This window comes from Sulfitobacter sp. D7, assembly GCF_003611275.1.
GTDB lineage: Bacteria > Pseudomonadota > Alphaproteobacteria > Rhodobacterales > Rhodobacteraceae > Sulfitobacter > Sulfitobacter profundi.
In genome coordinates this window covers 906,253-963,313 of the sequence record NZ_CP020694.1, presented here as the reverse complement: position 1 = coordinate 963,313, position 57,061 = coordinate 906,253, and the positions used below count along the sequence as shown (strand labels likewise).

Annotated in this window: 51 protein-coding genes (2 of these 51 running past the window's edge); 15 read left to right on the top strand and 36 right to left on the bottom strand. The window is 62.2% G+C overall.

Translation table 11 applies throughout. From position 1 onward, the window contains the following. On the bottom strand, positions 1-25 hold the beginning of the coding sequence (locus B5M07_RS04535) for a hypothetical protein (protein ID WP_120350410.1). Its footprint begins 1,076 nt before the window's first position; 25 of the gene's 1,101 nt are visible here — the first part of the coding sequence; the start codon lies at positions 23-25; its stop codon lies beyond the left edge, outside the window. A gap of 93 nt (positions 26-118) precedes the next feature. On the opposite strand from B5M07_RS04535, the gene motA reads away from it, so the two are divergent. The 4 genes from motA (at position 119) to B5M07_RS04515 (ending at position 2,176) form a co-directional block, all read left to right on the top strand. Then, a complete protein-coding gene (gene motA, locus B5M07_RS04530) occupies positions 119-985 on the top strand; it encodes a flagellar motor stator protein MotA (RefSeq protein WP_120350409.1) in 867 nt (288 codons plus the stop codon). Beyond that, complete coding sequence (locus B5M07_RS04525) at positions 982-1,239, top strand: hypothetical protein (RefSeq protein WP_120350408.1); 258 nt, start codon at positions 982-984, stop codon at positions 1,237-1,239. The genes motA and B5M07_RS04525 overlap by 4 nt, the downstream gene beginning before the upstream one ends. Beyond that, positions 1,236-1,661 carry a hypothetical protein gene (locus B5M07_RS04520; RefSeq protein ID WP_067629259.1) on the top strand — a complete coding sequence of 142 codons (426 nt, stop codon included), beginning with the start codon at positions 1,236-1,238 and terminating at the stop codon, positions 1,659-1,661. Before B5M07_RS04525 ends, B5M07_RS04520 begins: the two co-directional genes overlap by 4 nt. 176 nt (positions 1,662-1,837) lie before the next feature. Further along, positions 1,838-2,176: a hypothetical protein gene (locus tag B5M07_RS04515; RefSeq protein ID WP_120350407.1), complete on the top strand. Its 339-nt coding sequence runs from the start codon at positions 1,838-1,840 to the stop codon at positions 2,174-2,176. 30 nt (positions 2,177-2,206) lie between these two features. On the opposite strand, the gene B5M07_RS04510 is transcribed toward B5M07_RS04515, so the two are convergent. The 3 genes from B5M07_RS04510 to B5M07_RS04500 form a co-directional block, all read right to left on the bottom strand. After that, positions 2,207-3,124 (bottom strand): MYG1 family protein, encoded by a 918-nt coding sequence (locus B5M07_RS04510; RefSeq protein ID WP_120350406.1) that lies wholly within the window; start codon positions 3,122-3,124, stop codon positions 2,207-2,209. A 93-nt stretch (positions 3,125-3,217) separates the two neighbouring features. Next, a complete protein-coding gene (locus B5M07_RS04505; protein ID WP_162931811.1) occupies positions 3,218-4,300 on the bottom strand; it encodes an alpha/beta hydrolase in 1,083 nt (360 codons plus the stop codon). Between the two features lie 98 nt (positions 4,301-4,398). Continuing rightward, the gene (locus B5M07_RS04500; protein WP_120350404.1) at positions 4,399-5,115 is read right to left on the bottom strand and encodes a GntR family transcriptional regulator; all 717 of its coding nucleotides are present in this window, start codon (positions 5,113-5,115) and stop codon (positions 4,399-4,401) included. A 124-nt stretch (positions 5,116-5,239) separates the two neighbouring features. Between B5M07_RS04500 and B5M07_RS04495 the strand changes: the two genes are divergently transcribed. From B5M07_RS04495 to B5M07_RS04485, 3 genes are all read left to right on the top strand, one after another. After that, on the top strand, positions 5,240-6,589 hold the full coding sequence (locus B5M07_RS04495) for a glutamine synthetase family protein (protein ID WP_120350403.1): 1,350 nt from the start codon (positions 5,240-5,242) through the stop codon (positions 6,587-6,589). Then, the gene (locus tag B5M07_RS04490) at positions 6,589-7,893 is read left to right on the top strand and encodes an NAD(P)/FAD-dependent oxidoreductase (protein ID WP_120350402.1); all 1,305 of its coding nucleotides are present in this window, start codon (positions 6,589-6,591) and stop codon (positions 7,891-7,893) included. Before B5M07_RS04495 ends, B5M07_RS04490 begins: the two co-directional genes overlap by 1 nt. Positions 7,894-7,965: 72 nt before the next feature. Then, on the top strand, positions 7,966-8,661 hold the full coding sequence (locus B5M07_RS04485; protein ID WP_120350401.1) for a haloacid dehalogenase type II: 696 nt from the start codon (positions 7,966-7,968) through the stop codon (positions 8,659-8,661). Positions 8,662-8,664: 3 nt separating this feature from the next. Here B5M07_RS04485 and B5M07_RS04480 read toward each other — a convergent pair whose 3' ends face one another. The 11 genes from B5M07_RS04480 to B5M07_RS04430 all read right to left on the bottom strand — a co-directional run bounded on the left by B5M07_RS04480 (position 8,665) and on the right by B5M07_RS04430 (position 23,091). Then, positions 8,665-9,399, bottom strand: coding sequence for an ABC transporter permease (locus B5M07_RS04480; protein ID WP_120350400.1), 735 nt, complete (start codon positions 9,397-9,399; stop codon positions 8,665-8,667). Then, positions 9,396-10,331: an ABC transporter ATP-binding protein gene (locus tag B5M07_RS04475; protein WP_067935691.1), complete on the bottom strand. Its 936-nt coding sequence runs from the start codon at positions 10,329-10,331 to the stop codon at positions 9,396-9,398. The genes B5M07_RS04480 and B5M07_RS04475 overlap by 4 nt, the downstream gene beginning before the upstream one ends. Continuing rightward, complete coding sequence (locus B5M07_RS04470) at positions 10,328-11,494, bottom strand: ABC transporter permease (protein WP_120350399.1); 1,167 nt, start codon at positions 11,492-11,494, stop codon at positions 10,328-10,330. The genes B5M07_RS04475 and B5M07_RS04470 overlap by 4 nt, the downstream gene beginning before the upstream one ends. Before the next feature lie 17 nt (positions 11,495-11,511). After that, entirely contained in the window at positions 11,512-12,426 is a 915-nt protein-coding gene (gene osmF, locus B5M07_RS04465; protein ID WP_120350398.1) for a glycine betaine ABC transporter substrate-binding protein OsmF, read from the bottom strand. A gap of 190 nt (positions 12,427-12,616) precedes the next feature. Next, complete coding sequence (locus tag B5M07_RS04460) at positions 12,617-15,667, bottom strand: efflux RND transporter permease subunit (RefSeq protein ID WP_120350397.1); 3,051 nt, start codon at positions 15,665-15,667, stop codon at positions 12,617-12,619. A gap of 4 nt (positions 15,668-15,671) precedes the next feature. Next, the gene (locus B5M07_RS04455; protein WP_120350396.1) at positions 15,672-16,751 is read right to left on the bottom strand and encodes an efflux RND transporter periplasmic adaptor subunit; all 1,080 of its coding nucleotides are present in this window, start codon (positions 16,749-16,751) and stop codon (positions 15,672-15,674) included. Positions 16,752-16,753: 2 nt separating this feature from the next. After that, positions 16,754-17,344 carry a TetR/AcrR family transcriptional regulator gene (locus tag B5M07_RS04450; RefSeq protein ID WP_120350395.1) on the bottom strand — a complete coding sequence of 197 codons (591 nt, stop codon included), beginning with the start codon at positions 17,342-17,344 and terminating at the stop codon, positions 16,754-16,756. A gap of 118 nt (positions 17,345-17,462) precedes the next feature. After that, positions 17,463-18,374: an AEC family transporter gene (locus B5M07_RS04445; protein WP_120350394.1), complete on the bottom strand. Its 912-nt coding sequence runs from the start codon at positions 18,372-18,374 to the stop codon at positions 17,463-17,465. A 110-nt stretch (positions 18,375-18,484) separates the two neighbouring features. Beyond that, positions 18,485-20,725, bottom strand: a complete 2,241-nt coding sequence (locus tag B5M07_RS04440; RefSeq protein ID WP_120350393.1) for a TRAP transporter permease — start codon at positions 20,723-20,725, stop codon at positions 18,485-18,487. Positions 20,726-20,836: 111 nt separating this feature from the next. Continuing rightward, the gene (locus B5M07_RS04435; protein WP_120350392.1) at positions 20,837-21,817 is read right to left on the bottom strand and encodes a TAXI family TRAP transporter solute-binding subunit; all 981 of its coding nucleotides are present in this window, start codon (positions 21,815-21,817) and stop codon (positions 20,837-20,839) included. A 287-nt stretch (positions 21,818-22,104) separates the two neighbouring features. Beyond that, on the bottom strand, positions 22,105-23,091 hold the full coding sequence (locus B5M07_RS04430; RefSeq protein WP_120350391.1) for a zinc-dependent alcohol dehydrogenase family protein: 987 nt from the start codon (positions 23,089-23,091) through the stop codon (positions 22,105-22,107). Between the two features lie 157 nt (positions 23,092-23,248). Between B5M07_RS04430 and B5M07_RS04425 the strand changes: the two genes are divergently transcribed. Then, a complete protein-coding gene (locus B5M07_RS04425; protein ID WP_120350390.1) occupies positions 23,249-24,154 on the top strand; it encodes a LysR family transcriptional regulator in 906 nt (301 codons plus the stop codon). A gap of 18 nt (positions 24,155-24,172) precedes the next feature. Here B5M07_RS04425 and B5M07_RS04420 read toward each other — a convergent pair whose 3' ends face one another. From B5M07_RS04420 to B5M07_RS04345, 16 genes are all read right to left on the bottom strand, one after another. After that, on the bottom strand, positions 24,173-24,886 hold the full coding sequence (locus tag B5M07_RS04420; RefSeq protein ID WP_254693958.1) for a hypothetical protein: 714 nt from the start codon (positions 24,884-24,886) through the stop codon (positions 24,173-24,175). A gap of 47 nt (positions 24,887-24,933) precedes the next feature. Beyond that, positions 24,934-25,293: a response regulator gene (locus B5M07_RS04415; protein WP_067630899.1), complete on the bottom strand. Its 360-nt coding sequence runs from the start codon at positions 25,291-25,293 to the stop codon at positions 24,934-24,936. Continuing rightward, entirely contained in the window at positions 25,290-27,293 is a 2,004-nt protein-coding gene (locus B5M07_RS04410; RefSeq protein WP_120350389.1) for an ATP-binding protein, read from the bottom strand. Before B5M07_RS04410 ends, B5M07_RS04415 begins: the two co-directional genes overlap by 4 nt. Then, complete coding sequence (locus B5M07_RS04405; RefSeq protein ID WP_120350388.1) at positions 27,280-28,245, bottom strand: response regulator; 966 nt, start codon at positions 28,243-28,245, stop codon at positions 27,280-27,282. The genes B5M07_RS04410 and B5M07_RS04405 overlap by 14 nt, the downstream gene beginning before the upstream one ends. 4 nt (positions 28,246-28,249) lie before the next feature. Then, the gene (locus B5M07_RS04400; protein ID WP_120350387.1) at positions 28,250-29,665 is read right to left on the bottom strand and encodes a hypothetical protein; all 1,416 of its coding nucleotides are present in this window, start codon (positions 29,663-29,665) and stop codon (positions 28,250-28,252) included. Continuing rightward, positions 29,662-31,554 (bottom strand): glycosyltransferase family 2 protein, encoded by a 1,893-nt coding sequence (locus B5M07_RS04395; protein ID WP_120350386.1) that lies wholly within the window; start codon positions 31,552-31,554, stop codon positions 29,662-29,664. The genes B5M07_RS04400 and B5M07_RS04395 overlap by 4 nt, the downstream gene beginning before the upstream one ends. Positions 31,555-31,560: 6 nt before the next feature. Next, complete coding sequence (locus B5M07_RS04390) at positions 31,561-33,504, bottom strand: cellulose biosynthesis cyclic di-GMP-binding regulatory protein BcsB (protein WP_120350385.1); 1,944 nt, start codon at positions 33,502-33,504, stop codon at positions 31,561-31,563. A gap of 12 nt (positions 33,505-33,516) precedes the next feature. Then, positions 33,517-33,852 (bottom strand): Hpt domain-containing protein, encoded by a 336-nt coding sequence (locus B5M07_RS04385; protein WP_120350384.1) that lies wholly within the window; start codon positions 33,850-33,852, stop codon positions 33,517-33,519. A 244-nt stretch (positions 33,853-34,096) separates the two neighbouring features. Continuing rightward, entirely contained in the window at positions 34,097-36,397 is a 2,301-nt protein-coding gene (locus B5M07_RS04380) for a xanthine dehydrogenase family protein molybdopterin-binding subunit (RefSeq protein WP_120350383.1), read from the bottom strand. Between the two features lie 4 nt (positions 36,398-36,401). Next, the gene (locus B5M07_RS04375; protein ID WP_120350382.1) at positions 36,402-36,872 is read right to left on the bottom strand and encodes a (2Fe-2S)-binding protein; all 471 of its coding nucleotides are present in this window, start codon (positions 36,870-36,872) and stop codon (positions 36,402-36,404) included. A 183-nt stretch (positions 36,873-37,055) separates the two neighbouring features. Further along, entirely contained in the window at positions 37,056-37,802 is a 747-nt protein-coding gene (locus tag B5M07_RS04370) for an SDR family NAD(P)-dependent oxidoreductase (RefSeq protein WP_205570903.1), read from the bottom strand. Between the two features lie 39 nt (positions 37,803-37,841). Continuing rightward, positions 37,842-39,464: an ABC transporter ATP-binding protein gene (locus B5M07_RS04365; protein WP_120350380.1), complete on the bottom strand. Its 1,623-nt coding sequence runs from the start codon at positions 39,462-39,464 to the stop codon at positions 37,842-37,844. Continuing rightward, positions 39,461-40,300, bottom strand: a complete 840-nt coding sequence (locus B5M07_RS04360; protein ID WP_082849458.1) for an ABC transporter permease — start codon at positions 40,298-40,300, stop codon at positions 39,461-39,463. Before B5M07_RS04360 ends, B5M07_RS04365 begins: the two co-directional genes overlap by 4 nt. Beyond that, entirely contained in the window at positions 40,297-41,268 is a 972-nt protein-coding gene (locus tag B5M07_RS04355; protein WP_120350379.1) for an ABC transporter permease, read from the bottom strand. Before B5M07_RS04355 ends, B5M07_RS04360 begins: the two co-directional genes overlap by 4 nt. A gap of 75 nt (positions 41,269-41,343) precedes the next feature. Further along, positions 41,344-42,918, bottom strand: a complete 1,575-nt coding sequence (locus tag B5M07_RS04350; RefSeq protein ID WP_120350378.1) for an ABC transporter substrate-binding protein — start codon at positions 42,916-42,918, stop codon at positions 41,344-41,346. Positions 42,919-43,017: 99 nt separating this feature from the next. Beyond that, complete coding sequence (locus tag B5M07_RS04345; protein ID WP_120350377.1) at positions 43,018-43,677, bottom strand: GntR family transcriptional regulator; 660 nt, start codon at positions 43,675-43,677, stop codon at positions 43,018-43,020. 123 nt (positions 43,678-43,800) lie between these two features. Here B5M07_RS04345 and B5M07_RS04340 point away from each other — a divergent pair, with 123 nt between their 5' ends. From B5M07_RS04340 to B5M07_RS04320, 5 genes are read left to right on the top strand one after another with little or no spacing between them, the layout of a single operon-like run. Beyond that, positions 43,801-44,829 (top strand): histone deacetylase family protein, encoded by a 1,029-nt coding sequence (locus B5M07_RS04340; protein ID WP_120350376.1) that lies wholly within the window; start codon positions 43,801-43,803, stop codon positions 44,827-44,829. Next, positions 44,826-46,388, top strand: coding sequence for an acetolactate synthase large subunit (locus B5M07_RS04335; RefSeq protein WP_120350375.1), 1,563 nt, complete (start codon positions 44,826-44,828; stop codon positions 46,386-46,388). Before B5M07_RS04340 ends, B5M07_RS04335 begins: the two co-directional genes overlap by 4 nt. A 19-nt stretch (positions 46,389-46,407) precedes the next feature. Further along, on the top strand, positions 46,408-47,697 hold the full coding sequence (locus B5M07_RS04330; protein WP_120350374.1) for an ArgE/DapE family deacylase: 1,290 nt from the start codon (positions 46,408-46,410) through the stop codon (positions 47,695-47,697). Further along, on the top strand, positions 47,694-48,806 hold the full coding sequence (locus tag B5M07_RS04325) for a phosphotransferase (protein ID WP_120350373.1): 1,113 nt from the start codon (positions 47,694-47,696) through the stop codon (positions 48,804-48,806). Before B5M07_RS04330 ends, B5M07_RS04325 begins: the two co-directional genes overlap by 4 nt. 3 nt (positions 48,807-48,809) lie before the next feature. Next, positions 48,810-50,141 carry an aspartate aminotransferase family protein gene (locus tag B5M07_RS04320; RefSeq protein WP_120350372.1) on the top strand — a complete coding sequence of 444 codons (1,332 nt, stop codon included), beginning with the start codon at positions 48,810-48,812 and terminating at the stop codon, positions 50,139-50,141. Between the two features lie 12 nt (positions 50,142-50,153). Here the strand turns inward: B5M07_RS04320 and B5M07_RS04315 are convergent, their stop codons facing one another. The 5 genes from B5M07_RS04315 to B5M07_RS19390 form a co-directional block, all read right to left on the bottom strand. Next, the gene (locus B5M07_RS04315) at positions 50,154-51,770 is read right to left on the bottom strand and encodes an ABC transporter ATP-binding protein (protein WP_120350371.1); all 1,617 of its coding nucleotides are present in this window, start codon (positions 51,768-51,770) and stop codon (positions 50,154-50,156) included. Positions 51,771-51,788: 18 nt separating this feature from the next. Then, the gene (locus tag B5M07_RS04310) at positions 51,789-52,607 is read right to left on the bottom strand and encodes an ABC transporter permease (RefSeq protein ID WP_205570902.1); all 819 of its coding nucleotides are present in this window, start codon (positions 52,605-52,607) and stop codon (positions 51,789-51,791) included. 2 nt (positions 52,608-52,609) lie between these two features. Further along, positions 52,610-53,566, bottom strand: a complete 957-nt coding sequence (locus B5M07_RS04305) for an ABC transporter permease (RefSeq protein WP_120350369.1) — start codon at positions 53,564-53,566, stop codon at positions 52,610-52,612. 82 nt (positions 53,567-53,648) lie between these two features. Further along, on the bottom strand, positions 53,649-55,220 hold the full coding sequence (locus B5M07_RS04300; RefSeq protein WP_120350368.1) for an ABC transporter substrate-binding protein: 1,572 nt from the start codon (positions 55,218-55,220) through the stop codon (positions 53,649-53,651). Positions 55,221-55,704: 484 nt separating this feature from the next. Next, positions 55,705-55,851 (bottom strand): hypothetical protein, encoded by a 147-nt coding sequence (locus B5M07_RS19390; protein WP_162931808.1) that lies wholly within the window; start codon positions 55,849-55,851, stop codon positions 55,705-55,707. A 317-nt stretch (positions 55,852-56,168) separates the two neighbouring features. On the opposite strand from B5M07_RS19390, the gene B5M07_RS04295 reads away from it, so the two are divergent. Together B5M07_RS04295 and B5M07_RS04290 are read left to right on the top strand one after the other, a co-directional pair. Further along, positions 56,169-56,924 carry a transporter substrate-binding domain-containing protein gene (locus tag B5M07_RS04295; RefSeq protein ID WP_120350367.1) on the top strand — a complete coding sequence of 252 codons (756 nt, stop codon included), beginning with the start codon at positions 56,169-56,171 and terminating at the stop codon, positions 56,922-56,924. Next, positions 56,921-57,061, top strand: the 5' end (the start) of a protein-coding gene (locus B5M07_RS04290) for a cation transporter (protein ID WP_120350366.1). 876 nt of this gene lie beyond the right edge of the window; only the first 141 of its 1,017 coding nucleotides appear in the window; its start codon is at positions 56,921-56,923; its stop codon lies beyond the right edge, outside the window. Before B5M07_RS04295 ends, B5M07_RS04290 begins: the two co-directional genes overlap by 4 nt.

Below are 57,061 nucleotides of genomic sequence, written 5' to 3'. Positions count from 1 at the left end.
TGACCGAAAAACCACTATTCATCATAGAAACCCAAGTTCTTTCCTAGATAATACTTGTATAGACCCATTCACTCAAGGATAAAGTAAGAATAGTTTCTTTTTGGAGGCGTGTGCAGCAATGACACTCTTGCTTGGTCTTGTAATGGTCTTCGGTCTGGTCTTTGGCGGCTTCATGCTGTCGGGGGGCAATATGGACATCGTCCTGCACGCCCTTCCCTATGAAGGCATGATGATCGGCGGCGCCTCTCTCGGGGCTTTCGTGATCGCCAACTCCTTCTCGGTGGTGAAGTCATCGCTGGTCGGCGTGATGCGCGTGATCAAGGGGCCGCGTTGGAAGGCGGCGGATTACAACGATCTGCTGGCGCTGATGTTCGAGCTGGCGCGTCTTTATAAGACCAAGGGCATTGTCGCGATGGACGAGCATATCGAAAACCCCGAGGCCAGCCCGATCTTTCAACGCTACCCCAAGCTGATGAAAGACCATTTTCTGACCGACCTCATCGCCGACAGCTTCCGCATGATGTCGATGCAATTCGACGACCGTTTTCAAATGGAAGACGTGTTGAACCGCAAGATCAAGAAGCACCACCATGAATCACTCGTCTCTGCCAGCGCGATCCAGAGCATGGCCGACGGGCTGCCCGCCATCGGCATCGTCGCGGCGGTGCTGGGGGTAATCAAAACCATGTCCTCAATCGACAAGCCGCCAGAGATCCTTGGCGCGATGATCGGCGGGGCCTTGGTGGGCACCTTCCTTGGGGTCTTCCTTGCCTACTGCATGGTGCAGCCCATCGCGGGCCGGTTGGAGCAGATCGAAGAGGAAGACGGCGCGATATATACCGTGATCCGCGACGTGATCGTGGCCATCGTGGCGGGCCACCCCCCCGGCATCTGCATCGAATTGGGCCGCGGCAACATCCCCACGACGAAACAGCCGAACTTCTCCGCCGTGGAGGCCTCGCAGCGCGAACTGCCCGCGGTATGATGCGCGCCCTGCCCCTGATCGCGCTCGTCGCGCTTCTTGCCGGGCCGGGGCTGGCTGCCAGCACGGACGACGAAAAGGGCGCAGAAAAGGTCGACAAGGCCGCCGAAGCAGAAGCCCGCCTGCCCAATTCCATGCGTCGGCACGGGGTGATCGGCCATGTTCCCCCGATGGCGGGACTGCCGCTGCTTGATCCTGAGGTGCTGGAACGGATGCGCGAGCGGCTCATTGTTCTGTCGCAGGGCGCCAAGCCGTGAAACCGCGGCGCGGCGACGGGCTGGCCGTATTGTCGCGGCTCAAACGCTTCGAGATGGAAAATGTGGCGCTGGAGATGGCCGAGGTGAACCGCGCCCTGACCCAGATCGAAAACGAACGGCACAGTCTGATGGAGCAGCTCAACGATCGTGGCGACCCCGATGCCGTGGAATCGACGCGCGTGGTCTCGGCCTTCATCCGCAACGTCTCGGAAACGATCCACCGCAAAGAGGCCGAGGCCGAGCGGCTGCGCGCCGATAGCGCGGGCATCCACGACAGGCTGAACGGGCTCTTCGCCGAGGCCAAGCGCATTGACCTGATCCGCAACCGCCGCGCCGAGGCCCGCAAGCAGGCTTTGCAAGAAGCCGAAACGGCTGCCCAAGCCGAAGGATTCCTGTCGATCTGGCTCGACGATCAGCGCTAGCGGGTCTACCCATTTACGGGAACTATTTCCGAAAATTCCCCTAAATAGCGAATATCGGACAAGAAAAAACCGCAATTCGATTCCATCAAAACCGCATTGTATATGCCGCCCCGGGGAGGGGCGCCGAGGCCGATGAGTTTGTATTTCGGCTTCGGTATAGTTTGAGAGGAATTACGATGAAGCGAAGAGGTTTTTTCACCGCCGCCGCTATCGGTGCTGCGTCATTGCGTGTCAGCCCGCTCTACGCGCAATCGGCGGAGGTGACCCTTGCCGAGGTGCAGGCCCTGTTCCAGAGCCGCGATCTGGGCGCGCGCCGCATGGTGCAAGACAGCTTGAAACACGAAGGCTGTTACACCGGGGCCATCGACGGTGCATGGGGGCCGGGGACCGCAGAGGGCTTTCGCGCGCTCATGGCCTCCGACCGCTACCAGCGCCACGCGCCGACATGGACTTTCGCCCATGAGATACAGATCAGCGAAACGATGTTTTTCCTGACCTCCGACGCCTATATGTGACCCCTCCCGGGGCCCTTTGGGGCCTCGGCCTTAGCTGGCTTCCGCGACCGCCAGCTCGGCCATGCGCAGCGCTGCCTCTCGGGTTGCCGCCACGGCGATGAAGCGCGCGTTATGGCAGAATTTTGCCCCCGGCACGCCGCTTGCAGCCTCCAATTCGGCATCCGTTAGCCCGGCCCAAGCTTCGGGCAGATCGGCGCGGGCCTCGAAACTATCGCCGCTTTTGCGGATCGTGGTCAGGGCCCAATCGTCCCCGCGCGGGTGCACGACGAAAAGCAGATGATCCGCTCCGGCCTTTTCCACAGCCGAGCGGAAGGGCATGCCCGTCGGCAGTTCCAACACGCGCCCGCTGCCTGCCGCCTCAATGGCCTGCATCACCATCGACTCGGCCCGGCGTTTGGCGGCCTTGCCTTTGATCGCGGCTTCGACAAAGGCGCGGGCAACTGGTAAAGCGGCCATGAACGCGCGGTCGTCGGCACCCTCGCCCCGTTCATCGAAAACCGGTTTTAGTGTCTCCAACAGCACCGGCAGGGTCATGCCTGCCAGCTGCCCCGCCACCGACGGCTCAAGCGCGCCATTGTCGATCAGGTCAACCGGCAGCACGAAACCTTGGTCGAAGCTGCGGTGAATATCCTCAAGGTCCGCATCGGGCAGGTCAAAGCTGCGCAGATAGTCGCGGCCATAGTGCTGCCAAATCAGCCCGAAAGAGCTGAAAGGCTGGCCATCTTCGCGCAGCGGGCCGGGGCGCTGATGGTGGTCAAAGATCAACGCCTCGGCGTCATAATCGCGGCCTACGTCATAGATGATCCGCCCCGCGCCCGGCGTGATCCACTGGGCGTCACGGCTGCGCAGCAGCGTCGCTTCCGGGTAGAGCCGCGTCAGAATGACGGAGGACAAAAGCTCATCCGCGTGAAAGCCGCCCGAATGGGTGACGAGATGGGTGATGGTCATGGGGCTGGCTCCGCTCGGGCTGGGGAAATCGGTCTTTCGTGGTGGCTCGCGCCCCCATACTGCGCGGCGCGGGCCAAGTGCAAGCCGCCCGTCTTAGCGCGACAGCGCGACCAGCGTGGCCGAGACGGGATCAAGGATGAAGGCACCGACCTGTGCACGGGCCTCCGCCAGCCTATCGCCCCCTTCCGGCATCAACTGCACGAGAGACGCAAAGCGGTTGTGATGGGTGCCATCCACCGCGCCAATGGCCGAGATATCGACCAGCAAAACACCATAGCGTTTGGCCAGCGCCTGCACCGCAGGCGTGCTGGCGTTGGTCCGCCCGATCCGAGGACGCGCCCCGGCAAGACCCGCCGAGATGCGCAGCGCCCGATCATCCGGCGCGACGAGGATGGCCATGGGTGGATCAAGCGGCCCGATCACCTCAATCTGTTTGCGAAAGACATCCACGTCGATGTCGGGGGCCGCAAGCACGACATCGCTCAGCCGTGCGATCACCTCATCTTGCCCCGACAGGCGCAATTGCCGCAGCGCCTCGGCCACCAGCCAGCCGCCCATGCTGTGACCGAAAAGCGTGATCTCACCCACATCGGGATCGGCGGCGAGGGTGCCGAGCATGGCGACCAGTTCATCGCGCGAATAGGCCGCAGCGTCTTTGTCGGCGACATAGCCCACCACGGTTCCGGCAGAGGGCCAAGCAAACAGGATCGGCTGTTCGGGCAGATGCCCGTCTGCCGCCACCTGCGCCAAACGGAACAGCGATTCGGGAAAGGTCTGGTTGTAGCCATGGACAAAGACCATCACATCCTGCCGCGCCCGCCCTGATCGGCGGATATCTAGCCCGCGCAGGGGATCACGCGCCGTCACCGCAAAGCTGCGGCTCGGGTCGGGGTCTTCGTCAGGCCATTCGATCTTGCTGGCCTCATGATTTGGCGGGATGGCGATGGTAAACCGCTCATAATTGAGCCCACGGGCGCGGTCATCGGTATAATGCCCCGACTGCGCGTCGCGGCCCCGGGTAGAGGCCACGGTGATCGCCAAAGACCGCGCGGAGCCGTCTGCCGGCACGACGGTCAAAGTCTCTCCGCCCGGGCGCGGCGCGCAGGCCGACAGCAGGACGACCAAAACCGCGCAGAGCGACTGCACCCCCCTGCCCCCGATGCTATGTCTTTGCATGTCGCGCCCCAGCCCCCATCGTTCCCGCATCGTTCGGCGCAGTTCTAGCCTGATCACCCAAGGAATTCATAGATCAAAGGCCAGACGCCGCTCTGGACCTAGATCTGGCCCGCTTCCCCGCCCGCCTCTGCCGCCAGCAGCTTGCGGCCCGTGTCGAGCACCCCGTCGACGATGTCATTGGCAATCGCCGCGCTCAGCGCTGCGCCATCGCGTGCGGAAAGTGCCGCTAACACCTCTTTATGTCGGTCAATCTGATAGTATTCCGCCACCTCAGTGATGACCTGCCGCTGAAAGGGGCCGAGTTGCAGCCAGATGCTTTCGATCATCGGCAAAGACGCCTGCGCCGGGTTCACCGAATACAGCATCCGATGAAAGGCTTGGTTCTGCAGCGTCAGTTGGTCCGAGTCCCGTTCCGCCACAAACCGATCCATGCTGCCGTCAATCTCGGTCAGCCTGTCGATCACGATGTCCGAGATATAGGGCAAGGCGCGCAGGGCGGCGTGGGTCTCGACCGCGATGCGCAGGGCGACCAGTTCCTCGAACCGGTCAGAGGTCATCAGCGGCACGGTCAGGCGGCGGTTGTCCTTGATCTGGATGGCGTGTTCCGAACTCAGCCGCCGCACTGCCTCGCGCACCGGGGTCGGGCTGAGGCCAAGACGCTCTGCAATGCCGCGCATGGTCAGCGAGGTGCCGGGCGTGATCGCGCCAAGCATGATCGCATTGCGCAGCCGCCCATAGACATATTCCTGCGTCGTCCCGCCCGGGATCTCAGGGATTTCGGGAATGTTGAGCGCGTCGTTTTCGGTGTCGGTCATCGGGCCGCCTTTGGTCTTTCGCCGCTGACCATACGCTCCGGGGCGATTGACAGACAAGCGAATAGTGGTATTACGTTTCCCTAAATGGTATCACATTTTCAGGTTCGATATCGAAAGGAACCCCATGTCTCAGAGCAAAGCCGAAGCCTGGCTGGCGCAACATCCCGAAATCGAATCCATCTTTGCCTGTGTCTGCGACCTTAACGGCACCATGCGCGGCAAGCGGGTGCCAGCCGATCAAGTCTCCAAGGTTGTCGAAGGCGGGCTGCGCATGCCCCTGTCCATCGTTGGCATGGATATCTGGGGCGAAGATGTCGAAAACAGCGAACTGGTGTTTGAGACCGGGGATTCCGATGGCCTTTGCGATTTCACGGGCCGCCCCTTGATGCCCATCACATGGACCTCGCGCCCGACCGCGCTTGCGATGCTCTGGATGCGTCAGGAAAACGGCGCCCCCTTCCCCGGCGATCCGCGCCGCGCGCTGGCCGAAGTGGCAGCTAAGTTCAAAGCACGTGGTCTCACCCCCGTGGTTGCGACCGAGTTGGAGTTCTACCTTGTTGATCCGTCCGAGGATCACCCGCAGGCGCCCTGCTCTCCGGTCACCGGCAAGCGGCTGGATTCCGACGGCGCACTGTCGCTGGACGAGTTGCAGCATTTCGATGAGTTCCTGAACGAGGTCTATGACGCCTGCGAATTGCAGGGCATCCCGGCGGATGCGGCGATCTCGGAAAATGGGGCGGGCCAGTTCGAGATCAACATGCGCCATGTCGACGATCCGCTGCGCGCGGCAGATGACGCGGTGCTGTTCAAACGGCTGGTGCGCGGCATCGCCCGCAAACACGGCTTTGCCGCAACCTTCATGGCCAAACCCTATGGCGATCTGGCGGGCAGTGGCTTTCACGTGCATTTCTCGCTGGTGGACGAAAACGGCGTTAACGTCTTCGACAATGGCGGGGATGAGGGCACGGCCCTGATGCTCAACGCCGTGGCGGGTCTGCTGGCAACGATGCAGCAAAACACGCTGACCTTCGCGCCGCATGAAAACTCCTATCGCCGCTTGCTGCCGGGTGCCCATGCGCCGACCAATGTCGCCTGGGGCTACGAGAACCGCACCGCCGCGATCCGCATCCCCGGCGGAGATGCCAAGGCACGGCGCATCGAACACCGCGTCGCCGGGGCCGATGCGAACCCCTATCTGGTGCTGACCAGCATCTTGGGCGGCGCGCTTTTGGGGATCGAGCAAGACATGCAGCCCGTCGCCCCGATCACTGGCGACGCCTATACGATGAAGCTCGACAACCTGCCGCTCGACTGGGCCACGGCCATCGACGCCTTCCGCAAAGGGCCGGATGTGCCCGGCATTTTCTCATCGCGATTGCAGACCATGATGGTCGAATGCAAGACCCAAGAGCTGCGCAAATTCGCGCGGCAAGTGACCCATTTCGAATATGATACCTATCTGGAGATCGTCTGATGTCTCGTCCCCCCTACGCCGGTGACGGCAGCCATACGTCAAGCTACTACGCGGCCTCGGCTAATCCCTCGCCTGAGCGCCCAGAATTGCGGGGCGATCACGACATCGACGTTTGCATCGTCGGCGCGGGTTATAGCGGCCTGTCGACGGGTCTGCATCTGGCCGAAAAGGGCTATAAAGTCGCCATCATCGAAGGCGCGCGCGTCGGCTGGGGGGCCTCGGGCCGCAACGGCGGGCAGATCGTCAACGGGCTGAACGCCAGCCTGCAAACGATCAAGCGCCGCTACGGTCAGGACACGGCGACTTTCGTGGCAGGCCTCGTGCAAGAGGGTGGCGAGATCATCCGCGAGCGGGTCCGCACCTATGACATCAAATGCGACCTCAAGGAAAAGAACATCTTCACCGGGCTCACGCCTGCGCATATGCGCGAGTTGGAAGAGCGGCAGAAGCTCTGGCAAAGCTACGGCATCGACAATCAAGAGATGCTGGACAAGGACCAGTTGCGCGCCCACATCAATTCCGACCTCTATGAAGGCGGGCTGATCGACCATTCGGGCGGCCATATGCACCCGCTCAACCTCGCCCTCGGTGAGGCGGCAGCGTTTGAGAAAAACGGCGGCACGATCTATGAGATGTCCCCCGTGACGGATGTCGATCACGACGCCTCACGCCCCGTGGTCAGAACCGCCAAGGGCACAATGACCTGCAAGACGCTGGTGCTCTGCGGCAATGCCTACCTTGGCCATGTGGTGCCCACGCTGACCCCGCGCGTGATGCCCGTCTCGACCCAAGTCATGGCAACCGAACCGCTGAGCGAGGCACAAGCCCACGCGCTGCTTCCCACCGACGCCTGCGTCGAAGACATCCGCTATATCCTCGATTATTACCGACTGTCGGGCGACAAACGCATGCTTTTCGGTGGCGGCACCGTCTATGGCGGCGCTGACCCGCGCGACATCAAGGCCAAGCTCAAACGGAACATGGACAAGGTCTTCCCCCAACTCAAAGACGTGAAGATCGACTATGCATGGAGCGGCAATTTTGCCCTGTCCTTCAGCCGTGTTCCGCAGATGGGCCGGATCGGCGACAACACCTATTTCGCGCACGGCTACAGCGGCCATGGCGTCACCGGTTCACATACCTTCGGGCGCATCCTTTCGGAAGCGATCGACGGCGATCTGACCCGCTTTGATGTCTTCGCCAATGTGCCGTGGTTCCCCTTCCCCGGCGGGCGCATGTTGCGCGTGCCCTATTCGGTGATGGGCTCATGGTGGTACGGGCTGCGGGACCGCTTGGGGGTCTGAAACCTTTTGACAGGGCTGGGGGTTTCTTCACAATGACCGGGCGCATCGCCCGCCGTGACAGGAAGGACCCCCATGCCCGATCAAAAGCCCGTCTCTACAATCGTCTTCGACGTGAACGAAACCCTGCTCGACATCACGACGCTTGAGCCGCTGTTCGCGCGGGTGTTCGGCGACGCCTCGGTCCTGCGCGAATGGTTTGCCGAGTTGATCCTCTATTCCCAGACCATGACCCTCTCGGGACGCTATGCCCCCTTCGGTGCGCTGGCGGGGGGTGTCTTGCAGATGGTCGGCGCAAACAAGGGCGGGACGATCAGTGATGAGGACGTGGCCGAGTTAAAATCTCTCATCGGCTCCATGCCCGCCCATCCGGATGTCGCCCCCGCCCTGCGCAAGCTGCGCGAAGCAGGTTTCCGGCTGGTCACGCTGACCAACTCGCCCCCCTCTCCCGCGCCGACACCTTTGGAGAAAGCCGGCATCGCTGACTTCTTCGACCGCAGCTTTAGCGTTGATGAGGTGGAAAAATTCAAACCCCATCCGGCAACCTACCAGATGGTGGCCGATGCATTGGACCTACAGACCGATGACCTTTGCATGGTGGCCTGCCATCTGTGGGACACCATCGGCGCGCAGGCGGCGGGCTGTAAGGGGGCTTTTCTGACCCGCCCCAACAACAACCTGATCGAGACCGAAAACGTGCCGCAGCCGCACTACCTCTCGGACGATCTGGAGGATTTGGCCCAGCAGATCATCGTCGCGAACGGGGGCTGAGCCTTAGCCGCCCATGCGCCGCGCCAGCCGCGTTTCAAGCTGCACCATCGCGTCATAGATCAGCACCGCAAACAGCCCCACCGCCAGCCCGCCTTGCACCACGAAAGCGGTGTTATTCGTCAGCAGCCCCGCGATGATCACCTCACCCAAGGTCCGCGCCGCCACGGTCGAGCCGATGGTCGCCGTGCCAAGTGCGATGACCACCGACAGCCGGATGCCCGTCAGCGTCACCGGCAGGGCAAGCGGCAGTTCCACCCGCCAGAGCCGTTGCCAACGGCTCAGCCCGATGCCGCGCGCGGCCTCCATCGTTGCGGGCGGCAGATTGGTCAGCCCCGTCACCGCGTTCTCAAAAATCGGGAGAAGCCCATAAAGAAAGAGCGCCACCAGCGTTGGCCCGGCGCCAAAGCCCAAAGCGGGAACGGCCAGTGCCAGAACAGCGACGGGCGGAAAGGTCTGCCCCATGTTGGTGATGGTGCGAGACAGCGGGCGGAACGCCGCGCCCGCAGGCCGGGTCACAAGGATCGCCAACGTCACCGCCACCACCGTCGCCGCAGCCGAGGCCATCGCGACCAGCGCCAGATGGCTCAGCGAGAGCGACAAAAGCGAGGCGCGCGTGTAGATCACCGGACCATTTGCCGGCGCCAAGGGCGCAAGCAGCGGCGTGAACCACTCAGGCCGCAGGACCAAAGCCAGCAATACCGCCACCAAAAAGGGCCGCAGGATCCACCCGATCCTCATGCGTGCTGTCCGGCCCGCGCGCGGATCGCATCCAGCGTCACGCGGCCCAATGGCACGCCATCTCTCGCGACCGGCACCGCCCCACGCCCCGACCACAGACAGGCCGAGAGCGCGTCGCGCAGGCTGGCGTCGGCAGCCAGCGGTATGCCCTCGGCGGTGCCTTCTTCGACCAAATCAGCCACGGGGATTAGAGAGAGCAGGCGCAAGGGCCGCTCCACATCGCCGACCATATCCGCGACGAAATCCGTCGCAGGATCGGCGATGATCTCGGCGGGGGTGCCGTGCTGCACCAGATGCCCCCCGTCCATCACCGCCACCCGGTCACCGAGCCGGATCGCCTCTTCCATGTCGTGGGTCACCAGCATGATGGTCGAGCCAAGCCGCTGCTGGATGTGCCGCAGGTCTTCTTGCGCGCGGGTGCGAATGATCGGGTCCAGCGCGCCAAAGGGTTCGTCCATCAACAAAAGATCGGGCCGCGAGGCCAAGGCCCGCGCCACACCGACACGCTGTTGCTGCCCGCCCGACAGTTCCGCCGGATAGCGGTCGCGGAATTGCGCAGGGTCCATCGAGAATAGCGCCAGCAGTTCATCCACCCGCGCCGCGATCTTGTCGCGCGGCCAGCCCAGCAGTTGCGGCACCGCGCCGATGTTGCGCCCCACGGTGTGATGCGGGAACAGCCCGTGCCCTTGGATGGCATATCCAATCCGCCGCCGCAGGATATGCGGCTTGACCGAAAGGGTGGACTCCCCGTTGATCCGCACCTCCCCCGAGGTCGGCTCCTCTAGCCGATTGATCATCCGCAAAAGCGTCGTTTTCCCTGACCCAGAGGTGCCGACGATCACCGTGATCGTGCCCGTCTCAACCGTCATCGACACGGAATCCACCGCCCGGATATCGCCATAGGTCTTGGTAATGCGGTCGATCTCGATCATGTGCTGTCCTTTGGGGTCTTGCGGGTCAGTTCGACCAATATGTCCATCACGATGGCTGCCGTAAGCGCCAGCACCACGGTCGGCAAAGCACCCAGCAGGATCAGATCGGTCGCGGTCTGGTTCAGCCCTTGGAAGACGAACGTGCCGAACCCGCCGCCGCCGATCAGCCCGGCGATGACCGCCAGCCCGATGTTCTGCACCAATACGATGCGCAGCCCGGTCAGGATGATCGGCAGGCCCAGCGGCAACTCTACCCGCAACAGACGCTGCAGCGGCGTCATCCCCATGCCCCGCGCGGCCTCAAGCGCGGCTGGCGGGGCGGATGCGAGCCCCGCAACCGTGTTGCCGACCACGGGCAGCAGCGAATAAAGCACCAGTGCGAGAAAGGCGGGCGCAAAGCCGATGCCCGCAATGCCAAGCGCCCGCGCGCCGGGCAAGTTCGCCCCAACCCAGCCGAGGATCGGGATCATCAAGCCGAACATGGCAAGCGAAGGGATGGTTTGCAAAAAGCTCAGCACCGGCAAGGTGGCACCGCGCAGACTGGCAAGGCGGTGGCACAGCACCCCAAGCGGGAAGCCAATTACCGCTGCGGCGGCAAGCGAGCCGAAGGCCAGCCCGAGATGACGCAAGAATTCCCGCCCGAAAGCATCCGCACGGCTGGCGTATTCCTGCATGACCGACAGATCAGACAGCGCGCCCGACCACAAGATCGCGCCCAGCACCGCGAGCACCGCCGCCAGAACGCCGCCGCGCATCAGCGGCCCCGGTGCCATCGCGGCCAGCGCATCGGCCATGAGCAACATGAAAACAACCAGCAGGCACCAGAACCCTACCGAAGGCGACACACGCGCATATTCACCCGCCCCGGCCAGCAGGCCGGACGCGCCTTGGGTCAGCAGCCAAAGCAGCCCGCCCAAGCCCGAAACCGCGCCGCCGATACGCAGGCTATTGCGACCCGCAGGCAGCCCCATGACCAGCCCTGCGGCAATTGCAGCAAGTCCGGGTAGCACCACCGGCAAAGAGGCCACGCCCCATGCCATCACCCCCTCGCCCGCGACGATGCGGTTGGCCGCCAGCGTCATGAAGGGGGTCAACAGCGCCGCCGCGCCCAGCACGGCGAACAAAAGCCCCGGCGCAGAAAACCCTGCGCCGGGGCCGGTCAATGTCCGCGTGGCGGAGATCAGTCCAGCACCCCGGTCTCGGTCAGATAAGCGCGGGCCACCGCCTCGGCTGGCTCCCCGCCGACCTGAATGCGACCGTTAAGCTTTTGCAGGGTCGCCATGTCGAGCCCGGCGAAGATCGGGTTCAGCACCTCGGCGATCTGGGGGTATTCCTCCAGCACTTCGGCGCGGACGATGGGCGCGGGCTCATAAACAGGCTGCACGCCCTTGTCGTCTTCCATCACCACAAGGCCGGTCGCACCGACACCGCCATCGGTGCCATAGACCATCGCCGCGTTCACGCCCGATGTGCCACGCGCCGCCGCCTGAATGGTCGCCGCCGTGTCACCGCCCGACAGGATCACGGTCTGGTCTTGGGTCAACGAGAAACCATAGGTCTCTTGCATCGCGGGCAGCACGGCCGGGGAGGACACGAACTCGGTCGAGGCGGCAAGCTTCACCTCACCGCCCTCGACCACCCATGCGCCGAAATCGGACATGGTGGTGAGGTTGTTTTCCTCGGCCAGCGGGCCGGTCACGGCGATGGCCCAAGTGTTGTTGGCCGGGGCGGAATCGAGCCATGTGACGTTATTCTCACCGCCGTCCAATTCCTTGGCGCGGGCATGGGCCTTGGCCGCATCTTTCCAGACATCGCTTTCCGCTTCGTTAAAGAAGAAGGCCGCGTTGCCGGTGTATTCGGGGTAAATGTCGATCTGATCCGACAGGATCGCTTCGCGTACCACCTGTGTGCCGCCCAGTTGCAGACGGCGTTCAACCGGCAGGCCCGCATCTTCGAGCGCCAGTGCGATGACATTGCCCAAGAGACCGCCTTCGGTGTCGATCTTGGACGAAACGGTGATCTCGGCAGAGGCGGCAGAGGCCAGAGCGGCGGCAAGACCAGCGGCGGCAGCGGTAGAAAGAATGCGGGGACCCATGGGCGGAGAACTCCTTGAAACAATGGCCAGACACGGCGACGCGCCGTTTGAAAATGGTAAGGTAGCTGGCATTTTTGCGAAACCAAGGAAGGATTGCACGGCGGCGCGGAATTTTTACCACCCGCGGGTACGCCCAAGGGCGCGCCCAGAGTGACCGGGCGCGCCCTTCGTATTGCTGCGACACACCCCGCTAGGCCGCGCGCGCAGCCTCAGCTTCCCGCGCGGCGCTGCGTTTGAAGAAGATGAAGTAGAGCACCGGTGCCGCAATCAGGGTCAAGACCGAGGCAAAGGCCAGCCCGCCCATGATCGTTGCCGCCATGGACTGAAAGAAGGCATCCGACAACAGCGGCAGCATCCCCAGGATGGTCGTCGCCGCGGCAAGGAAGACCGGACGCAAACGTGAGGTCGATGCAAGCACGATGGCGTCCTTCAATTCCATCGTCGGATCGGCAGCACGGGTAAGGTCGATTTCTTCCACCAGCACGATGCCATTCTTGATCAACATCCCCGAGAGCGACAACAGCCCCAGAAGCGCGGTGAAGGTAAACGGCAACCCCGTCCCGAGCAGCGCAAGGCTGACGCCGTTCACCGCCATCGGCACCAAAAGCCAAATGATGATCGGCTGTTTCAGCGCGTTGAACAGCAGGACCGAGATCAGCACCATGATGATAATGCTGAAGGGCAACTGTTTGCCCAAAGCGGCCTGCGCTTCGCCCGCGCTTTCCAACTCGCCGCCCCATTCCATGGCATAACCTTCGGGGATTTCCATCGCTTCGATGGTTTCCTGTACCTCGGCCTGCACCTGTGCCGCCGTGACACCGCGCGGGATATCGGCCCCCACGGTGATCACATCGGCCCGGTCGCGGCGGTAGAGCAGCGTGTCCTGCGGCTCGAAGCGGAAACCGTCGATTACCTGCTCCATCGGGATCAGCGCGTTGGTGTTTTGCGCATAGATCACATGATCGGTCAGCGCCAGATCGGCATCCTGCGGGGCGCGGATCACGATGGGGATCTGACGATCCCGCTCGCGGAATGTCCCCCCGCTGGTGCCTTCGGTGGCGAACTTCAGGGTCTCCGTGATCTCGGTCCGAGAGATGCCTGCGTCCTGTGCACGCTCCTCGGCATAGATCGGACGCAGCACCAATTCACGCTCGCGCCAATCCTGCCGCGGGGTGATGATATTGTCCGATGCCGCCTGCATCCGCGCCATGGCTTCATCGGCCAGATCACGCAGCACATCGGGATTGCGACCCGAGAAACGCACCTCGATCGGGGCACCGCCACCGGGGCCAAAGGCCAGACGCTTGGCCCGGAACTCTCCCTGCGGGACCGCATCGACGGCAAACGCCTCCAGCGCGTTCATCTCATCTTGGATCACGTCAAGCGAGGTGACCCGGACGATCAGATGCCCGTAGCTGGGGTTGGGGTCTTCGGCCTGATAGGTCAGCATGAAACGCGCCGCCCCCTGCCCTGCGTAAGAGGTCACGTCCTCAACATTGTCCCGCGCGACCAGCCAGTCTTCGAGCACGGCCAGATCGTTGGATGTCTGATGGATCGACGACCCCTGCGGCAGTTTGTAGTGTACGAAGTACAGCGGTGTGTTGCTGTCGGGGAAGAACTGCTGCTTGATCTGCCCAAAGAGGGCATAGCAGACCGCCGTCCCGGCAATCAGCGCCACGATCACCAGCCAACGCAGCTTGAGCGAGGCGCGCAGCACGGCGGCATAGCCCTTGAAGATCGCCCCGTCGTAGCCGCCAGCCCCGCCTTCGGCCCCGCGCTTGAAAAAGTAATGCCCCAAAAGCGGCGTGGAAGTGATGGCCAAGAGCCAAGAGAGCAGCAGCGAAATCGCAATAACGGCAAAGAGTGAGAACAGGAATTCACCCGTCGCATCGGGGCTTAGCCCGATCCCGGCAAAAGCCATGATCCCGATGACCGTCGCCCCCAGAAGCGGGATCTGCGTCTTGCTTGCCGCCTCGGTCGCCGCATCGCGAGAGCTTTTGCCCTGCTGCATGGAGATTTGCATCCCCTCGGCCACAACGATGGCGTTGTCGACAAGCATCCCCATCGCGATGATCAGCGCCCCGAGCGAGATACGCTCCATTTCAATCGCGCCGAGCGCCATGAAAAAGAGCGTCCCCACCACCGTCAGCAACAAGGTGGAGCCCACCACGATCGCCGCGCGCCAGCCCATGAAGACGGCCAGCACGGCCACCACGATGGCAACGGACATGGCAAGGTTTAGCAAAAAGGCGTTTGACGCCTCTTCGACGACCGTGTGCTGGCGGTAGATCGATTCAATCGAGATGCCCAAGGGCAGCGTTTCGCGCAGCTGCGCGAGCTTGTCGTCGACCCGTTTGCCGATGTCGACGATGTTCTCGGTCGCGATCCCGGCCACACCGACGGTAAAGGCCTCCTGCCCATTGTGGCGGATCACCAGATCAGGGTCGGCTTCGCGGGTGCGGTAGATATTGGTCACATCGGCAAGGTTGATGACCTGACCGCCCACCCCCACCGACAGCGCCGCAATCTCGGACACGCTGTCAGATCCTTCGGGCCGCTGGATCAAAGTGCGCCCATCTGCGTCTTGAATGGCGCCCCCGTCGACGATCTCATTGGCGCTGGATACCGCGCCGACGATTGCCGTGGGTGGGATGCCAAGCGTGGTGCTCAGCGCAAGCTGCGGCTCGACATAAATCACCTCATTAGGCACGCCCGAGAGCGCCACATCCGACACGCCATCGACCAGCAGCAATTCGCGCCGCAGATAGGTGGACAGCTCGTTCACCTCGGCATCGGAGTAGCCCTCGGCGGTGACGGCGTAGTAAAGCCCGTAAACGTCGCCGAAACCGTCGTTCACATAGGGCTGCGTCGCCCCGCTCGGCATGGCGGCCTCGTTCACGCGGTTGCGCAGTTTGGTCCAGATTTCCGGCAATTCGGACCCGTCAAAGGTGTCCTGCATATTGACCGTGATCCACGACAGACCGGGCTGGTTCATGGATTGAATGTCCTTGATCTCGGACATCTTCTGGATTTGCGATTCCAGCGGTTCGGTGACCTCTAGCGCCACCTCCTCGGCAGAGGCACCGGGGTATTGGGTCACGACCACGGCGGTTTTAATGGTAAAAGCCGGGTCTTCGAGGCGGCCAAGGGTTGCAAAGCCCCAGATGCCGCCCAAAAGACAGATCAGCATGATGATCCAAGTATAGATCGGGCGGTTGATCGACAGACGTGCGATATCCATGCGCTCAGTCTCCGAAGCCGACAAAGCGGCGCACGGCGGCACCGTCTTCAAGCTGGCTTGCGCCGCTCACCACGATCTCTTGCCCATCCGAAAGCCCCGTCTCGACTTTGACATCGCCGCGCGCGGTGGGGGTGATCTCAACCGCCGTGCGGGCTACCGTGCCCTCGCGTGCGCCGGTGGGGTCAAAGACCATGACATAGGTGCCCCGGTCATTGCCCACCACGATGGCGGAATCGGGGACGAGGATGCTCGACCCGCCGATGTTCAGCGTGGCGCGCACCTCAACCGAAGCGCCGGGCAGCGGCAAGAAATCCTCGGGCAAGTCCGCGCCAAGGGTGATGCTGTAGGTCTGGCCGACATCCGCCGTCTCGGCGTTGTATTCGCGGATCTGCATCGGGTAGCTATTGGCGTTCGCCGGGAATTTGGCCATGAACCGAACATTCGGATCGCGCCCTGCGCGGAGGAACAGGGTTTCGGGCACGTCAATTTCGACGCGAAGCTCAGACATGTCATGCAGACGCACCACCGGCGTGCCCGCGCTGACGGTCGAGTAGTTGGGCACCAAGCGCGAGGCCACGATCGCATCGAAAGGCGCGTGCAGGGTGGCATTCTCAAGATCACGCTCGGCGTTGCGCACGGCGATATCGTTCACCGTCACGGCGGTTTCGGCGTCTTGCAGATTGACCTCGGCCACCGAAGACCCAGCCAATTTCTGATAGCGTTCCATGGTCCGGCGGGCCTGCGCGTCATTGGCCTGCGCTTGCTCTAGCGCCAGTTCAAACGGCTCTAGATCCATTCGAGCGACGATTGAATCCTTGCTGACCGTGGCCCCCTCTTCGACCGAAAATTGCTCAATCTGGCCGCCGACCTGAAAGGCAAGGTCCACGGTTTCACGTGCAACCACCTTGCCGAAGAACACGCGCTCCATCTCGGCATCGCTGACTGTGACCGTCTGCAGCTTGACCACCGGGATTTCGGCGGCCGTGGCCATCGGCGCGGCCACGCCGCCGGCCAAGGCCAGCGCAAATCCCAATAGCCGCCCTGCGCCCGAACCGCGCATCGTCTTAACAAGCCACTTGGCCATGGTCAGTCTTCCTTATGAATAGCATCCGGCACGGGCCCAAGGGCGGCGGTCAGACTAAGTTGTTTGAGGGTGCGCAGCTGCGCGAGAAAATGGTCACGGTCCAGCGCATGCATGCCGGCGGCTTTGGCAGAACGCTGGATAAAATCGGCAAGTGCCTCGACGGTCAGGCCATTGCGGGTGAGCGCCGCCTCATGGGGCTGCAACACCTCGGCGATAACGCCACGGAAACGCCCTGCGGAACATTGCAGCGCCTCTTGGCTGACCGCATTGGCTCCGGCGATGAAATCCTGCGCGTTGGGCATCGCCTGCATGGTGTCATAGCCGCGCACCGCCATCCGGTCAAAGATCAGGTCCAGCTGTGCCCCCAGATCGGGTGCATTGGGCATCTCTTCGGCGATCTCTTGCAGTGCCAATTCGGTGTAGCGTGCGATCAGCCCGCGCAGAATGTCATCTTTGTTGCGAAACCGGTTGTAGAGCGTCTGGCGCGAGACACCGGCCTCTTCGCACAGATCGCCCATGCTGGTGCGCTTGACCCCATAGCGGGAAAAGACATGCAACGCAGCGTCAAGCACGGTCTTTTCAAGTTCGGTCATGCGGGCTCCTTGGCTGTCGTCAAGGGCAATTGGACAGTTGGACCGAATATGTCAACCTGTAAATACTTGGCCATGCGGCAGGCGCAGATCACATTCGCGTTTCACACATGGTCCGGGCCTAGGGCGCGGAAATCAGGCTTCCCAGATAGAGCGTGAGCGGCAGAGTGAAAAAGCTCAGTAATGTCTGCGTGGTGATGATGGCCGCCATCAGTGGCGCATCGCCCCGCATCTCACGCGCCAGCGTATAGCTTGCCACCCCGGTCGGCAGGGCCGCGAAGATCAGCGCGATTTGCAGGGTCAGTGGCGCAGGGGTCAACACCAGCGCCGCCAGCAGCACCGCCAGCGGGTTCACCAGATGTTTGCCGATGATCGAAAGCCCGATGACCGAGACAGACCCAGAAAGCCCCCGCAGCCGCAGATTGGCCCCAACACAGAGCAGCATGATCGGCAGGGCCGCATCGCCCAGAATCCGCGCGCTTTCATGCAGAACGGGTACTTCGTGGAGACCCGCAAAGTTGAAAAGCACCCCCGCAAGAATGCCAAGGATCAGCGGGTTCTTAACCAAGCCTTTGAGGATAGACTTGCCACCGCCGCCCAACTGCCGGGTCATCAGCGTCACCACCGTCACATTCACCACCGGCACCAGCAGCGCCGAACCGAGCACGGCGATCTGTAGCCCCGCGGTGCCAAAGACGGCCTCGGCAATCGCAAGGCCGATAAATGTGTTGAACCGCGCACTTCCCTGCATCAGCGAACTGCCCTGCGGCGCGGCATAGGCCCGCCCAAAGAGCCACCCGCAAAAGATCGCTGCAAAGAACCCGGCATAGAGCAGCAGGGCATAATCGCCCAAGCCCCCGCTGAGGTCCGCCGCCGAGATCTTGGCAAAGAACAACGCGGGCATCAGCACCCAATAGACCAGCCGGTCATTCAGGTTCCAGAATTTGGTTGAGGGGATGCCGCCCCGCCGCAGGCCATAGCCCATGAGGATCAGCGCAAAGACCGGCGCGATGGCCAGAAAGATAGTGAACATATTAACCGCCCGGAAGGATCGCGCGGACCGTAGGCGGCGCTTGGCCCGGATGCAACAGGGGCCGCTGCCTCAATTGAGGGCACCCCGGCCCCGAAGGGCCGGGGCGTGGATCAGTCGCTGCCGTGCACGGCAATCTGCGCGTCGGGCGCGGGGCGGAACTTCCACTGGATGGCAAAGGTCAACGCCGCTACCGCGATGCCGATGAGGTCGGTCACCAAACCGCCCGCGATCATGCACAGCGCGGCAAGGATCAGACCCAACCGGATGAACCACGCCGCCCTGCTGCCCGCAAACCAGCCCTGCATCCCCGAAGACAGCAGATAGACCCCAAAGATCGCCGTGATGCCTGCACGGATCACCTCGAACCATGTGCCGTCCATCAAGATCGCGCCGTTGTAGAAGAACATGAAGGGCACGATGAAGGCCGAGATGCCGATCTTGAACGACGCCACCGAGGTCTCCATCGGGTTGGCGCCCGATATCCCCGCCGCTGCATAACTGGCCAGCGCCACCGGGGGCGTGATGGCCGAGACGACGGCGAAGTAGAAGACAAAGAAGTGTGCCGTCAGCAGCGGAATGCCCAGCTGCACCAGCCCCGGTGCCACGACCGAGGCCGCCACCGCATAGGCCGCCGTGGTGGGCATGCCCATCCCCAGCAGGATCGCGATGCACATGGCGAAGAACAGCGCGAGGAACTGGCTTGCCTCGGCCAACCCCAAGAGCACCGAGGAGAAACGCGCGCCGACGCCGGTAAGGCTGATGACGCCAACGATGATACCGGCACAGGCACAGACCGCGATGATCTGGATCGACATGATCCCGGCAAGGTCAAAGGCTTTGACAATGCTGCGTAGCCCCATACGGAAGGGGGTGAACCACGAGACAACCGCCGCCGCCGCCGTCGCCAGCGTGCCCGCGCGGATGATCGAATAGCCCATGAACAGCGCATAGATCAGGATGATGATCGGGATGAACAGGAACACCCGGCGCAGCATGTCCTTGAGCTTGGGCAGTTCTTCGGAGCGCATGCCGCGCATGCCCAGTTTGGCCGCTTCAAAATCCACCATGAAGTAGATCGACACGAAGTAAAGCACCGCCGGGATGATCGCCGCCACGGCGATGTCGGTGTAAGGAATGCCCGTGATCTCGGCCATGATAAAGGCACCTGCGCCCATGATCGGCGGCATGATCTGCCCACCGGTCGAGGCGGCGGCTTCGACCGCGCCTGCGGTGCGGGCCGGGTAGCCGACTTTCTTCATCAGTGGAATGGTCAGCGAGCCTGTCGCCACCACATTGCCCGCCGAGGTGCCGTTGATCATGCCCATGAGGCCCGAGGCAAAGATCGCAACCTTGGCCGGACCGCCGCGCGAACGGCCAGCGGCGGCAAAGGCGAAGTTGACGAAATAGTCGCCCACTTTCGAGGCCTGAAGGAAGGCCGCGAAGATGATGAACAAGATGATGTAGGTCGAGGATACCGCCGTGGTCGGCCCAAGGATGCCCGCATCGGTGTAGACTTGGCTAAAGAACCGGGTCCACTGGATGTTGGGCGCATTCAGGAAGCCCGGCAGCATGTCCCCCACAAAGACATAGATGAGGAAGATGCCTGAGATCACGATCAGTGCCAGCCCCGCCACGCGGCGCGTTAGTTCCATGATCAACGCGGTGCCTGCGACAGCGGCGATGGAGATACCGATGGGCGCGAAGGGCGTGCCCGTCGAGTTGCGCATCAAGGTGCTGTACATGGTGATCAGATAGATCGCCACGGCGATGCCACAGACCGACAGCAACAGATCCGCAGGCGAAACCTGCCCGCGCTCACGGCCCCGCAGCCAACCGACGACGATGCCGATGGCCGTCGCGGCCACCAGCGGCAGACCGTAGTGGTAAATCTCAAGGTTTTTGAACTCGGGGCTCATGCCGTTCCACTGCACCCCGGAGTTGATCTGGCTGGCGATGCCCCAGGCAGTCCAAATCGAATAAAGCGCCGGGATCATCGCAGCCCATGCCACGAAATCCAGCGGGTGGCGGCCCTGCCCGGTGCCTTCGTCGACAAAGCCCCGCGCGGAATAGAGGGTGAAGCCAAGGATCAGCGCGCCCGCAATGTGCACGATGCGGAAGTTCCACGTCTCCATCGGGAAGGTCGGCAACAGCGGGAGGCGGATGCCGGTCAGCTCACCGATCGACATGCCGTTGAGTGCCGCCATGTGGAAGAAGGCATAGATCGCCGACATCGCCGCGACGACCAGATAGGTGCGCCCGGTGAATATGCGGCGGTTGCTTTCTACCGGTTCGTCATCGACCCCTTCGGCGACAATCGGGCCCTGAGGGTCGGCGCTATGCTGGTCTGTCATGGAGGCTTCCTTTCCCGATATCTGCGCGGGATCTGTCCCGGCAATCAGGCGGGATGATGGCAAGATGCCGCCCCGATTAGGGACGGCATGCAAGTTTGTCTAGGCGTTTGCTTAGTTACCGTAGATCATATCGTCGGAAATATCGGCATCCGCGTTCTCTTTGAACCATGCCGCCGCACCGGGGTGCCATTTCAGAACTTTGTTCTTGTCCCAGTTCTCAGGCAGGGAGGACGCAGCCGCCTTGTGAATGCCCTTCATCCGCTCATTGTCGGACATGACCACATCCACAGCCGCTTTGACGAAGGATTCCGGCAGATCGCAGTTGGCGATGGCGAAGTTCCACATGGAGACCGATCGCGCATCTGCTTCAAGCGTGGTGTAGGTGCTGGATGCGATGTCGAACTGAGATACCGGGAATTCTTCGAGCAGTTTGGCCTGCTCTTCCTCGGTGAACTCGATGATGTTCACGTCGGTCTGCACTTCCAACTGGCTGACCGCGGGCACAGGCACGCCTGCGGCAAAAGCGATCACGTCCAGCAGACCATCCTGCAACTGGCCACCCAGATCGGTCCAACCGCCGTTGCGGCGCTCATATTCCACGCCGAGCGTGTCCATCATGCGCGGGAAATAAGTGTCAGAAGTGGAGCCTGCCGGGCCAAAGCCGATCTTGGCGCCTGCCGGAATGTCAGCCACGGTTTCGATGCCCGAGGACGCAAGCGCAGTCACCGAGAAAGGTGTCTGGTACATCGGGAACATCGCGCAGGCTTGGGTCATTTCCAGACCGGGTGCGATGGGGTTGGTGCCAGCCAGCGATTCCGCCGCCGGACCCATCGTGGTCATGCCGAAGGCCGCCTCGCCGGTGTGGACCAGCGCCATGTTCTGCATCGGGCCGCCGGTGACTTCGCCGCCGCCTGTCAGGCCCAGTTCTTTGGCCACGAGGTTCGCCCAGCCGGAGCCATAGGCGAAGTAGGTGCCGCCTTGGCTGGCTGTGCCGACGGTAAAGCTGCTGGGCCAGTCGGATTTATCAACGTCCTGAGCGGCGGCAGCGCCTGCCAGAATGGTGCTTGCAGCGAGGATTGCGGTGAATTTCATGTCTCTCTCCCTTGGTTGCTCTTAACGGGCGTCGGCACAGGGTGCCGCGCGCCGCTGCTGTATTCAGCTTGCCCGGCCAATTAACTGTACTCTGACATGCAGAGGCAAGACCGAATTTACCGCCAAGCGCGAGATGAGGAAGAAAGAGGCAGGCTACCGTTAGGTCAAAAACGATTTCCTTAGCGCTCGCCGCCCACCCTCCCTCTTCAGAGGGAAAGTTAGGGCAGCAAACAGTCCCTACCCCGCCGCAAAAGATACGCGGCGGGGCGGGAGGATTTCGGGCCGGGTCAGACCTCAATCACCACCTTGCCGAGGGCCTGCCCGCTTTGCAGCCGCGCATAGGCCTCGCCAACTTGGCCCAGATCAAAGGTCTTTTCGTCCAGCAAGGGTTTCACCGCGCCCTCATCCACCAACGTGGCGAGGTTGCCAAGGATCTGCCCATGTACCGCGCGGTTCACGTCGTGCAGCATCGGCAAGAGCATGAAGACCACGTGCAGGGACAAGCCGCTGAAGTGCGCCGGGGTCAGGTCGATTTCCGAAAGGGCCACGGTTGTCACCACATGGCCGTTCAGCGCAGTGGCAGCGAAAGAGTTGGTCAGATTATCCCCGCCGACGGTGTCAAACACTGCATCGAACCCGCGACCCGCGGTTTGCCCGGCCACATAATCTTCGATTTTCTGGGTCTTAAAGTCGATGGCCCGCGCGCCATAACCTTCGATCACCGCAAGCTGGTCATCCCCGGTACCGGTCGAAGAAACCTCGGCCCCCAGATGCCGGGCCAGTTGGATCGCCAGATGACCCACGCCGCCTGCGCCGCCTTGGACGAGCACCTTCTGCCCGGCCCCGACGCCCGCCCGGTGAAGCCCTTCCCAAGCGGTGATGCCCACCAGTGGCAGGGCAGCCGCCTCGCGCATCGGCAGCGATTTGGGTTTATGGGCGATCAGCCGCGCGTCGGCGCGCATGAATTCGGCCAAGGCCCCTTGCAGATCAGCCAACCCACCGGCGCAGCCATAGACTTCGTCACCAACAGCGAAACCGGTGACGCCTTCGCCCAGTTCTTCGATAATCCCGGCGAAATCCATGCCCAAAACGGCAGGCAGATCGGGCGACAGGGGCAGGTCTTTGCCCGCGCCCTTGATCATGGTGTCGATGGTGTTCACGCTCGTCGCTTTGACGCGCAGCACCACATGACCGGGGGTGGCCAATGGGCGCGGCAGTTCGGCTTCGACAAAGGGAGCATCAGCGCCGTAGCTGGTGAGGGTCATAGATTTCATCGGTCTATCTTTCGTTGAATGTTGCGTTGAGGCAGATATAGACCAGCGGGATACGCCAGATAATCCAGCGGGAGCTAAGTTCATTTTCTTGATATTGAATACAATATAAGCCACCTGTATGCTGGCCCTGCGGATAGCCCGCAGCAAGGACAGCCCCATGGACATCGACAACCTGCGCCTTTTCGTCATGGCTGCCGAACGGCTTAACATTTCGGCCGCCGGGCGCGCCTTGGGGATGGCCCCTGCCGTGGCCAGCGCGCGTTTGGCCAAGCTTGAACAGGAACTCGGGGTTGAGCTTTTGCGTCGCACCACGCGAAAGGTGTCGCTGTCGCTGGATGGGTCCGACTTTCTGCCCTATGCGCGGGAGATACTGGCGCAGGCCGATGCCGCGCGGGCCATTCTGGGCGGGACCAAGGCGGGGCCGAAGGGCATTTTGCGCTTCGCCGCCCCCAGCAGCTTTGCCCAACGCCATATCATGCCGTTGCTGCCAAAGTTTCACGAAACCTACCCTGAGTTGACCCTCGATCTGCGCCTCTCCGACACCCGATTTGACGCGATCGAAGGCAGTTTCGACCTCGCCCTGCGCAGCGCGCCTCTGACCGACAGCAGCCTGCGGGGGCGCAAGCTGGCCGATGACACCCGCGTTCTCTGTGCCGCGCCGTCCTATGTGGAGACCTATGGGATGCCGGACAGCCCTGCCGATCTACGGCGTCATCACTTTATCGCATGGGGCGATCTTGAACCGCGCGCGTTGATCGGGCCGGAAGGCGAGGCCGCCACGTTAAACCCCAGCGAGATGACCTGCCGCGTCATCATGGACGATGGCGATGCCCAGCGGGAAGCGACACGCGCGGGGGCTGGCATCTCGGTCAATTCGCTGTGGAGCGTGGCGGATGAACTTGCCTCGGGCCAGCTGCTGCGGCTGCTTCCGGGCTGGCGGATGAATGACCGCTCGGTGCTTTGGCTGGTCTACCCGCGCTCGAACGTGCTGACCCCCAAGACGCGGTTCTTCATCGACTTTCTGATTGCCCACCTCGGCAACCGCCCCGATTGGCGCGATTGAGAGGGCCCGGCGTGCGCCCTAGAAGCTGTGCCAAACCCCGACTTTGACCTTGGTCACGCTATCGGTGAATTCATGGGACAGGCCGAACTCCAGAAAGCTGTTCTCGGACACTTTGACCACATGCGAGGGCGCGAAGGCCAATGTCTCATCGCCGTCAGAGGGGGCCGCGAATTCCAGCTTGAAAATCGACAGGTTGCCATTGGCGTGGTTGATGCCAAAGGAACTGTCGATCTTGCCCAGACCTTCGCCGTCTTCGTAGAGGGCATAAGTGCTTTCCACCCCCAGCCAGCCGCTGCCCCATGCGCCCGACACCGGGCGGCCCCATGACAGGCCGGGCCGCAAAGCCGCCACCGCGCTGCCATCGCGCTCGGCCCAGCCAAGACCAAGTTCAGCGGCGAAAACGTTGTCCCCCTCAGGTGCCCCCAATGGATAGCGCAAAAAGGCGATGGCGCTGACCTGACCGGCGTCTCGGCTTTTGCCGATGTCGAGACCGAAGGTCAGTTTCTCGGTGACACCGTATTCATAGTAAAACGCGCCGTAATCGCCGAAGTCGGGGCCATCTACCGTCGTTTCATATGACAGCGTTACAAAGCTTTTGTCCTCGCCCCGTGGCCAAGCCGCCGAAGTCACCTCGCTTGCCGGCACGGTCAACGCCGCAAAGGCCGAGAGGAAGACGAGGCCGGACCATATGCGCCGCGTGGATTGTGTGGGCATCTGTGCTGTTTTGGGCATGATAAGTTCCGCTTAATCAAGGCCGCGAGGGGCTGCGCGATGAGGTATTAGGCGATCGACCGAATGAAATCCGCCAGCTTTAGCGGTTTGAACGGTTTGTGCAGAATGTAGTCGGCCCCAAGGGCGCGAAACTTCTTTTCCGATTCCGGCGAGGTTTTGGCGGTGCACATCACGATCTTCGTGTCGTCCAAATCCGCATTGGCCCGCGCACAGCGCAGCACCTCCATGCCATCGGGGGGTGGCATCATCACATCCAGCATGATCACGTCGAAAGACTGGGTTTCCATCGTGGCAATCGCGTCCAGCCCGGTGGCCGCGAATGTCGGTTCGATGTCATCTTCGGTCATGATCGCAAACTCGATCAACTCGCGGATGTCATCCTCGTCATCGACGAACAACACTCTCATGCCGCCCCCCCCTGCTCGGACGTGGCACCAGTATCACGGGCGAACCGCACGTAGAATGTTGTGCCGGGGTTTTCGTCTCCGTCTTCTTCAGAGCGCGTCTCAAAGCTTATATCGCCATCTTGTCGCAACACCAACTCCCGCGTGATGGCCAAACCCAGCCCCGTGCCATTCGCTTGGTTTTCGCGAGAATGCACAGGGTCAGCGAACCTTTTGAACATACGATCATGCGCGGATCTAGGGATGCCCGGCCCCGCATCGCAGACATAGAACGTGACCCATTGGTCGTCCACCTCGGCGCCGATTTTTACCGTCCCGCCGCGCGGCGTATATTTGACCGCGTTCGAGATCAGGTTGGAAAAGATCTGCTGCATGCGCACGGTGTCCACCTGCACATAGGCCTCTTGCGCCGCGTTTGGCCCTGCATGGATGTCGAGTTGCACATCGCGGTTCACCCCATAGCCGGTGTTGGCGGCAATCGCCTCTGACAGCACTTCCGACACCGCGACCCGCTCGGCTTGGATGCTGAGTTGGCGTTGGTCGATGGCCTGAAGGGTCAGGATGTCATTGACCAGCACCAAAAGCCGGTCGGCGTTGCGGGTGGCCATCGACAACAGTTTGCCCGCGTTCTTTGGCATGGTATCGCCAAAGCGGTCATGCAGAATTTCAAGCGACCCGGCAAGGGATGTAAGCGGCGTGCGCAATTCGTGATTGACCGAGGTAACAAAGGCCGTGCGCGCCGCCACCAGACGCTCTTCGGCAGAGATATCCTGAAGCACGTTATAGGCGATATAATCCCCATGCAGATGCAGTTTCATCACCCGGCATTGCACCGCCACACTCTCGTTCTCTGCCGTGGGGATCTGAACGCGGTGAACGGCCACGTCTTCGTCCATCTGCGAGAAGGGAGGGACCATGCCGCGCAGCTTTTGAACGGCATCGATATCCGATGAGACGCCCATCAGTTGCCGCGCCTTGCGGTTGGAGCGGTGCAGCTTGTTGTTGTCATTGTAGACGATCAGCCCGTCGCCGACATTCTCGAAAATCGCGTCGAATTCGCTCTGCGCCACACGAATGCGCTCGCGGTCACGCTCGGAATTGCGCAGGGCCTGCGCCAGTTGGGTCGACTGCCGTCTGGCGCGGATCGCGGCGTTGATCACCGTCAAGAACAGGATCGTCGCAAGGCCCGCAAACGCCACCGTGCGCTGCCAATAGCTTTGCATGACCGCCGCTTTGCTGCGCGTCACGTCGATATAAAGGTCAAGCGCCGGGATCTCCTTGCGCGCGCGGAACACCGGCGTGTCGGGGTCACGCTGGGGCCGCCCCGAGGCAAAGGCGCGCTCTCCGTTGGAGGTCACCACCTCGACGTACATGTCCTGTTGCAGCCCGTCCAACCCGAGCAGCTGGGAGTAGTAGTCCTCGCCCAAGGACGACGCCAGCACCCCGCGCGGTTGACCGTCGATGCCGATCAAGGGCCATGCAATCGGCGTCAGCCGCCGCCCTGTGGCGCGCGATACGATAGGCACCCCGACCGTGTATTCATCAACATCGAGCCCGATCGCTGCCTGAAAATAGGCCCGGTCCCCAAGGTACTGCCCCATCAGAGGTTTGATCGTGGCCCAAAGCACGACCCCATCCGCACCGATCAGCACCAGCGCATCGACCTGTTTGGTCTCTTGCACGGCGGAATTCATCAACGCGCCATATTGCGCTTCGAATTGATCCGGGTCGCTCAGACGCGCGGTCGACAGCTCGTCGATGAGCCCCCACATCCGCACATTCGCAACCGAAAGGGAGGCATCGACCGCCTGCTCATAAAGCTCTGCGAAATGCTCCAGCTCCACTTCCGCGCGGGTCGTGGCGCGGTTGTAGTCGGACCACGTGAGAAACGCGAGCCCAACGAAATAGATCAGAACGACCGTTGAGATCAGTCCCCAAAACAGGGTTTGCGAGCGTGAGGAAGGCTCCGCATCGACTTTGTTGGTGGGCTCAGTGCTGACCATTCCTTGGCAGATGTCCTATATCGTTGGCGGCAAGGCAGATTGTGCCCGTCGCGCCTGTTTTTCCAGCACTTTCGACGCCCTGAATGCCCCGCGCAAGCGACGTGGCGACAGCCGCGTCGGAGGGCGGTACGACACAGGCACTGACGCTCAAAGGACGGGATGTCCAGCCTTCTTTCACAGAGGCCGACGCCTCTGCCACGGCAGAGATAAACTGCTGCGCCCGCGCTTCAAGCTGCGCGTGATCGGCATGAAGCGAGCCGTAGACGAACAGGTCATCCTCCCAATGGGAAAAACCGTCCCGTGCGGGGATATCGACCTTGCCAAAAAGCCCAGCCACAAGGCGCTGAAGCTCTTGCCGCTGGCCACGCGCCGCGTCTGATTGATCGCGGTCACCGTCGATCCGAAACACGATCAGGCCAAGGTCTTTTTGCATCGCGGGGGACAACGACATGAGGCTGCCCTGAAAGCCGCCCTTGCTGCCAAAAAGGCTGGGCACCGTGGCCTCTGAGAAGCTCTGCACGGCGCGGCGGCGCGCGCCCCGGTTTTCGCCCGACCGGCGGCGGTCCAACTCTGATTTCAAGCGCAGGCAACTGCGCATTCGGGCCTGAAGCTCGATCTGGTTGAAGGGTTTGGTGACATAGTCATTGGCCCCCGCCATGAAGGCTTCGGAAAGGGAGCCCATATCTGTCCGGCTGGTCAGCATAATGATCGGCACATCGCTCCATCTGTCTAGGGCGCGGATACGGGCACATAGTTCGATACCATCGATATCGGGCATCATTATGTCCATCAGGATCAGGTCTGCGGCGGCCTCATCGCTTTCGATCGCGTCAAGTGCCGCGCGGGGATCGATGAAGCTGACGACATCGTCGAACCCAAGCTCCGAAAGCGTGGCATTGATGAAATCCTGCGCGATGTCCGAGTCGTCAACTGCGATAATTCGTGGGCTCATGATTTTAATTCCACTCGTTAATTCTTTCAAAAACAAGCCATTGGCTGTTTTGAAAAACCTCCTCATACCCCGGCAGCTGCGATAGTCTCAGCTGCGGGAACCTGCGCAGAATTCTGTCTGCTGTGATCTGCCCCTCGGCCTGCCGCGGGACGACGATATAGTTTGTCCGCGGCACGCCCCCCTCAAGCGCCCAGTCGTAGGCAGGCTCTCCGGCGATCACCAGCCGGTCTATATTCCCCAAACCGACCACGATCTGGGGATTTTTTTCAACATCTACCATAATTTCAGACTTGTCGCGCAAGAATGAAACAACTTCCTGCGTGGGGCGCGACGCTGCGTTCTCTTTCCCAAGCATTGCATTGGTCCAAACGCGGGTTTCGTTATGGGCGACATGGCGCATGACAAGCGCAGAGGTCAGCAGCGACAGCGCCATCAGGGTGATGGCAATGGGTTCGCGCAGTGGCAGGTTGGGCCAAAAGCGGATCGCGGCGACCAAGACGCCCAGCATGGGCGCCAGCGCCATGGCCGGATCGCCTTCGACGTGGAAGAATGTGTTCAGCGTATACCCGCCCAGCACAGCGCCTACGGCGGCCAGCAGCGGCATGAACAGCCGCGGGATCAGGATGTTGCGCAGGATCGCGACAAAGGCCGCGGGGCCAAGCCCGGCCAGAATGACCAAATGCTCGCGCAGGGTCAGCGGCGTCGCGGTTTCCGACAAAAGCGGGACAAGGCGGCTGTCGAAGATCATGCTGACAAACATCAGCGACCCCACGGCGGCAAGCACCGGATAGAACATCGCCACAAGATACCCCGTGGAAGAGGCCGCAATCATGCTGGGCCGCGCCGCCACGATCATGAAGGGCATCGCCCCCAGGCAGAGCATCAGACCGTAGCTGTCCGAAAGCGCCACCACCAAAAGCCCCACGGCCACCTTCATCATGTCGGGCGCGTTGCCGGTCAGCCGCAGATTAACGATGCCGCGCGCGAACAACCATGTGCCCAAGATACAGAACATCGTTTCAGGCCCATCGGCCAAGGCGCGTAAGAAAAAGGGGTTCAACGCCAGCAGAAGCACGACCAGAGCCGCAGTCACACCCGAAAACTGACCCGTATCGCGCAGATTGAGGAACCACATAACCAGCAGCCCCGCCCCCACCAGCGCAGAGAGCACGAAGGGCACTGGCACCTGTGTGTCAGGCAAGATCGCCTGCCCCAACAGCGACAGCGCATAGGGTACGGGCGGATAGAAGGCATCCGTGGCCTTGAACTGCACCGGCCCGTCGATCTGCACGATGGACTTGGCCCAAAGGTCGGTCACATCCATCGACATAAAGCCATGCGCCTCGGTCCAGCCAAGGCTGAGCAAGAGCATCAGCGCCAGCACGACAAAGCCAAAGGACCAAGAGGCGGCGCGGATCATTGCGTGGCCTCCGTCGCTTCGGCGCTGGCTTCGGCGACCTCATTGGCGGTGTGTTTGGACAGGCCGTGCTGGGTCTTCTCCCAGTAGAACGGGTTGAAGATCAGTTGCGACAGCGCCTTGTAAGAGGCCACGGTCATCAACACCCAATAGCCCACCACCGTAATCCCCCAAGGGGCCAGATCGGTCCATCTGCGCCGGAAGGGCGCGACCATCGTGAGGTAGATCAGCAGCCCATTGCCCGCCAAAAGGTTGACCAGCGAAAGATACAGCACCGGCAGCGGGAAATAGGGGGTGATCACCTCGGTCCCGAAGATCAGCCAAATGGCAAAGATCGACCAGAACACCGGGTTCAACAGGCCCGACAGCACCGTGCCCCCGATGAAGAAGATAAAGCCAAAGACCCCCGCACTGCCGACCGATTGCCACAGGTGAATCGGTCTGCGGCTATGCACAAGGAAGGTCTGCATATAGCCCTTGATCCAGCGCGACCGCTGGCGCACCCAGTTCGGGATCGAAACATTGGCCTCTTCAAAGGTCGTGGAATCGATGACGCCGACGCGGTAGCCCTTTTGCGTCAGACGAATGCCCAGATCGGCGTCTTCGGTCACGTTGAAGGGATCCCATGCGTTCAACTCGCGCAGCACATCCATGCGGAAGTGGTTCGAGGTGCCCCCAAGCGGGATCGGCACGCCCAAACGCTCCAACCCCGGCAGCATCAGGTCGAACCACAGCGAATAGTCCAGCGTGAACATCCGCGTCAGCCAGTTTTCCCGCGCGTTGTAATAGTTCAACCGGCACTGGATGCAGGCGGTATTGGGCGCGGATTGGTTGAAGGCGGCGATGACCTTTTTCAATTGATCCGGCTCTGGCTTGTCCTCGGCGTCAAAGATCACGAGGAAATCGCCCTGCGCATAGCGCAGCGCAAAGTTGCAGGCTTTGGGCTTGGTCTGCGGGTGGGAGGCCGGGACGCGGATGATCTCAAACACGCCTTCGAGGTCCAGCTTGCGCGCCGCGTCGATCGTCTCGTGATCACCCTCTTCCAGCACGATCTTGATGTCGAGCTTGGCCAGCGGATAGTCGAGGTTGCGCAGCGCTTGGGCAAGGATCGGCAGCACCTCAGGCTCGCGGAACATCGGCACTAGCACGGTATAGATCGGCAGGTCTTCGTCGCGCAGCAGCGATGCCTCAGCCGCGATGGCCCGCGATGAGGTCTCCTGCGCGGCACCGCCCAGCCAGACAAGCAGCGCCTTGAACAAGAAGTTTCCGGTGTAGAAAACGGTCAGAAAGACGTTCAGCACGATCAGCGTGGCCACCGGCGCAAAGGCCAACCCCAGCAGAAAAGCTGAGACCAAGAGATAAATCACTAAAATCTGCGGCGGGGTCACCACGTTCTGCGCAGACATATCCGGGTCAAGCTCTGCCAGAGCAAAGACCGCTTCATGGGAATGTTTCTCCCGGAAGGCGCGTTGTAGCTGCCATGACACATCGAAATGCGATGCCACGACGATGGTCACGCCGGTGCCGTAGACCTCGCGAATGTGCAGCAGTGTGCGCGGCCCGGGCCGCGAGGTGGCCACCGTCAGGGTGCCATCCTCTGCCCGGCCAATCGGCACCGTCATAAACTGGTTCATCACCACCGGATCATACCGCCGGATCAGATCATCATCGGCGCGGTCTTCGATCAGATCGACCAGCGTCAGCCCATGGTAAAAGGCGATCTCCCGGTAGAGTGTCTGCGTGGTCAGCCAGCGCCGCGACAGTAGGACCTTGACCAGAGAGACGTTCCAGTCTTCGGCCAAATCCTCTGCCGCGTCGAGCTGTTCAGCCGTCAGCGCACCACGGTCAAGCAGCAGCGAACCAATGGCTTCGCTTTCGGCATCCAACGCCACGGCGGCTTACGTCTCGTCTTTGCCGCGGCGGGCGCGGTAGACGCGCTGGAAGACGATCAGCACAAGCAGCGTCACCAACACCCAGATGCCCCCAACGATCCAAGGGCGGTACTTGGCCAACATCTGCGCAAGGCTGGTGCGGTCAGGGTAGACGACATCAACAAGCGGGCTGCGGTCAGTGGCAGTGGCAAGGATCACCCCGTCCTGCCCGATGAGGGCCAGATCGCCCCGGTCCAGCATCATGGGCCGCTCGGGCGTCAGTTCCGGTGCCGGGCCGTTGCCCGGACGCAGCCACAGACCACGGGTATCGCCACGGGTGACGATCTGCACCACACCAAGGCGCGACAGATCTTCGCCCGAATAGATCAAGTTGTCTTGACGGTCGCGTAGCTCAATGCGGCCCTGATCAAATGTGATCAGCGGGTCGCCATCTCCGGGGTTTTGCTCAGAGATCACAAAGAAAGGCTCGTCCCCTTCAAGCGCGTCAACCGAGGCGCGGGGCAGGATGGTGGCACGGTCCGGGATCACACTGCCCGCAACGCCTGCGAGCCACGGCAGTGTTTGCGCGAAATCCAGCGATAGATCGGGGTCAAGCACGACCTGAACCCCATTGCCGAACTCTTGTCGCAGGGCAAAGAAATCCTGATCCTGCGGCGCGGCATCGGAAAGCAACAAGGCGCTGCCAGGCAGGATCTGCGCCGGATAGCCCTGCGGTTTGAACCGGCATTCGCCGCCCGTGGGCTGACGCTGGATCGACACGCGCAGCAGGTTGTCGCGCCCCAGCAGGCCGCTGGGCACAGAAAAGGTCAATTGCTCGGGCTTGCCACTGCCAAGCGGGCGGTTGCCCAAAAGCGTGTCATTCAGAAAGACCGAGGCCGTCGCCCCGCGCCCTTCGGGATCAAGCGCTGCGGCCACATGCAGGTTAACACCGGCCACGCCCTTGCCCGCCGGAAGATCCGAGGACTGGAACGGAACAAAGAAGTCTTCGGTCGAGACCACGGCGCGCGGGGTGAGATCGGCCTGCAAAGCAGAGAGCGGCAAGCGGTCATCGAACAGAGCCTGAGCCCCTGCCACATCGACCACGGTCGCATCCGTGTTCGACAGGGCCGACCATTCCGACATCATCTGCCACAGCCCCACCTGCGGATCACTGCCGCGCAGGGTCAAGACCGGCAGGCCCGTTTGGGTGTCCACGGCCATCTCACTCGCCACGCCAGAGGCAGTCACGTCAAGCTGGATGACACCTTCGGACCATGCGCCCGCCGGGCTTGCCGTTTCCTCAGCAAAGGTCAGTCGCCCTGCCTCGGCGTCAAACAACGCCGCGGCGCGGGTCGCGGCAGCCAGAGCGGCGAGGGAATCGTTTCCGTTGATCGCAAGGCGCGTATTCGCAGGACGCAGCCCCGCGAAGGCAGCCGATGTGTCGATTTCCGAGGGGTCCAGTTGCAACGTCACGGAAGACGCCGCCGTGATCTCAAGGAAATCCCCCGAGGCACGCTCGTCCACACAGACGCGATCACTAAGGGCGCCGGAATAGGACAGGCCCACGGCGATAAACCCGCCAGAGACGTCTTCGGGGCTGAGCGGCACGGGCAGGCTCAGGCGCCCTGCCCCATTCGGCAGCGCCTGCGAAGTCACGGGGCGGCCCGCGACCGACACTTGCAAATAGCGGTCCACCTCGGTGGTAGAGGCGTGTTCAAGCTCTAGCTGCAAACTGCCCGAGTTCAGCGCATCCGCGTCGGGCAGCGGAATATAGATCGTCGCATTTCCAGACAGTTGGCGGAAAGAAATGCCGTTTTGAAACCCAAGCTCCGCCAGATCGAAGGTCCGTGCGATCAGCCCCTCTTGAACCTGCTCCGCGGGGGCACGCGCCGCGTCCTCACCCGTGGTCGTTTGAGCGTGAACTTGAAACGGCAGCAAGGCCGCCAACAAACCAATTGCGGGATACTTCATGGAAAGGCTTTCTTAGATATTTTCGACGACGCTATTGGCATCGGCCAGAGCCGTCTCAATTATACGAACATCATCGGCTGACAAGGGCGAAGAGGACTCATCGGCATCTTCGGCGACGCGCAGCCCCTTGCGCAGACAATCTTCAATCTTAAGGTATTCCAGCATCGCGGCGTTCCCGGCCAGATCGTGCAGCATGCGGTGGACCTTGCGCGCTTTCGTCTCGCGCGGATCGGCCCCGTCCGTCTCGCGCAGTGCGTCAGAGACGGCCTGCAGGCGATCCGGGATCCCTTCGATAAAGCGTTTTCGCGTGGCGGCAACGCGCTGCTCATATGTCTCGGTAGGTGCCACAGATTGTCCTTCGTACCAGCCCGCAACCGGGCATAGATCGCGCGTTTAGATTATTGTTCGAAACCTGTCAGAATTATGGCGTGGAGGGTAAATCCCCACGTTTTTAAGAGAGAACGCGCAAAATTTGGGCCGTTGAATTTGGGCAGTCTCTGTGCTGCCCGCCGAATGCACCCCCCGCTCAAGACGACGACGCCCCCGGCCAAGATGAAAGACGGGCGCGGCATGTCGCGCCCGTCTCTTGGTATCAGCTTTCCAGCGCCGCGAGGACCGCATCAGCGGTGATCGGCAGATGCCGTACCCGCGCCCCGGTGGCGTTGAAGATCGCGTTGGCAACCGCCGGCGCGATGACTGTGGTGCCCGGCTCGCCAAGACCGACGGGCGCTTCCGTGCTCTCGACAAAGGCCACTTCGATGTCCGGCACATCAACCATCCGCAACGGCGTATAAGACCCGAGGTTGAGATCAACGACATTGCCGTCTTCGATCCGCGTGCCCTCATGCAGAGCCATGGACAGGCCCCAGAGCGCCGCGCCTTCGCATTGCGCGCGCGCCCCGTCGGGGTCGACCACGGTGCCACAATCGAAGGCCAGCCACATCTTCTCGACAGCGACCTCGCCCGTTTCGGCATCCACCGCCAGTTTGACCGCGGCTGCGGTCCAAGTTGGCATGGTCCGCGACTGACCAAAGGTGGTGGCGATCCCGATTGCCGTGCCCTCAGGCAAGTCGGTCTTGCCGTAGCCTGACATCTCGGCCACGCGCTGCAAGACAGCCGCCTGACGCGACGCACCGCCAACCGCATTGGGCGCAGAGCCCGCGTTGATGCCTTCGGCCTTCAGGTGATCCAAACGGAACTGCAACGGATCGGCATCGACCTTATGCGCGGCCTCGTCCATGAAGCTTTCGACAGCAAAGTTGGTCCAGCCCGGCCCGACCGAGCGCAGCCAACCGGGACGGAAGGTCGCATTCGCCAGATCGTTGGAGATCGCCCGCACGCGGTGCGCGCCCACGCTGTACCAGTGATCCGCACCGTCGATGGCAAAGGGATCATAGGGTTCTTCGTTGACACCTTTGGGCATGAAACCCGGTGCCATCACCTGTGTCGGCCAACCGGCGGCGGCGTGGTGTTCCATGCCCGTGACGGCTTTGCCATCGTCAAACGCCATGCGCAATTTCTGCACCGAAGGCGAGCGAATGCTGTCAAACTGGGCGTCTTCCTCGCGGGAGAAGACCAGTTTCACGGGCTTGCCCACAGCCTTGGACGCCAGCGCTGCAGGCACGATATAGTCACCGTTCAACCGGCGGCCAAAGCCCCCGCCCAGCATGTAGCTGCGCATCACGATCTTATCGGCGGGCACCTCCAACGCGACGGCCAGCGTCGGCAGGATCAACGACTGCCACTGGTTGCCCGCGTGAGTTTCCCAGACGCCATCGGCGTTCTGGAAGACGGTCGCGTTCACTGGCTCCATCTGGAAGTGCAGCACGGATTGCGTGGTGTACTCGGCCTCAAGCGTCTCGGCAGCGGCGTCGAAAACGGCGCTGGTTTCGGGCTGTTCAGTGTGCAGGATCGACCCGGCATCGCTTCCGATCAACTCGCGCGAGCGGGCTTGAATGTCATCCTCGGACACATCAGCCGTTTCGCCTGCGGTCCAATCGACGCTGATCTCATAGGTGGCCATCCGCGCGGCGTGGAGCGTTTTGCCCAGCACCACAACCCAGCCCGGCACGGTGCCCGAAGGGTCATCCAGCACCACGGTCTCAAGGTAGCCATTGACCTCTTTCGCGGCGCTGTCATCGACTGAATTGACCTTGGAGCCATAGCGCGTCGGCGGCAGCATCGGCACGCCGTAGACCATGCCATCGACCTTGGCATCCAAGCCATAGATCGCCTGACCGGTGGTCTTCGTATCCAGATCAAGAGGATGCACGTCTTGGCCCACAAGGCGCAGATCGGCATGGGGTTTCAACGGCAGGGCTGCCAATTCGTCTTCGGTAAAGCTCCGGTCGAGCCCTTCGGCCACCAGATCGCCGTAGCTGATGCTTTGCGTGCCATCGGTCACAGCACCGTCGCGTGCGGTCAGGCCAGAGGCATCAACGCCCCACTTGGCCGCCGCCGCTTCGATCAGCGCAGTCCGCCCGGCAGCGCCTGCCTGACGGTAAACCGACCAGCTTTGCCAGATCGACCAGCTGCCGCCGGTGACCATCAGGCCCCATTTCTCGGCTGAATCCACATGGGTGATGTGCACATCTTCCCACGCGACTTCCAGCTCATCGGCCAGAATACGCGCGATGGCGGTGCCGACGTGCTGGCCCATTTCGGCGCGGATGATGTTGACGTTGACCTGACCGTCGGCGTCGATCCAATACCACATCGACGGCTCGAACGGCTGGCCGTTTGGCATGATCGGTGTGCCATCTGCCACAGCGGGGTTCATCGCGGCGTTCGACGCCTGTGGGAAGCCAAAGGCAACGCCAGCGGCGGTCATGGACACCAGAAACCCACGGCGGGTCATTTGCGATTGATTGTCGGAGCCTTTCAGGCGGGACATCAGATTAGCCATTGTCGGAGCCTCCCATTGCGGTGGCGGCGTCGCGCACGGCTTGGCGAATACGGGGATAGGTCATGCAGCGGCAAAGGTTGCCGGTCATCACCGCGTCGATGTCTTCGTCGCTGGGGTTCGGCGTGTCTTGCAACAGCGACGCCGCCTGCATGATCTGACCCGACTGGCAGTAGCCGCATTGCGGCACGCGCAAGTTGCGCCACGCTTCTTGAACGGGGTGATTGCCCTTCTCGTCCAGCCCTTCGATGGTGGTAACCGACAGGCCCTCTACATCCCCGAGATAGGTGATGCAGGACCGTGTGGCGGTGCCGTCGATATGCACGGTACAAGCGCCGCAGGCACCGATGCCGCAGCCAAACTTGGTGCCGGTAAGACCGATTTCATCGCGGATCGCCCACAACAGGGGCATGTCCGGGTCTGCGTCGACAGAGATCTGCCGCCCGTTCAATTCGAATTTTATCATGAAGTGATTGTCCCTTGGGGTATGCTTTGCCTGAGGTGAGCGCGCGTATAGCTGCCCTGACGTGAGGGGCTGTACATAGGTCTAATGCCCGGCAATGACAGCCGCAGACTGCCCCGATCACGGAATTGTCAGACCGGGCACCCGCGCGCAGATCCCGGCCTTAGGGTAGCTCCTGCGCGCGTCTTAGACGTGCTGCCCGCCATTGATCTCAATCTCGGTACCCGAGACATAAGAGCTTTCTTCGCTGCATAGAAAATAGATCGCCCGCGCAACTTCTTCGGGCTGGCCAAGGCGGCGCATGGGAATGCTGCGCACGATCTTATCGGTACCTTCGCTCAGGATTGCCGTCTCCACCTCGCCCGGTGCGATTGCGTTGACCCGCACGCCGAGGGGGCCAAAATCATGGGCCATCTCACGGGTCAGCGCAGCAAGCGCCGCCTTTGAAGTGGCATAGGCCGCCCCGGCGAAGGGATGCACCCGCGACCCGGCGATAGAGGTCACATTCACCACCGATCCGCGCCCGGCAGAGAGTTCATCCTGAAGCCCCCGCGCCAGCACCACGGAGGCAAAGAAATTCACATGAAACACCTGCCCCCACGTCCGCAGATCGGTGTCGAGCGTGCTGAGCCGCGCGCCATCTTCACCCTTTGGCGAAATGCCTGCATTGTTGACCAGCGCATGCAGCGGGTTACCGTTCAGCAGCCGCTTGACCTGCGCGACCGCCTCAATCGTCTGGTTCGGGTCGCTGAGATCGACCTGCACATGATCCTGCGCCCCACCGGGCCAAGGGCATTCGGGCGAGAATGCCTGACGCGAGCAACCGATCACCCGCCAGCCCTTGCCCGCGAAAGCCTTGGCCGTGGCATGTCCGATGCCCCGGCTCGCCCCTGTCAAAAGCAGCGTCTTTTGGTCGTGAACCGCAGTATCCATCGCTTGATCCAAATCTGGCATAACGCCTGAAATAGCGCCCTAGTCGGCAGCCGCCAGCGCGCGTTCATAATCCTGCCCCGGAATAGCGTCGAGCAGGCTGCGCGTATAGGCGGTATCGGGATCGTGCAACACTTTGCTGACCGGCCCGGCTTCGACGATCTGGCCCTTTTGCATGACGATGATCCGGTCGCAGATCCGCGCCGCGACCCGCAGGTCGTGGGTGATAAAGAGCATTGATAGGTTCAGCCGGGTCTTCAACTCGGCCAGCAGATCAAGCACCTGCGCCTGAATGGATACATCGAGCGCCGAGACGGCCTCATCCGCGATGATGATCGACGGCTCTAGCGCCAGCGCGCGGGCGATGCCGATACGCTGCCGCTGCCCGCCTGAAAACTCATGCGGGAAACGTTTCATCGCGCTTTCATCTAGTCCGACGAGCTCGAGCAGTTCACGCGCCTTGGCCTTTGCCTCTTTAACCGGCGTGTCATAGGCGATCAGCCCTTCGGTCAGGATACGCGAGACACGGGCGCGCGGGTTGAGCGACGAGAACGGGTCTTGAAAGATCATCTGCAACTTGCGCCGCTGCGCGCGCAATTCCGCGCCGGACATATGGGCGATGTCGACGTCATCCATCAGCACCCGACCCCCATCTGGATCGAGCAGACGCACCAGACAACGCCCGACGGTGGATTTGCCCGAACCGGATTCTCCGACGATGCCGATGGTTTCACCTGCGTAGAGCTCAAAGCTCACGTCTTGCACGGCTTTCACCACGCGGCGCTTGCCAAAGAGCGTGCCAGAGCCGGTCGAAAAGGTCTTTTGCAGCCCTTCGACCTTGAGCAGCGGCGCGCGCTCTACCTGCTTGGGCGCGTCGGTCTGGGTCAGCCGGGGGATCGCGTCGATCAGGGCGCGGGTGTAGGGGTGCTGGGGTTTCAGCAGCACCTCTTGGGCCGGACCAGCTTCGACGATTTCGCCCTTTTTCATGACGATGACCCGGTCGGCGATATCGGCCACCACGCCAAAGTCATGAGTGATGAAAATGACCGCCATGCCACGCTTGCGGCGCAGGTCTTCGATCAGCGTGAGGATCTGCGCTTGGGTGGTAACATCAAGCGCCGTCGTCGGCTCATCCGCGATCAGGATATCAGGCTCCAGCGCCAAGGCCATCGCGATCATCACCCGCTGCCGCTGCCCGCCCGACAGTTGGAAGGGATAGGCCCGGATCGCCGCTCGCGGGTCGGGAATGCCGACCTCCTCCAACAGTTTCAACGCCCGCGCACGCCGTTCCGAGCTGTTGAGCGCGCCATGCGCCTCAAACACCTCAGCGATCTGCGCGCCGATCCGCATCAGCGGGTTCAGCGCGCTGAGGGGTTCCTGAAAGATCATCGAAATGCGGCTGCCGCGCAGCTTCAACATCTCTTTCTCAGACAGGCCGAGGATCGACTGGCCGTCAAAGGTGATGCTGCCCTTGTCGGGTTCAACACCTTGCGGCAGCAGCCCCATCACCGCATTGGCCGACATGGATTTGCCCGACCCGCTTTCGCCAACGATGCAGAGGATCTCCCCCGGTGCGAGGTCAAAGTTGATGTCTTTGGCGGCATAGAGCCGGTCCGCCCCCACGGGCAAAGCGATAGACAGATCACGGATGCTAAGCAGGGTCATTCGGATTTCCTCGTCAATCGCGGGTTCAGCGCGTCGTTCAGGCCCTCGCCGATCAGGTTCAGCGCCAGCACGGTCAAAAGGATCGCCATCCCCGGCAGGAACGACAGCCACCATGCGGTGCGGATCACAGTCCGCGCGGCCCCGATCATATAGCCCCAAGACATGATGTTCGGATCGCCCAGCCCCAGAAAGGACAGCGAGCTTTCCAGCAAGATCGCCTGCGCCACCATGAGCGAGGCCAGCACGATAATGGGCGGCAGCGCGTTGGGCAGGATGTGGCGGGTGATGATCTGAAGGTTGCCGAGGCCCGACAGGCTTGCCGCCTCGACAAACTCGCGGGTTCTGAGCGACAGCACCTCGCCCCGCACCAGACGCGCCACCGGGGGCCATGACACGATGGAGATCGCGATGATCACGAAAGTCAGGCTGGGCTGAAAGATCGCCAAGAGCACGATCGCCAAGGCGAAGCTGGGGATGGTCTGAAAGAACTCGGTAAAGCGCATGAGCGCATCATCAATCCGCCCCGCGAAATACCCCGCCGCCGCTCCGACCGGCACCCCGATGGCCAACGCCACGATGGTCGAGACCAGCCCGACCAGCAGGCTCACATAAGCGCCATGGGCCAGCCCTGCCAGCACATTGCGGCCAAGCGCATCTGTGCCCAACATCAGCCCGTCTTGGGTAAACGGCGGCAGGAAGGGACGCTGCACCATTTTCCACGGGCTTTGCGGGAAAAGGATGGGCGCGAGGATGGCAGCGGCCACGACGAAGGTCAGGATGACCAGACCAATGACCGCGCCCCGGTTATAGCTAAAACGTTTCCAAAAGCTCATCATGTTGTCAGCCTTATCCGCGGATCAACAATGACATAGATGACATCCGTGATCAGGTTGAACAGCAGCACCATGGCCGCCGAGATGTAAAAGACCCCAAGGATCACGTTGTAATCTCGCTGGTTGATCGCCTCGAACATCAGCCGCCCGATGCCGGGCCATGCAAAGACGGTCTCGGTCAGGATCGCCCCGCCAAAGATCTGCCCCGCCTGAAGCCCGGCCAGCGTGATGACCGGCAAAAGCGCGTTGCGCAGGATGTGGCGCCGCTGGATCACGCCGCGGGTCAGCCCCTTGGCACGGGCGGTTTTGACGAAATCGAGCCGCGACACTTCCAGCATCGAAGCTCGCGTCATGCGCATATAAATCGCGGTAAAGAACAGCCCCAAGGTAGAGGCCGGGAGGACGAGGTGTTTGGCCACGTCCAGCACATGGGCCATACCGGTATAGCCCGCGCCAATGGTCGAGTAGCCAAAGCCCGGCAACCATTCGAGCCAGACTGAAAACACCAGCGTCGCCATCAGCGCCACCCAGAACAGCGGCGTGGCATAAAACAGCAGCGCGAAGGTCGAAATAAGCGTGTCACCCCACCGCCCCTGCCGGGCCGAGGCCGCGACACCGGCGGTCACACCCAAGACCAGCGACAGCACAAAGGCCACGCCGGTCAGCAAAAGCGTCGCTGGCAGACGGTCGCCGATCATCTCGGCCACCGGCATCTGCTGGCGGAAGGAATAGCCCAGATCAAGCTGCACCGCGCCTTTGATATAGAGCCAAAGCTGCATGTAGAGCGGTTGGTCCAGCCCGAAACGCGCCCGCAGATCTGCAAGGAATTTCTCATCCGCCGCCCCGGCTTCGCCCGCCATGACCGCCGCAGGGTCACCCGGTGCCGCATGGATCAGCAGGAAATTGAAGACAAGGATCGCCAGCAGGATAAACACCGCCTTGACCAACCTGCCCAATATGAAACGTATCACGCTATCCGCCCCGTGTTGTTCTAAGATCCGCCCGAGCCGCCGAAACGGCTCGGGCCTTGAGCGTTGTCGCTTTTTTTACTTGTCGAGCCACACGTCGCGGAAACCGTCGTTCACGCCAAAGGCGGTGTTAACAGGGTTTTTGACGTCACAGCGGTAGATCGTGGGGAAACCCAGTTCCAAGAGCCAAATGTTCGGCACGTCTTCGACGATCTTGTCTTGGATTTCCTTATAAGCCGCCTTGCGCTCTTCGGGGCTGGCCATCAGCGCCGCTTCGGCAAACAGCTTGTCCGTCTCGGCGTTTTGATAGCTTGCCACGTTATTCCAAGGCGAACCGGGGGCGGCATTGTCGCCCATATAGGTCCGCGAAACGCCGAGTGCGGGATCGCCGTATTGGTAGAGGTAGGTAAAGGCGAGATCATAGTCGCGGTCTGCGACCTTCTGGTTCCAACCCGCTACGTCCGAGGGCACAATCTCGGTCGTCATGCCGATCTCGCTCAGGTTTTGTTTGACCGCTTCGGCCCAGCGCTGCCAAGTCTCACCATAAGGCAGACCAAGAATGCGGATGGTTTCGCCGTCATAGCTGCTTTCTTCCAGCAGGGCCTTGGCCTTTTCCGGGTCAAAGGTGATGTCCGGTGTCTCACCATCATAGAACCGTGTGGAAGACGACAGGGGTCCGGTCGAGACCTTGCCCAAACCATTCCACAGCGCGTCCTTGGCGAACTGGCGGTCGACGCCATGCATGATCGCCTTGCGCACCTTCACATCGTCGAGCGGCTTGTTGTCGTTGTTCACCCACATCCAAGACAGCGGGCCAAAGTATTCCCAGCCTTTGTCGGTGATGCAGGTGTTGTCCATCGCCTGAATGCGCGCCACGTCGAAGTTTTCGACCGAGCCGCCGGGCAGCACATCGACCTTGCCGGTCTCATAGGCCACCGCGCGCGAGGCCGCATCGGGGATCACGTGGTAATAGACTTCGTCGACGTAGGGCTTGCCCTCCATGTAGTAGTCTTCGTTCTTCACCAGATGGATGAAGCTGCCCTTTTCCCATTCGTCGAACTTGAACGGGCCGGTGCCGATGGGCGTGTTGTTCGCCTCATTGTTGGCGAAATCCGTGCCTTCGTAGATGTGCTTTGGGATCATCGGCGCGGTGCCGGGCTCAAAGATACCGATGAAGGGGCCGAAGGGCTGCTTTAGGTTAAAGACAACCGTGTGATCGTCGGGCGTCTCGATGCTCTCGACATGCTCCATATAGGTGCGCATCCGCGAATGGCTTTCGCGCAGGAACTTATCCATGGAGAATTCGACATCCGCCGAGGTGAACGGTTCTCCATCATGGAAAACCACGCCTTCGCGAAGCTTGAAGGTATAGGTCTTGCCGTCCTCTGAAATCTCCCAAGATTCAGCCAATTGGCCTTCGGGTTTCAGATCGAAATCATAGCGCAGCAGGCTTTCATAAATATCGCCGCCGACCATCTGTGTCGGGCCGTTCTGCACAAGGCCGATCATCAGGCTGGGCGGTTCGGGCTGGATCACAACGTTGAGCGTGCCGCCGGACTTTGGTTCGCCATCCTGCGCGGCCAGTGGCCCGGCCAGTGCCAGCGCCAGAACGGCTGCGGTTAATTTAGTGGTGTGTAGCATGTAAATCCCCATTGGTTTTGCTTTGACTCGCCCAGTGACAGCGTCCGCTCTGGTGTCGGCTTCTTGCAGTCGCTCGGGTGATGGCCGCGCGATGCGCAGCGCTTGAATTGCTCATTCGTCTATGGTGAACGATTGGATGTATCTGATGATCCCCTCCTTTGCGTCATCTATGTCTGCGCGCATCTCCGCGGCAGCCGCCGCAGGATCGCGACTTTCACAGGCGGCAATGATCGCCTGATGATGCCGGACCAGCCCCAGTTGCTCCCGCGCATAGTACCCGGCAATCAGCGGCCCCATGCGCAGCCACAGCCCGCTGAGTATCGCCAGCAGGATCGGCATCTCAGCCGCCTCCACCAATGCAAAGTGGAACTCCTGATTGTACTTGACCGCTTGCGGCCAACGCCCGGCCACGGCTGCGGCCTCATTCCGCTCCACGATCTTTTTCAGGCGGCGGATTTCCTTGGGGCCCACCATCTCGGCGGCGCGGCCTGCGGCGAACCCCTCCAACTCGCGCCGGATGCTTGCGATCTCAAGATACTGCGCCTCTGTCAGCACCGGCACGCGCACGTCGCGCATGCTGCGCTGGATCAAAGCCTCATCCCGCAAGAGCCGCTGCACCGCGTCGCGCACTGGCGTCGAACTGGTGCCCAACCGCTCAGCCAACCCGCGAATGGTGACCTTTTCATTCGGGCGCAGCTTGCCTTCCACCAAGTCCTGACAGACCCGATCATAGATCGCATCGCCCAATGAAACTTGACTGATCTCGGCCATCGCGCCCTCGTCCTTACCGACCAAACCGTCGCCCGTTTTGATGCATGATGCATCATTTCTATTGAGCCTGCAAATTAAAACTGCAATGCTCCGCCGCAGCGACATCAGACCACAGGGATTGTGATGAAAGTCTTTTTCGACGAACGCCAGCTTGGCCACGCACCGACCCACTACTTTCGGCGCGGCGCGGCCATGCCGCATCAAGAACAGCCACAACGTGCTGAAATTCTACGCGATATGTTAATCGGCGAAGGGTTTGAGATTGCCAAACCCCACGACCACGGGCTTGCCCCGATCAAGGCGGTGCACAACCCCGATTACGTTGATTTCCTGCCCGACGCCCATGCCCGCTTCGTCGAAAGCGCGGGGCCAGAGGCGCTGGCCATTCCCACCATGCACCCCGGCGTGCGGCGCGGCAAAGAACCCAAAGACATTCACGGCCAGTTGGGCTGGTGGATGACCGACACATCGACCCCGCTGACCGAAGGGTCATGGGACGCGGCCTATTGGTCGGCCCAAACCGCCGTGGAGGCCGCCGAGACCGTGGCGGCCGGTGCCCGCGCCGCCTATGCGCTTTGCCGTCCGCCCGGCCACCACGCGATGCGCGATTGCGCGAACGGGTTTTGCTTTTTCAACAACGCCTGCATTGCGGCGGAGCATCTGACCCAGACCTACAAAAAGGTCGCACTGATCGATATCGACGTGCACACCGGCAATGGCTCGCTCGACATCCTCTATGAACGCGGCGACATCTTCTTCTGCTCGCTGCACCCCGACCCGGCCACCTACCCCACCTTCTACCTTGGCCATGCGGATGAAACGGGCGAAGGCGACGGGGCGGGCAAATCGCTGAACCTGCTGCTGGAACAGGGCGCGAGCCAAGATGACGTGCTGGCCTTGCTCGACAAAGGCATCGCCGCGATCCGTGATTTCGGAGCCGAGGCGCTCGTGGTCTCACTGGGTTTTGACATGGCCGCCGATGATCCGCTGGCCGCCGTAAACGTCTACCCCGACGGCTTTGCCGAAATGGCGCGGCGCTTGGCGGCGCTCAACCTTCCCACAGCATTGATCCAAGAGGGCGGCTACCTTGGCCCCTCCCTTGCCGATAACGCAAAATCATTTCTCACGACATTCCGCGAGGCCACAGCATGAGCAAGACACCCAAAGAGATGAATGGCGCTGAAAGCGTTGTCCGCAGCCTGCACGCGGGCGGGGTGGAGGTCTGTTTCGCCAATCCCGGCACCTCCGAGATGCAGTTTGTCGACGCGCTGGACCGGACCAAACTGATGCGCTGCGTCTTGGGCCTGTTCGAAGGCGTGGTGACCGGTGCCGCCGATGGCTATGCGCGCATGGCCGGGAAACCGGCAGTGACCCTGCTGCACCTCGCGCCCGGTTTTGCCAACGCCGCCGCCAACCTGCACAACGCCCGCAAGGCACGGGTGCCGATGGTGAACCTTGTGGGCGACCACGCGCTGCGGCACCAAAAGTATGACGCGCCCCTCTCGGCAGATGTCGAAGGCGCCTGTGCGCCCTTCAGCGATTGGGTGCGTTCGGGCCGGGATGCTGGCAGCTTTGCGGCGGATGCGATGACCGCCCTCGCCGTGGCGCAAAGCAAGCCCGGCAAGGTCGCCACACTGATCGCCCCTGCGGACATCGGCTGGGACGCGGGCGGCAAGATGGCCGAGGCCGTGGCCCCCGCTGCCCCTGCCCCGCTGGATGAACGCGCGCTAGATGCCGCGATCAACGCTTTGGAGAGCGGTGAGAAAACCGTGCTGCTGGTCGGCAGCGCGGTGCTGGAAAGCCAAGAAGCGATGGCCCTACTGCACGGCATCGCAGAAAAGACCGGGGCCGACATCCTCGCGCCCACCTCGAACCGCCGGATGGAGCGCGGACAGGGCCGCTTTGCGATCAACAAAGTCCCCTACCCGATCAACGCGGCCCTTGAATGCCTTGCCCCCTACAGCCGCGCGATCCTGATTGAGACGCCGCCCCCCGTGGCCTTCTTTGCCTATCCCGGCAAGCCGAGCCTGCTGCTGCCGGTCGATTGCCACACCGTCACATTGGCCGCCGTCGATGCGGACGGCTCCACGGCTTTGGCCGCACTCGCAGACCGCATCGGCGCGAAACCCGCCACCCCGCGCGACCACGAACGACCCGCCGCACCGCAGGCAGGCGGCATCACCCTGCAAAACCTCGGCGCGGCCTTGGCGAACGCATTGCCCGAAGATGCGATTGTGGTGGATGAAGCCGTCTCCTCCGGCGGAGCCACCTTCCCCGCGGGCGACAGTGCGGCGCCGAACACGTGGCTGGCCCTGACCGGCGGGTCCATCGGCATCGGTATCCCGCTTTCTGCCGGAGCGGCCATCGCCTGCCCCGACCGTCCGGTCATCACGCTGCAGGCAGATGGCTCGGCCATGTACACCATCCAAGGACTCTGGACCCAAGCGCGCGAGAACTCCAACGTCACCACGATCATCCTCGCCAACCAGTCCTATGAGATCCTCAAGGGCGAATTGCACAACGTCGGCGCGCAGCCCGGCCCCGAGGCGCTGAGCATGCTGAACCTCGACCGTCCGCAACTGGATTTCGTCGCCATGGCCAAGGGCATGGGCGTGCCGGGCAAACGGGTCGAAGACGTGACCGAGCTGATGCGCGCCATCGAAGACGCGGCGAAAGAACCCGGCCCCTTCCTCATCGAAGCGATGCTGTAACCCACCGAAAGGACACGACATGACCCTCGATCCTGATCTGAAATCCCGCATCCTTCAGGCTGTCGAAGATGGCTTCGCTGAGCAAGTGAGCTTTACCCAACAACTCGTGCAGACCCCTTCGCTGCGCGGCCATGAACATGCGATCCAAGACCTGCTGTTTCGCAACCTGCAAAGCCGTGGCTACGCGATGGACCGTTTCAAGATGGACCGCGCCGCGATTGAGGCGCACCCCGGCGGCTCGAAATACTCTGACGATCACTCCGACGCCCCCATCGTCGTGGGCATCCACCGCCCGCGCGATGAGGCGGGCCGCTCGCTGATCCTGCAATCGCATCTCGACGTGGTGCCCGAAGGGCTGCACGACATGTGGGATGATCCGCCCTACTCGGCCAAGATCGACGGCGACTGGATGTATGGCCGGGGCGCAGGCGATATGAAGGCGGGTGCTGCGGCGAATATCTTTGCCCTAGACGCGCTGCGCCGCATTGGGCTGCAACCAGCGGCGACCGTCTATGTGCAGTCCGTGGTCGAGGAGGAATCCACCGGCAACGGCGCCCTGCAGACTTTCCTGCAAGGCTACACCGCAGATGCGGTTTTCATCCCCGAGCCGGAAGAAGAGATGTTGGTGCGCGCCAATACCGGCGTCATCTGGTTTCAGGTGCAGGTGCGCGGCGTACCCGTCCATGTGCGCGAGATGGGCGAAGGCGCCAACGCCATCGACGCGGCCACGCGCGTGATGACCGCCCTGCGTGAGATGGAGGAGGACTGGAACGCCGAGAAAGGCGACCACCCGCATTTTGAAGACGAAGCCCATCCGATCAACCTCAACATCGGCAAGATTGAAGGCGGCGATTGGGCGTCATCGGTGCCGTCATGGTGCAATATCGATTGCCGCGTTTCCATCTATCCGGGCCGAAGCGCCGAGGATGCCGCGCGCGAGATTACCGAGCGGGTCAAAGCCTTTGCCCAGACCGACAACTTCCTGTCCAACAACCCGCCCGAAGTGGTCTTTAACGGCTTTCACGCCGAAGGCTATGTGCTGGAGCCGGGCAGCGAGGCCGAAGCGGTGCTGGAACGCGCCCACGAAGACGCCATCGGCGCGCCGCTGCAGTCTTTCATGACGGCGGGCTATCTCGATACACGGGTCTATGCGCTGTATAACAAGATACCGGCGCTTTGTTACGGGCCGAAGTCGCGCAACATCCACGGGATCAACGAGTCCGTCAGCCTGAGTTCGGTCAAGAAAATTACCCAAGCCATGGCGCTGTTTATCGCCGAATGGTGCGGGACCGAGGACATCACTCCATGACCGAGGTCGGGATCACGCCTGAGGGCGGCCTGCCCCCGCTCCTGAGTGGCGTGTTGGTCGAAGAGAGCGGCAACAAAACCGACCTGCTTGCGCAAGACCCGCCCGCCTTTGACGCGGCACGGGCGGCTGAGGTCGCCTTGCAGCGCTATGGGGTGTCGGGTGAGATCAAGCCTCTCGCGGCGGAAAAGGATGCAAACTTCCTGATCACCCTGCCCACCGGGCAACAGGCGCTGCTGAAGATCACCAATGCCGCCGAAGAGCGTGCCGTGACCGATATGCAGACCGCAGCCCTGATGCATCTGGCCTCTGCTGATCCCGATCTGCCGGTGCAGCGCATCTGCGCCAGCCTCAATGGCAAGGCGGCCGAGGTTGCCACAGCGGCTGACGGTCAGCCCCATGTCGTGCGGCTCATGACCTTCCTTGGCGGCACTGTCCTCAGCAATGCCACGCCGCGCCCCGGCCTGCACCGCGCCTTGGGGGATTTTCACGCGCGGGTCACCCTTGGTCTGCGCGGTTTTTTCCATCCGGCGGGGGGGCATTTCCTGCAGTGGGACATCAAACAGGCGGGCCATCTGCGCCCGCTGCTGGCGGATGTGCAAGACGCCGCCCTGCGCGCCCAACTGGGGCGAACCCTCGATCACTTTGATGCAGAAGTCGCGCCCCAGCTTCCACATCTGCGGGCACAGGTCGTTCATAACGACTTCAATCCGCACAATATTCTGGTCGATGGGCCGGAGGCCCGGCATCCCGTCGGGCTGATTGATTTCGGTGACATGGTGCATACGCCGCTGGCCTGCGATCTGGCGGTGGCTTGCTCCTATCAACTCGGCCAAGGCGCTGAGCCGCTACAAAACGTCTGCGAGATGGTCGCGGGCTTTGCCGCACGGCTGCCGCTGGAGGCCGAGGAAATCGCGCTTCTGCCCAGTCTGATCCGCCTGCGCCATGCCACCACCTTGGCAATCGGCGCTTCCCGCGCCCGGCGCTATCCCGACAACGCCCCCTATATCCTGCGCAACGCCGCCGCCTCGCAACGCGGGCTGGCAGCACTCGACCAAATTGGCGACGCCGCCGCGATCAAAGCCCTGCACCGTGCGGCGGGAACGGAGTGACCGATGACCATGATCAATGCCTATGACAGCGCCCAAGCCGAGGCCCTCAGCCCGGACGACCGCGCCCTGATCGACCGCCGTGCCAAGGCGCTCGGCCCCGCCTACCGGCTGTTTTACGACCAACCGCTGCACATTGAGCGCAGCGAAGGCGTCTGGCTGTGGGACAAGGACGGGCGCAAATACCTTGATGCCTATAACAACGTCGCCTCGGTCGGTCACTGCCACCCGCGCGTGGTTGAGGCGATTACTCAGCAGTTGGGCGTGCTGAACACCCACACCCGCTATCTGCATGAAAACGTGGTGACTTACGCCGAACGGCTGCTCGCCACAATGCCCGACGCACTCGGCCATGTGATGTTCACCTGCACCGGGTCCGAGGCGAATGACATCGCCCTGCGCATCGCCCGCAGCTATACCCGGCGCGAAGGGATCATCGTCACCCGCCTTGCCTATCATGGGCTGACCGAGGCGGTGGCGGAACTGTCCCCATCCTTGGGCGATTTCACCCCGCGCAGCCCGCGCATCCGTCTGATCGACGCGCCCGACACGCTCCGCATCCCCGAGGCGCAGCAGGGCGCGAAACTCGCCGCCGATCTGGCCCAAGCGATTGCCGAGATGCGCGCCGATGGGATCGAGCCTGCGGCCTTCATCGTCGATACGATCTTTTCCAGCGACGGGCTGCACCCCGATCCGGCGGGGTTCCTGCAACCGGCGGTCGATCTGATCCGCGCCGAGGGGGGGCTTTTCATCGCTGACGAAGTGCAGCCTGGCTTTGCCCGCACCGGCGATGCCTTCTGGGGGTTCCAGCGCCACGGGCTGGTGCCTGACATGGTCACGATGGGCAAGCCGATGGGCAATGGCTTCCCCCTTTCCGGCACCGCGATGCGGCCAGAGCTGGTGCAAGAATTTGGCGAAAAGGCACGCTATTTTAACACCTTTGGCGGCAACCCCGTGGCCGCCGCCGCGGGCATGGCCGTGCTCGACGTGATCGCGGATGAAGGGTTGCAGAACAATGCTGCCACGGTCGGCGGGGCCCTCAAGAACGGCCTGCAGGATATCGCGGCGCGTTACCCCGAGATCGGCCATGTGCGCGGCGCGGGGCTGTTTCTGGCCGTTGAATGCGTCACTTCGCGCGCGACCAATGCCCCCGACGCCGCCCGCGCGAAATTCGTGGTGAACCACATGCGCCAGAATGGCGTCTTGATCAGCGCCACCGGGCCGGGGGCCAATGTGCTGAAGATCCGCCCGCCCCTTGTGTTGCAGCAGCCCGAAGCCGCTCTGTTTCTCGACGTGGCAGAGGCCGCCTTTGCCGCGGCGCGCGCCGCGGGTATATAAACCGCCAGCGCCCTACTCCGCCTCGCGCAAGGACCGCTCCCGCGCGCGGGCCTCGGTCAGCCATTCCGGATCCATCTGCGGCACCGATGTCAGCAACCGTTTGGTATAGGCCTGCTTTGGCGCGCCGAAGATCTCATCGCGCCCACCCTGTTCGACGATCTGGCCGTTCTTGAGCACGATCACCTTATGGGCAATCGCCTCAACCGTGGCCAAGTCATGGGTGATAAACATAAAGGTCAGGTCCAGCTCGGTTTGCAAACGCACCAGCAGCCGCAAGATCCCCTCGGCCACCAGTTGATCGAGCGCACTGGTGACCTCGTCGCAGATGATGAATTCAGGCTCGGCGGCCAGCGCGCGGGCGATGCCAACGCGCTGCTTCTGACCGCCGGAAAGCTCGCTGGGTTTGCGATCAAGAAAGGCGCGGTCGAGGTCGACCAGATCCATCAGTTCCTCCACCCGCGCCCGAAGCACCCGGCCCTTGCGGCCCGTGAACTTGCGCACCGGGCGGGACAAAATCTCGCGGATATTGTGGCGCGGGTTCAGCGAGGTATCCGCCGATTGATAGATCATCTGGATATTGCGCAGCGTCTCGGCCCCGCGTTTGGCCAATCGCGGTTCCAGCGGCGCGTCGTTCCAGAAAAACTGCCCCGAGGCGGGGGGCAGCAGCCCCGCGATCACCCGCGCGAGAGTGGATTTCCCCGACCCGCTTTCCCCCACCACCGCCGTCGTCTGGCCGCGCGGAAAGGTGAAGTTGAGATTGTCCAACACGGTCATCGGCCCATAGGCCGCCGAACCCCCCTCGCAGCGGATCAGCGCCGGAGCTTCCCCGGCCTCTGCATCGGGGCGGCGAAACGACCGCACGGCCCAGAGCGACCGGGTGTAATCCTCTTGCGGGGCGTCCAGCATGATTTTGGTCGGCGCGGTCTCGACCGCCTCACCGTCTTTCATCACGCAGATGCGGTCGGCCATCTGGCTGACCACGGCAAGGTCATGCGTGATGTAGATCGCCGCCGTGTCATATTGCTCGACAATATCGCGGATGGCGCCCAGCACTTCGATCTGGGTGGTGACGTCCAAGGCGGTCGTCGGCTCGTCAAAGATGATCAGGTCGGGGCGGCAGGCCATGGCCATGGCCGTCATCGCCCGCTGCAACTGGCCGCCCGACACTTGGTGCGGATAGCGAAAGCCGATCTCTTCGGGGTTGGGCAGTTGCATCTGACGGTAGAGGGCGACGGCGTCCTGCTCTGCCGCCGCGCGGCCAGAGACACCGTGCAGGCGCGGCGCTTCGGTATATTGGTCGATCAGCGTCTTGGCAGGGTTAAAGCTTGCCGCGGCGGACTGGGCGACATAGGCGATCCGCTTGCCGTGCAGACGGCGCAATTGCCCGCCCGCCATGCCGATCAATTCGGTCCCGTCGAATTCGACGCTGCCCCCGGCGAAACGGACCCCGTCGCGGACATAGCCCATCGCCGCCAACCCGGCTGAGCTTTTGCCCGCCCCGCTTTCACCGACAAGGCCCAGCACCTCCCCTCGGTCGAGTTCCAGATCAAGCCCTTTGATAATCACATTGGGCTGCGCGCGGCTGCCTGCCTCAAGCCGGAGACCGCGAATGTTCAGAAGATTTCCCATATGGCTGCCCCTGCTCGGTTAACTTTTCAGACCGCTGGCGCGGTGCAGCATCCAATCGACGATCAGGTTGATCGCAACGGTCAGCAAGGCGATGGCCGCCGCCGGGATCAGCGGGGTGATATCCCCGAAACTGATCAAGGTGGCGTTTTCCTTTACCATCGACCCCCAGTCCGCCGTGGGTGGCTGGATCCCGATGCCAAGAAAGGACAGCGCCGCGATAAAGAGGAACACAAAACAAAAGCGCACCCCAAACTCGGCGATCAGGGTCGACCAGATGTTGGGCAGAATCTCGCGCCGTAGCAACCATGGCGTGCGCTCTCCGCGCAGCCTTGCGGCTTCGACGAAATCAAGGCCGACCACATTCATCGCCGCAGCCCGCGACAGCCGGTAGACCGGCGCCACATAGATCACCGCGATCACCCCGACCATATTCGGGATCGACGGGCCGACGATGGCCAAGAGCATCAGCGCCAAGATCAACGGCGGCACGGCCATCAGCACATCGACCAAGCGCGACAGGACTTCGTCCAGCCAGCCGCCTTTGAGCGCGGCCAGCATCCCCAGCGTCGACCCGACCGAAAAGGAAATAGCCGTCGTCAGCAGCGCCAGCCCGACCGTATTGCGCGCGCCAAAGATCATGCGCGACAGCATATCGCGGCCCAGATTGTCGGTGCCCAGCGGATGCGCCGCAGTCCATGGCAAATAGGCATCGCCTACCACCTGCGTCTCGCCATAGGGCGCGACGATGGGCGCGAATATCCCCGTAAAGGCGACGATGGCCAGCACCACCATCCCAAAGATCGCCGAGGGGGGCGCGGATTTCAGCAAAGATTTCATCGTTATCTCCCGTGCCGCAGACGCGGGTTCGACATGATCGAGATGATGTCGGCCAAGACGTTGAGCGTGATATAAACAGCGGCAAAGAACAGCCCCACCGCCTGCACCACCGGGAAATCCCGGCTGGAGACCGCATCCACCAGTAACTGCCCAAGGCCGGGGTAGGAAAAGACGACCTCTACCACCACCACGCCGACCACCAGATAGGCAAGGTTCAGGGCCACGACATTGACGATCGGCGCCAATGCGTTAGGCAGCGCGTGCTGCACGATGATGCGCCAGCGCGGCACACCTTTAAGGCGCGCCATCTCGATATAGGGCGAGGCGAGCACGTTGATGATGGCCGCCCGCGTCATCCGCATCATATGAGCGACAACCACCAGAATAAGCGTCAGCGCGGGCAGAAAGCTGCGGTAAAGCGCGTCCCACAGCCCCGTGGCGCTGTCGATCCGCGCCAGCGTCGGAAAGACGCCGGCCTTGATCGACAGAAACAGGATCAGCACGTAGCCCACGAAAAACTCCGGCATGGAGATCGCCGAAAGCGCGGTCAGGTTGACGCCCCGGTCAAACAGCGTGTTGCGCCACAGCGCGGCCAACAGCCCCAAGATCACCGCCAGCGGCGCGGCGATGACGGCGGCATAGGTGGCCAAGAACATGGTATTGGCAAGGCGCGGCCCCAAAAGCTCGGACACCTCGCGCCCCGAGGCCAAAGAGGTGCCAAAATCGCCGCGCAACACGCCGCCGAGCCAATCGAAATAACGAAGATGCGCGGGCTGATCGAGGCCCAGTTCGGCGCGAAATGCCGCGAGGGTCGACTCGGTCGCTGATTGGCCAAGGATCTGCTGCGCCAGATCACCGGGCAAGAGTTCGATGCCAACGAACATGAGGGCGGATACGACAAAAAGGGTCAGAATGCCGAGGGACACTCGGCCGATAACAAGCTTCTGAAGCCGGGACATTTTAAGGTTTTCTCCGGCCCGGATCGGGCCATTGGTGCGGGAAACGGACGGCCCCTTGGGGCCGCCCGGATGAGGCTGTGGCTTAGGACATCCACCAGCGTTCGATGAAGCGCTGGCTGTCGAGATCCCACATCTCGGACACTTCCTCAGGCATCTGAACGCTTTCGCTCATGGCCGAGACATATTGACCAAAGGCCGGGATCAGCGCGCCGCCCTGCTCTTTCACGATCTTTTGCATCTCGCCGTACATCTCGGCGCGGCGGGTCTGGTCCAGCTCAGGCCGCGCTTGCAACAGCAACTCGTTAAAGCGCTCGTTGTCCCATTTGGTCTCGTTCCACTCCGCATCGGCGGCATAGCCGGTCGAGAACATCAGGTCAGGCGTCGGACGGCCACCCCAATAGGAGCAGCAGAAGGGCTTTTGCAGCCAGACATTCGACCAATAGCCATCATCCGGCTCACGCTTCACCTCGATGTTCAGCCCCGCAGGCCGCGCGTTTTCGGCAAAGAGAACCGAGGCATCCACCGCCCCGTTAAAGGCAGCATCCGAGGTGGACAGCGTCACATCAAGGCTTTCAAGCCCCGCCTGTTTCAGGTGGTACTTCGCCCGCTCCGGATCATAGGTGATCTGCTCAAGGTCGTCGTTGTAATAGGGCATGGAACGCGAGATCGGTTGGTCGTTGCCCACGGTACCATAGCCGCGCAGAACCTTTTCGATCATGTCTTCGCGGTTGATGCCGTATTTCAACGCCATCCGCACGTTCACGTCATCAAACGGGGCCGTGTTGGTCTGCATCGGCATGATGTAATGCAGCGTGCCGTCTTGGGTGTGGATCTTCACGTTGGGCGCGCGGCCCAGCAGGTTGATCGTCTTGAGGTCGGGCCGGTCGATCAGGTCAACCTCGCCGGTCATCAGCGCGTTCATCCGGGCCGCCGGATCGCCGACTTTCAAGATCACGACCTTGTCGAAATGCGCGCGGCCCTCTTTCCAGTAGTCATCGCGGCGCGTCAGTTCGACCCGTACGCCCGGCTCGAAAACGTCGATCACATAGCCGCCGGTGCCGATGCGGCTGTTGGGGTCGATCGTGCCATCGCCGGTGTCTTGGCGAATCCCGAGGTGGTAGTCATTGAAGATAAACGGGAAATCCGCGTTCCCTGCGGCCAGTTCAAAAACCACGACCTTGTCGCCATCGGCGCGGATGTCGGTGATCTGCTCAAGCAGCGGTTTGATGCCGGATTTGGACTCTGGCCCCATGTGGTGACGGATCGAGGCGATCACGTCATTCGCCGTCGCCGTTTTGCCGTCCGAGAATTGCGCGTTGTCGCGCAGGCGGAAGGTCCATGTGGCGGCATCGCTGCTGGCCTCAAAGCTCTCAGCCAAGTCGGGCTGGGCGGTGCCGTCGGGGGCGATTTCCGTCAGAGTGTTGAAGACCGCATAGCCGCTGGCAAACATGAAGTCGTTGTTGAAGGTTGCGGGATCAAGGCTGTCGGAGGTCGACCCTTGGGTGAAGCCAACCCGCAGCGTGCCACCCTTTTTGGGCTGAGCCTGTGCCCGTGCGCCCTGTGGCAGGATCAGCCCTGCCCCCACCGCAGCCGCGCTCCCGGCTAGAAAACTGCGACGGCTCGGTCCGTTTTGACGTTTTGTGAAATTGGTCATTGTATCCCCCTATGTTTGTTTTCTTGGTCAAACGCTCTGACAAAGCGCTCGGCGTAATGGTCGGTTACGCGGCGTTTGCCGCCGCCTCTCGCAGAGGCATGGGCCAGTCGCCCCGCCTGCTATCGCGGTCGAAACACCGCCATCGCTGAACGACAGCGCGTCTCTGCCTGCAATGCGATCAGCCGCGGCAGTTTGCCCGCCGCAACGATCTTGGTCATAGGCATAGCCGGTTCCACCGCCGGGGTATAGATGCCCGGCGCGCGTGTCGCGAAGTTACGCTACGGCTAGAGAGGTTTTTCGGGGAGAACAAAGTGTTGTGGCCGGACTAGGAATGCGCCGAGCGCATCGACCTTTGCCGCGAGCGCCGCAAGACCGTGGGGCTGATCCCGCCCCGTCCGCGGCACCGCTTAGGGTATTTTTCGCCCGACAATAATAACTGAGCGATGCGAGAAAGCAGCGCGGGAATTTCGCACTGCTTTCGCGTTCACTTCTCTTTCTTCACCGCCTTTTGCGGGTTCTTTGGATCGAACTCCTCAGGACGGTGCGCCGCGCCTTCGTGGTCATCCTGCGCATTGTGGCGCTCCCGGTGGGGTGGGCGTTTCTCTTTGGCGTGATCTGGCTCGTTTGGCATGACGTTCTCCTTTCGGGCTGTTAATGCGGTCAGCGGCCTGCATTCGAGGCTTCATCAGCATAGACGCCGACCATCTACTGCGCGTTGTCACTCATCGGGCGCGGCACCGTGGGGCGGCATTCCTAAGGTATAAATCGCCACATCGGGGTCGGTGTTCCGAAAGAGTTGGTCAGCGCCCCCCCTACCGGCAGGAAATGACCGACCTGTGGTTGATGTGCGCAGAGACCTAAGCGCCGCCCCGGGCCGCCCTCCTGCCCCGGAACCTTTTGATAAACCGCCCGTTATCCCCTTGCGATCCGGCCCTAAGGAATAAAGAGATGACGCCCCGCAAAGCCACGCCACACGGTGCCAAAGGCGTGGGAAACCCACTCAACTTTACGATTGCAATGCTCCTCGGGGGGGTGAGCCTGCTTGCCGCCTGCGACGATCTGCGGTTCCCTCGCGATGTGGAAGGAACCCTCGAGACCGTTCTCTCCGACCAAGAAATGACCGTCGCGGTATCGGAAAACCCGCCATGGGTCGTGTTGCCTGACAGTGGCCCGCCACAGGGTGTCGAAGCCGATCTGGCGCGCGCCTTTGCCGAAGAATTGGGGGTCGCCATCGAATGGAAGCCTCTCGGCGCATTCGCGGCGCTGGAGGGGTTGGAAAAGGGCGACATCGACCTCGCCATCGGGGGCTTTGCCCGCAAAGACGTGACCCCGGTGAAAGGTGCTGCGCCAAGCTATACCTATTTCGAAGAAGCGTTTGTCATAGGCAGCCGCACGCCAAACGCCCGGCCCCATGACATCGAAGATCAGCAGGTTTTCGTACCACCCCACCTCCCCCTCGCCGCACTGGTGGCGGAGGAAGGCGGCATTCCGGTAGACCAATGGACCGATGATCAGACCCTCGCCGCCGTCCCCCATTGGCAGCTTGTGGTGAGAGACCTTGCCGCGACCGAAACGACGCTGGATCGGGCGGAACATGTCGTCGCCGTGCAGCAAGGCGAGAACGCTTGGCTGATGAAGATCGAGGATTTCTTTCGGCGCGAGGCCGGGACCATCGGGGCGCGTTTGCGCGCCTATGCACCGTGACCCGTTCCATCCGCACCATGCCCGAGGCGCAAAAGAAGGCGCTCCACCGGGCCCGCTGGTTGGAGGCCATCTGGCTCGTCGTCTTGGCCTCCATCGTGGCCGCGATTTACTTTGCGGTGGGCAGCAGCCAAGCGATG

What these genes read in the sequence shown, in the direction of transcription:
- B5M07_RS04490 (WP_120350402.1), top strand. Translation starts at nt 6,589, where the DNA reads ATGTCTCGTCCCCCCTACGCCGGTGACGGCAGCCATACGTCAAGCTAC.
- B5M07_RS04325 (WP_120350373.1), top strand. Translation starts at nt 47,694, where the DNA reads ATGACCGAGGTCGGGATCACGCCTGAGGGCGGCCTGCCCCCGCTCCTG.
- B5M07_RS04455 (WP_120350396.1), bottom strand. Translation starts at nt 16,751, where the DNA reads ATGGCCAAGTGGCTTGTTAAGACGATGCGCGGTTCGGGCGCAGGGCGG.
- B5M07_RS04350 (WP_120350378.1), bottom strand. Translation starts at nt 42,918, where the DNA reads ATGGGGATTTACATGCTACACACCACTAAATTAACCGCAGCCGTTCTG.
- B5M07_RS04475 (WP_067935691.1), bottom strand. Translation starts at nt 10,331, where the DNA reads ATGATCGAGATCGACCGCATTACCAAGACCTATGGCGATATCCGGGCG.
- B5M07_RS04310 (WP_205570902.1), bottom strand. Translation starts at nt 52,607, where the DNA reads ATGAAATCTTTGCTGAAATCCGCGCCCCCCTCGGCGATCTTTGGGATG.
- B5M07_RS04445 (WP_120350394.1), bottom strand. Translation starts at nt 18,374, where the DNA reads ATGTTCACTATCTTTCTGGCCATCGCGCCGGTCTTTGCGCTGATCCTC.
- B5M07_RS04300 (WP_120350368.1), bottom strand. Translation starts at nt 55,220, where the DNA reads ATGACCAATTTCACAAAACGTCAAAACGGACCGAGCCGTCGCAGTTTT.
- B5M07_RS19390 (WP_162931808.1), bottom strand. Translation starts at nt 55,851, where the DNA reads ATGCCAAACGAGCCAGATCACGCCAAAGAGAAACGCCCACCCCACCGG.
- B5M07_RS04360 (WP_082849458.1), bottom strand. Translation starts at nt 40,300, where the DNA reads ATGATGAGCTTTTGGAAACGTTTTAGCTATAACCGGGGCGCGGTCATT.
- motA (WP_120350409.1), top strand. Translation starts at nt 119, where the DNA reads ATGACACTCTTGCTTGGTCTTGTAATGGTCTTCGGTCTGGTCTTTGGC.
- B5M07_RS04370 (WP_205570903.1), bottom strand. Translation starts at nt 37,802, where the DNA reads ATGGATACTGCGGTTCACGACCAAAAGACGCTGCTTTTGACAGGGGCG.
- B5M07_RS04420 (WP_254693958.1), bottom strand. Translation starts at nt 24,886, where the DNA reads ATGCCCAAAACAGCACAGATGCCCACACAATCCACGCGGCGCATATGG.
- B5M07_RS04375 (WP_120350382.1), bottom strand. Translation starts at nt 36,872, where the DNA reads ATGATAAAATTCGAATTGAACGGGCGGCAGATCTCTGTCGACGCAGAC.
- B5M07_RS04485 (WP_120350401.1), top strand. Translation starts at nt 7,966, where the DNA reads ATGCCCGATCAAAAGCCCGTCTCTACAATCGTCTTCGACGTGAACGAA.
- B5M07_RS04480 (WP_120350400.1), bottom strand. Translation starts at nt 9,399, where the DNA reads ATGAGGATCGGGTGGATCCTGCGGCCCTTTTTGGTGGCGGTATTGCTG.
- B5M07_RS04315 (WP_120350371.1), bottom strand. Translation starts at nt 51,770, where the DNA reads ATGGGAAATCTTCTGAACATTCGCGGTCTCCGGCTTGAGGCAGGCAGC.
- B5M07_RS04415 (WP_067630899.1), bottom strand. Translation starts at nt 25,293, where the DNA reads ATGAGAGTGTTGTTCGTCGATGACGAGGATGACATCCGCGAGTTGATC.
- B5M07_RS04400 (WP_120350387.1), bottom strand. Translation starts at nt 29,665, where the DNA reads ATGATCCGCGCCGCCTCTTGGTCCTTTGGCTTTGTCGTGCTGGCGCTG.
- B5M07_RS04345 (WP_120350377.1), bottom strand. Translation starts at nt 43,677, where the DNA reads ATGGCCGAGATCAGTCAAGTTTCATTGGGCGATGCGATCTATGATCGG.
- B5M07_RS04430 (WP_120350391.1), bottom strand. Translation starts at nt 23,091, where the DNA reads ATGAAATCTATGACCCTCACCAGCTACGGCGCTGATGCTCCCTTTGTC.
- B5M07_RS04440 (WP_120350393.1), bottom strand. Translation starts at nt 20,725, where the DNA reads ATGACAGACCAGCATAGCGCCGACCCTCAGGGCCCGATTGTCGCCGAA.
- B5M07_RS04365 (WP_120350380.1), bottom strand. Translation starts at nt 39,464, where the DNA reads ATGACCCTGCTTAGCATCCGTGATCTGTCTATCGCTTTGCCCGTGGGG.
- B5M07_RS04410 (WP_120350389.1), bottom strand. Translation starts at nt 27,293, where the DNA reads ATGGTCAGCACTGAGCCCACCAACAAAGTCGATGCGGAGCCTTCCTCA.
- B5M07_RS04515 (WP_120350407.1), top strand. Translation starts at nt 1,838, where the DNA reads ATGAAGCGAAGAGGTTTTTTCACCGCCGCCGCTATCGGTGCTGCGTCA.
- B5M07_RS04305 (WP_120350369.1), bottom strand. Translation starts at nt 53,566, where the DNA reads ATGTCCCGGCTTCAGAAGCTTGTTATCGGCCGAGTGTCCCTCGGCATT.
- B5M07_RS04505 (WP_162931811.1), bottom strand. Translation starts at nt 4,300, where the DNA reads ATGCAAAGACATAGCATCGGGGGCAGGGGGGTGCAGTCGCTCTGCGCG.
- B5M07_RS04510 (WP_120350406.1), bottom strand. Translation starts at nt 3,124, where the DNA reads ATGACCATCACCCATCTCGTCACCCATTCGGGCGGCTTTCACGCGGAT.
- B5M07_RS04340 (WP_120350376.1), top strand. Translation starts at nt 43,801, where the DNA reads ATGAAAGTCTTTTTCGACGAACGCCAGCTTGGCCACGCACCGACCCAC.
- B5M07_RS04320 (WP_120350372.1), top strand. Translation starts at nt 48,810, where the DNA reads ATGACCATGATCAATGCCTATGACAGCGCCCAAGCCGAGGCCCTCAGC.
- B5M07_RS04460 (WP_120350397.1), bottom strand. Translation starts at nt 15,667, where the DNA reads ATGGATATCGCACGTCTGTCGATCAACCGCCCGATCTATACTTGGATC.
- B5M07_RS04405 (WP_120350388.1), bottom strand. Translation starts at nt 28,245, where the DNA reads ATGAGCCCACGAATTATCGCAGTTGACGACTCGGACATCGCGCAGGAT.
- B5M07_RS04380 (WP_120350383.1), bottom strand. Translation starts at nt 36,397, where the DNA reads ATGTCCCGCCTGAAAGGCTCCGACAATCAATCGCAAATGACCCGCCGT.
- B5M07_RS04295 (WP_120350367.1), top strand. Translation starts at nt 56,169, where the DNA reads ATGACGCCCCGCAAAGCCACGCCACACGGTGCCAAAGGCGTGGGAAAC.
- B5M07_RS04390 (WP_120350385.1), bottom strand. Translation starts at nt 33,504, where the DNA reads ATGAAGTATCCCGCAATTGGTTTGTTGGCGGCCTTGCTGCCGTTTCAA.
- B5M07_RS04330 (WP_120350374.1), top strand. Translation starts at nt 46,408, where the DNA reads ATGACCCTCGATCCTGATCTGAAATCCCGCATCCTTCAGGCTGTCGAA.
- B5M07_RS04450 (WP_120350395.1), bottom strand. Translation starts at nt 17,344, where the DNA reads ATGACCGAACTTGAAAAGACCGTGCTTGACGCTGCGTTGCATGTCTTT.
- B5M07_RS04495 (WP_120350403.1), top strand. Translation starts at nt 5,240, where the DNA reads ATGTCTCAGAGCAAAGCCGAAGCCTGGCTGGCGCAACATCCCGAAATC.
- B5M07_RS04525 (WP_120350408.1), top strand. Translation starts at nt 982, where the DNA reads ATGATGCGCGCCCTGCCCCTGATCGCGCTCGTCGCGCTTCTTGCCGGG.
- B5M07_RS04335 (WP_120350375.1), top strand. Translation starts at nt 44,826, where the DNA reads ATGAGCAAGACACCCAAAGAGATGAATGGCGCTGAAAGCGTTGTCCGC.
- B5M07_RS04425 (WP_120350390.1), top strand. Translation starts at nt 23,249, where the DNA reads ATGGACATCGACAACCTGCGCCTTTTCGTCATGGCTGCCGAACGGCTT.
- B5M07_RS04500 (WP_120350404.1), bottom strand. Translation starts at nt 5,115, where the DNA reads ATGACCGACACCGAAAACGACGCGCTCAACATTCCCGAAATCCCTGAG.
- osmF (WP_120350398.1), bottom strand. Translation starts at nt 12,426, where the DNA reads ATGGGTCCCCGCATTCTTTCTACCGCTGCCGCCGCTGGTCTTGCCGCC.
- B5M07_RS04435 (WP_120350392.1), bottom strand. Translation starts at nt 21,817, where the DNA reads ATGAAATTCACCGCAATCCTCGCTGCAAGCACCATTCTGGCAGGCGCT.